38 protein-coding genes and 1 pseudogene (1 of these 39 running past the window's edge) are annotated in these 57,671 nt (G+C 63.1%); 14 read left to right on the forward strand and 25 right to left on the reverse strand.

The features are described from left to right. Nucleotides 1-137: 137 nt before the first annotated feature. From drmB to ACZYX4_RS15110, 5 genes are all read right to left on the reverse strand, one after another. The gene (gene drmB, locus ACZYX4_RS15090) at nt 138-2,231 is read right to left on the reverse strand and encodes a DrmB family protein (protein WP_463877283.1); all 2,094 of its coding nucleotides are present in this window, start codon (nt 2,229-2,231) and stop codon (nt 138-140) included. Continuing rightward, a complete protein-coding gene (locus ACZYX4_RS15095) occupies nt 2,224-5,430 on the reverse strand; it encodes a helicase-related protein (protein ID WP_463877285.1) in 3,207 nt (1,068 codons plus the stop codon). The genes drmB and ACZYX4_RS15095 overlap by 8 nt, the downstream gene beginning before the upstream one ends. 4 nt (nt 5,431-5,434) lie before the next feature. Then, nucleotides 5,435-7,240, reverse strand: a complete 1,806-nt coding sequence (locus ACZYX4_RS15100) for a UvrD-helicase domain-containing protein (RefSeq protein WP_463877287.1) — start codon at nt 7,238-7,240, stop codon at nt 5,435-5,437. After that, nucleotides 7,230-11,891, reverse strand: a complete 4,662-nt coding sequence (locus ACZYX4_RS15105) for a DEAD/DEAH box helicase (RefSeq protein WP_463877289.1) — start codon at nt 11,889-11,891, stop codon at nt 7,230-7,232. The genes ACZYX4_RS15100 and ACZYX4_RS15105 overlap by 11 nt, the downstream gene beginning before the upstream one ends. 400 nt (nt 11,892-12,291) lie before the next feature. Continuing rightward, nucleotides 12,292-13,482, reverse strand: a complete 1,191-nt coding sequence (locus ACZYX4_RS15110) for a DNA cytosine methyltransferase (RefSeq protein WP_463877291.1) — start codon at nt 13,480-13,482, stop codon at nt 12,292-12,294. Between the two features lie 352 nt (nt 13,483-13,834). Here ACZYX4_RS15110 and ACZYX4_RS15115 point away from each other — a divergent pair, with 352 nt between their 5' ends. The 4 genes from ACZYX4_RS15115 (at nt 13,835) to ACZYX4_RS15130 (ending at nt 24,251) form a co-directional block, all read left to right on the forward strand. After that, nucleotides 13,835-16,000, forward strand: coding sequence for an AAA family ATPase (locus tag ACZYX4_RS15115; protein WP_463877293.1), 2,166 nt, complete (start codon nt 13,835-13,837; stop codon nt 15,998-16,000). 3 nt (nt 16,001-16,003) lie between these two features. Further along, complete coding sequence (locus tag ACZYX4_RS15120) at nt 16,004-17,191, forward strand: McrC family protein (protein ID WP_463877296.1); 1,188 nt, start codon at nt 16,004-16,006, stop codon at nt 17,189-17,191. 158 nt (nt 17,192-17,349) lie between these two features. Then, nucleotides 17,350-23,766: a DUF3320 domain-containing protein gene (locus ACZYX4_RS15125; protein ID WP_463877299.1), complete on the forward strand. Its 6,417-nt coding sequence runs from the start codon at nt 17,350-17,352 to the stop codon at nt 23,764-23,766. Between the two features lie 71 nt (nt 23,767-23,837). After that, on the forward strand, nt 23,838-24,251 hold the full coding sequence (locus tag ACZYX4_RS15130) for a hypothetical protein (RefSeq protein WP_463877301.1): 414 nt from the start codon (nt 23,838-23,840) through the stop codon (nt 24,249-24,251). A gap of 21 nt (nt 24,252-24,272) precedes the next feature. On the opposite strand, the pseudogene ACZYX4_RS15135 reads toward ACZYX4_RS15130, so the two are convergent. The 3 genes and pseudogenes from ACZYX4_RS15135 to ACZYX4_RS15145 form a co-directional block, all read right to left on the reverse strand. Then, nucleotides 24,273-24,425, reverse strand: a pseudogene (locus tag ACZYX4_RS15135) (Wadjet anti-phage system protein JetD domain-containing protein); the annotation flags it as partial. 159 nt (nt 24,426-24,584) lie between these two features. Continuing rightward, on the reverse strand, nt 24,585-25,838 hold the full coding sequence (locus ACZYX4_RS15140; RefSeq protein WP_463877304.1) for a hypothetical protein: 1,254 nt from the start codon (nt 25,836-25,838) through the stop codon (nt 24,585-24,587). A 343-nt stretch (nt 25,839-26,181) separates the two neighbouring features. After that, nucleotides 26,182-26,409, reverse strand: a complete 228-nt coding sequence (locus ACZYX4_RS15145; protein WP_463877307.1) for a hypothetical protein — start codon at nt 26,407-26,409, stop codon at nt 26,182-26,184. 855 nt (nt 26,410-27,264) lie between these two features. Here ACZYX4_RS15145 and ACZYX4_RS15150 point away from each other — a divergent pair. Further along, nucleotides 27,265-27,855, forward strand: coding sequence for a DUF4230 domain-containing protein (locus tag ACZYX4_RS15150; protein WP_463877309.1), 591 nt, complete (start codon nt 27,265-27,267; stop codon nt 27,853-27,855). Between the two features lie 435 nt (nt 27,856-28,290). Here ACZYX4_RS15150 and ACZYX4_RS15155 read toward each other — a convergent pair whose 3' ends face one another. From ACZYX4_RS15155 to ACZYX4_RS15170, 4 genes are all read right to left on the reverse strand, one after another. Next, nucleotides 28,291-29,037, reverse strand: coding sequence for a haloacid dehalogenase type II (locus ACZYX4_RS15155; RefSeq protein WP_463877312.1), 747 nt, complete (start codon nt 29,035-29,037; stop codon nt 28,291-28,293). 156 nt (nt 29,038-29,193) lie between these two features. Then, nucleotides 29,194-29,463, reverse strand: coding sequence for an HNH endonuclease (locus tag ACZYX4_RS15160; RefSeq protein WP_463877314.1), 270 nt, complete (start codon nt 29,461-29,463; stop codon nt 29,194-29,196). Between the two features lie 104 nt (nt 29,464-29,567). Further along, nucleotides 29,568-31,025 carry a zinc-ribbon domain-containing protein gene (locus tag ACZYX4_RS15165; RefSeq protein WP_463877316.1) on the reverse strand — a complete coding sequence of 486 codons (1,458 nt, stop codon included), beginning with the start codon at nt 31,023-31,025 and terminating at the stop codon, nt 29,568-29,570. Nucleotides 31,026-31,052: 27 nt separating this feature from the next. Continuing rightward, nucleotides 31,053-31,331, reverse strand: a complete 279-nt coding sequence (locus ACZYX4_RS15170) for an HNH endonuclease (RefSeq protein ID WP_463877371.1) — start codon at nt 31,329-31,331, stop codon at nt 31,053-31,055. Between ACZYX4_RS15170 and ACZYX4_RS15175 the strand changes: the two genes are divergently transcribed. Both ACZYX4_RS15175 and ACZYX4_RS15180 read left to right on the forward strand, forming a co-directional pair. Continuing rightward, nucleotides 31,251-31,502: a hypothetical protein gene (locus ACZYX4_RS15175; protein WP_463877376.1), complete on the forward strand. Its 252-nt coding sequence runs from the start codon at nt 31,251-31,253 to the stop codon at nt 31,500-31,502. The two genes, ACZYX4_RS15170 and ACZYX4_RS15175, sit on opposite strands and share 81 nt — an antisense overlap. Before the next feature lie 724 nt (nt 31,503-32,226). Continuing rightward, nucleotides 32,227-33,075, forward strand: coding sequence for an esterase/lipase family protein (locus ACZYX4_RS15180; protein ID WP_463877317.1), 849 nt, complete (start codon nt 32,227-32,229; stop codon nt 33,073-33,075). Nucleotides 33,076-33,138: 63 nt separating this feature from the next. Here ACZYX4_RS15180 and ACZYX4_RS15185 read toward each other — a convergent pair whose 3' ends face one another. The 5 genes from ACZYX4_RS15185 to ACZYX4_RS15205 form a co-directional block, all read right to left on the reverse strand. Continuing rightward, nucleotides 33,139-34,719, reverse strand: coding sequence for an alkaline phosphatase D family protein (locus ACZYX4_RS15185; protein ID WP_463877320.1), 1,581 nt, complete (start codon nt 34,717-34,719; stop codon nt 33,139-33,141). 464 nt (nt 34,720-35,183) lie between these two features. Further along, nucleotides 35,184-36,506, reverse strand: coding sequence for a Wadjet anti-phage system protein JetD domain-containing protein (locus tag ACZYX4_RS15190; protein ID WP_463877323.1), 1,323 nt, complete (start codon nt 36,504-36,506; stop codon nt 35,184-35,186). Beyond that, the gene (locus tag ACZYX4_RS15195) at nt 36,496-39,927 is read right to left on the reverse strand and encodes an ATP-binding protein (protein ID WP_463877325.1); all 3,432 of its coding nucleotides are present in this window, start codon (nt 39,925-39,927) and stop codon (nt 36,496-36,498) included. Before ACZYX4_RS15195 ends, ACZYX4_RS15190 begins: the two co-directional genes overlap by 11 nt. Then, nucleotides 39,924-40,574: a DUF4194 domain-containing protein gene (locus ACZYX4_RS15200; protein ID WP_463877327.1), complete on the reverse strand. Its 651-nt coding sequence runs from the start codon at nt 40,572-40,574 to the stop codon at nt 39,924-39,926. Before ACZYX4_RS15200 ends, ACZYX4_RS15195 begins: the two co-directional genes overlap by 4 nt. After that, a complete protein-coding gene (locus tag ACZYX4_RS15205; protein WP_463877330.1) occupies nt 40,571-42,013 on the reverse strand; it encodes a DUF3375 domain-containing protein in 1,443 nt (480 codons plus the stop codon). The genes ACZYX4_RS15200 and ACZYX4_RS15205 overlap by 4 nt, the downstream gene beginning before the upstream one ends. A gap of 313 nt (nt 42,014-42,326) precedes the next feature. On the opposite strand from ACZYX4_RS15205, the gene ACZYX4_RS15210 reads away from it, so the two are divergent. Further along, the gene (locus ACZYX4_RS15210; RefSeq protein WP_463877332.1) at nt 42,327-44,396 is read left to right on the forward strand and encodes a hypothetical protein; all 2,070 of its coding nucleotides are present in this window, start codon (nt 42,327-42,329) and stop codon (nt 44,394-44,396) included. Here the strand turns inward: ACZYX4_RS15210 and ACZYX4_RS15215 are convergent. The 4 genes from ACZYX4_RS15215 to ACZYX4_RS15230 all read right to left on the reverse strand — a co-directional run bounded on the left by ACZYX4_RS15215 (nt 44,371) and on the right by ACZYX4_RS15230 (nt 47,310). Continuing rightward, nucleotides 44,371-44,580 (reverse strand): HNH endonuclease, encoded by a 210-nt coding sequence (locus ACZYX4_RS15215; RefSeq protein ID WP_463877335.1) that lies wholly within the window; start codon nt 44,578-44,580, stop codon nt 44,371-44,373. The two genes, ACZYX4_RS15210 and ACZYX4_RS15215, sit on opposite strands and share 26 nt — an antisense overlap. A gap of 94 nt (nt 44,581-44,674) precedes the next feature. Next, a complete protein-coding gene (locus tag ACZYX4_RS15220) occupies nt 44,675-45,049 on the reverse strand; it encodes a PH domain-containing protein (protein WP_463877338.1) in 375 nt (124 codons plus the stop codon). A 305-nt stretch (nt 45,050-45,354) separates the two neighbouring features. Beyond that, a complete protein-coding gene (locus ACZYX4_RS15225) occupies nt 45,355-46,401 on the reverse strand; it encodes a hypothetical protein (RefSeq protein WP_463877341.1) in 1,047 nt (348 codons plus the stop codon). Nucleotides 46,402-46,446: 45 nt separating this feature from the next. Beyond that, entirely contained in the window at nt 46,447-47,310 is an 864-nt protein-coding gene (locus ACZYX4_RS15230) for a phosphatidylinositol-specific phospholipase C/glycerophosphodiester phosphodiesterase family protein (RefSeq protein ID WP_463877343.1), read from the reverse strand. A 343-nt stretch (nt 47,311-47,653) separates the two neighbouring features. On the opposite strand from ACZYX4_RS15230, the gene ACZYX4_RS15235 reads away from it, so the two are divergent. The 3 genes from ACZYX4_RS15235 to ACZYX4_RS15245 all read left to right on the forward strand — a co-directional run bounded on the left by ACZYX4_RS15235 (nt 47,654) and on the right by ACZYX4_RS15245 (nt 51,742). After that, on the forward strand, nt 47,654-48,703 hold the full coding sequence (locus ACZYX4_RS15235) for a DUF6226 family protein (RefSeq protein ID WP_463877374.1): 1,050 nt from the start codon (nt 47,654-47,656) through the stop codon (nt 48,701-48,703). A gap of 441 nt (nt 48,704-49,144) precedes the next feature. Then, a complete protein-coding gene (locus ACZYX4_RS15240; protein WP_463877346.1) occupies nt 49,145-50,359 on the forward strand; it encodes an acyltransferase family protein in 1,215 nt (404 codons plus the stop codon). A 204-nt stretch (nt 50,360-50,563) separates the two neighbouring features. Then, nucleotides 50,564-51,742: a S8 family serine peptidase gene (locus tag ACZYX4_RS15245; protein ID WP_463877348.1), complete on the forward strand. Its 1,179-nt coding sequence runs from the start codon at nt 50,564-50,566 to the stop codon at nt 51,740-51,742. Nucleotides 51,743-51,850: 108 nt separating this feature from the next. On the opposite strand, the gene ACZYX4_RS15250 is transcribed toward ACZYX4_RS15245, so the two are convergent. Beyond that, entirely contained in the window at nt 51,851-52,891 is a 1,041-nt protein-coding gene (locus ACZYX4_RS15250) for a M14 family zinc carboxypeptidase (RefSeq protein ID WP_463877351.1), read from the reverse strand. A 560-nt stretch (nt 52,892-53,451) separates the two neighbouring features. On the opposite strand from ACZYX4_RS15250, the gene ACZYX4_RS15255 reads away from it, so the two are divergent. Further along, on the forward strand, nt 53,452-54,597 hold the full coding sequence (locus ACZYX4_RS15255) for a DUF6544 family protein (RefSeq protein WP_463877354.1): 1,146 nt from the start codon (nt 53,452-53,454) through the stop codon (nt 54,595-54,597). A 92-nt stretch (nt 54,598-54,689) separates the two neighbouring features. Next, nucleotides 54,690-55,109, forward strand: coding sequence for a hypothetical protein (locus ACZYX4_RS15260; RefSeq protein ID WP_463877357.1), 420 nt, complete (start codon nt 54,690-54,692; stop codon nt 55,107-55,109). 335 nt (nt 55,110-55,444) lie between these two features. On the opposite strand, the gene ACZYX4_RS15265 is transcribed toward ACZYX4_RS15260, so the two are convergent. Together ACZYX4_RS15265 and ACZYX4_RS15270 are read right to left on the reverse strand one after the other, a co-directional pair. Continuing rightward, nucleotides 55,445-55,849, reverse strand: coding sequence for a VOC family protein (locus ACZYX4_RS15265; protein WP_463877359.1), 405 nt, complete (start codon nt 55,847-55,849; stop codon nt 55,445-55,447). A gap of 22 nt (nt 55,850-55,871) precedes the next feature. After that, complete coding sequence (locus ACZYX4_RS15270; protein ID WP_463877361.1) at nt 55,872-56,297, reverse strand: helix-turn-helix transcriptional regulator; 426 nt, start codon at nt 56,295-56,297, stop codon at nt 55,872-55,874. A 248-nt stretch (nt 56,298-56,545) separates the two neighbouring features. On the opposite strand from ACZYX4_RS15270, the gene ACZYX4_RS15275 reads away from it, so the two are divergent. Further along, the gene (locus ACZYX4_RS15275; RefSeq protein WP_024365339.1) at nt 56,546-56,749 is read left to right on the forward strand and encodes a cold-shock protein; all 204 of its coding nucleotides are present in this window, start codon (nt 56,546-56,548) and stop codon (nt 56,747-56,749) included. 112 nt (nt 56,750-56,861) lie between these two features. Here ACZYX4_RS15275 and ACZYX4_RS15280 read toward each other — a convergent pair whose 3' ends face one another. Next, nucleotides 56,862-57,671: the 3' portion of a hypothetical protein gene (locus ACZYX4_RS15280; RefSeq protein WP_463877364.1), read on the reverse strand. It continues 204 nt past the right edge of the window; 810 of the gene's 1,014 nt are visible here — the last part of the coding sequence; its start codon lies off the right edge, out of view — the gene reads right to left on this strand; its stop codon occupies nt 56,862-56,864.

A 57,671-nucleotide genomic window follows, 5' to 3' on the forward strand; every position in this document is an offset into this window, starting at 1 on the left:
TCCGAACCCGGCGACAACACCCCCCGGATCATCAATAACAGGGCGAGAAAGTCATACCGGGTCCAGCGACCAAATCCCCGGCCTTCGGGGACCCAATAAATGTAACGGGTCGGAGGTCCGACCCCCCCAACAAGAATTTAGTAAACCTTGTCGGCAAGCTTGTCTGCGAGGTCCGCAGGGGCGAAATCGTTCGTGTGGTAGGTAGTCCACCCCTGCTCCGCGAGCCAGTCATCGCGTTCGTCATCCCGCTCGACAAGCACTGCCACGCGCGAAGTCGCCCACGAGAGATCAACTTGCCACTGGTTGTCGGGGCCGATGTCGGCTCCCCAATCCCCGAGCTCCACATTGACTTCCACGAGCTCAGGAATAAGTTCCTGCAGTTCAGGACCTGATTCGGTGAAGACCGTCAGCCATGGGCTTTGACGCACGCGGACAGGGATGTTGTCGTCGTGGGACACATCCGAAACGCTACCCGGTTTCTCCACGCCAGTAGTGGCAATGGGGTTCAGCGCTGCCCAGTCCTTGAAGCCAAGCCCGATCTGACCATGGACGCCAAACAGGGACCCGCGGTCGAGATTGGAATTGAATAGCTCGCAGCTTGTTTCCGGCACTAGGACGCAGCAGTGGCAGGCGGCCAGGTTACGTGCATCGGTACCAGAACCGCGGGACTCGATGCAGACAGGATCCGCTGAACACCAAGACGTGCGGAACAGTCCTTCGTCCAAGGAAGGCCCGAGGCGCTTGGGGCTCGCCTGTGCAGCGATGCCGCCCAGGCTGCCTGCGGAGTCGGACGAAGCCGTATACAAGAGCACTCCGACTTGATTCGGACCAACATAGAGGCGTTCCCGAATAGACGACGCGGGGTAGCCTGCGTCCAGCGAGAGCTGATCGATGATGATGTGCGAGAGGGTGTGGATCAGGGTCTCCACGATGCTGACGGGAGTCGGATCCTGGCCGCGCTGCTCAGCTGCACGCTTCGCGTTCAGGCGGAGCGTTTTCTCCCTGCCGGCTGCGAAGTCCGTTTCAGCCCAAGCCTCGACCTGTGATCGGTCCAGAGCCACAAAAAGTCCCTCACCCAGCGTCTCAATTGCGGGCAGCCAATTCTGGCGGTTGTCGTCCGGTGAAAGCGGAGACAACTTGGCGTCAGGCTTGTCTTCACTCCTAGGGTGTAAACGGCTAAAGCCGTACAGCGCGCGGACCTCCCTGAGCCGGGTGACTTTCCGTGCAGCCTTGATCCAATGTTGGTGGGTTTCAGGCACAGCCACCTTCTCAGCGACGAAGTCGGTGTCCGGGCTGTCACGGCGGCCGTTCATCAATGCGAGGAACTCCTGCTCCCGGAGCTGTTCCTCGGAAAGCTCGGTTTCCTCACTGCCATGGAACTGACGCTTTATTTCGGCGCGAAGTTCCTCAACGGAGAAGCGGCGGTCAAATTCCTGAACCACGCCCTCGAGAACCCAAGTGGAACCGGGCTCCAGAGCCTGCGGCTGACTGAGCTGGGAGGCTTTTGACGTCACCACCTTGGCGAGAAACTCAGAATACGGCGGGATGGAGATCGCCGACCGAACCACCGGGAACCAAACATTTGAAGCGCCGCGCTGAACGGTCTTGGGGGCCTTGCCGCATTCGCGTTCCCGATAACCCCAGCCGAGCCACGGACGATTGCCTTGGCACTTCATTTCCTTTAAAGAAATGGAGTTGAACGCATCCGCCATGGTCCGAGATTTCCCGCACGAGCACCGGACAACCATGTCGGCCAGTGATGATGTTCGGCCTTCTGACGCAAGCGACAGCAGATGGTCAGTGTCATCGCTTGGCGTGAAGCCGTGCACCCAGTACGAATATGGGAAGTCATCGATGTGCCCGTCTTCGCACGCCACCACAAATCGGGAAGGGGTCAGCGGGGCCAGCGACTTACACAAGCCACACTTCGGGTCCTCGTACGAGGCTTGCAGCTGCTGAACCCGTCCAATTCGGTTGCAGCTGGGGCACACGAGCATTTGCGGAAACCGGACAACGGGGATCTTCCCCCGCGCGCCTGCGGGCGGCAGCAGAAGCTCGGACACTTTCAAGCTGCGTGCTAGACGGGGCTCGCTAACAGGCTTCAGGTGCTTCCTGTCCCATTGGTCAATGCTCGTGATCATGAAGCTGTTGTTCTCGGCGGGGAATAGACTCCCTACCCCGAACGTGGAGATCAACTGGCTGCGTCGGGCAGCGTAGGTCTTTCTAGCCAAGGGAGGCGTCCTTCCTCATAGGGGCCGGCCTGAGCGCGGTTTCGGCGTCCACGTCGCGCATGCTTCGTGGTGTCGGCCAGGGAATGCTGCTCGTGCTGTAGACGAAGTCGGGATCTTCTAGGGCTTTGCTGGAATCGATGAGAAGAGAGCGAGGTGAATTCTTCTTGCCCTCGTAGGGCAGGTCAGCGTCTGCCAGGGCAGCCTTCCGCCAGATGTTCAGCAGCCGCTCTAGCTCCTCGCGTGTTGCCGGGGCCTCTTCCGGATCGACGGCCGCTACTCGGTCGCCGATCCACGACATGATTTCGTCCACGGCGGGGGACTCGTCCCTGACATGGCCAGCGGCACTCCGCAACTCGGGGACGAGCATCCGCAGCGCAGAGACTAGCGTGGCGTGAAGTCCGCGGTCCCGCGACCTGGCCGCGAAGGGCGTGGCACTCGTGGCTTCCACCGCACGGTACAAGGCACCATGAAAGTCGTTGAACGATTCGTAATGCGACCGGTCCCGCGTCCGGGCTGCATTGAAGATCGTCACGACCAGGCCCGGGTGCACACGCCCTACCCGGCTGGTGGCCTGGATGTACTCGGCACTTGACTGCGGCTGACCCATGACGGCCATCAACCCCAGACGGTCAACGTCCAGCCCCACAGAGATCATGTTGGTGGCCAGCACCACGTCTTCGGGGGTGAGCCCACTTCCCAGGCTCTTCTCCAGAGACTTGAGAGCCTCAGGAATCTTATGGTTCTCCACGCGGCTTGTCAGCTCACTCAGCTGGATACCCCGCGCCCCTAGCCGGCCTTCTCGTTTGGCCAACAGATTAAGCCGGGCCCGGACGTCGTCGTATACCTGAAGGTAGGCCGAGCCGAGGACTCGGAGACTGTTGAAGTACCCGATCAGCGTCCAATAGGGGTCACGGACCTCAGTAGTGACATCTTCGATGACGGTTGCTGAGTGAAGCAGCGATGCGTAGGTGCGCACCATGAGCGTGGCATGGCTGGTGCCCGAGGCGAGGACCCCGACGTATTGCCGGGTCCCGAGGCCGTCAGCTGGTGCCTTCTTGGCGAAAAATGAGTCGTCCGGGTCCAGCCCCGGCGGCGGAAACAGACTGGAGCCGCGGTTGAAGACTGATCGGATTTGGTCCTTGGCCCGTCGGATCGTTGCCGTCGAGGCAATGATTTTTGGCTTCCGGCTGGCGGCGCCATCTCCACGTCCGATGCCGCTTGCCGCCAAATCGACTGCTGTTTCAAAGAGGCCGACGGTTGAACCGAGTGGACCTGAAATGAGGTGCAGTTCGTCCTGAATGATGAGGTCCGGGCCCAGGTCGTCAGACGAGATACGTCCGAAAAGGGTCGCTATCTCTCCGCGCCATGACATACCGGCGAACTTGTCAACAGTCCCGATAACGAGTTCTGGGCGCTCCCGGTAGACATCTGTGTCGATGATGTGAACGGGTAGGCCGTCCGAAAACTCGCACGCCTTGTTGGAGCAGCTCACGAGCATCCGGTCAGAGGGCACTTTGACGATCCGATAGTCGTCGACGGTGAGCCGAGTGCCGCACCAAGGGCAGGCCTCGATCTGCTTCGGGTTTCCCTCGACTACTTCCTGGTTGTTCCGAAGCTTGCCTAGGTTCGTCCGGGCAGTAGCGATGTCGTTGGGCGTAGCCCCTCCGCCCACCCAGAGCCCGATGCCGAACGGTGCACCGCCGACCCTATCCTGGTTCTCCAGCCGCACAGTTTCCAGGGAACAAATGAGCATGGCAGCACGCTCAAATTGCTGGATCGTCAGAAGCCGGAGGGTATAGCGCATTATGACGGCCACGCCCCGAACACTCGTGTTTCTCAGCCGCCGAAGTATTAGGAGGTAGGCGACAAGCCCGAGATACGCTTCAGTCTTTCCTCCGCCAGTGGGGAACCAGAGAAGATCTGCAACATCGCGTTCTGAGTGCTGATCGTCGGTTACTGACGGCAGGTTGATGAGGATGAACGCAATTTGGAAGGGGCGCCACGCCTGGGCGCCAAGTACGAACTCGCCCTTGCCTCCCATTCGCACCCAATCCTGGCGCGAACGCTGCATGTGCATGGCCTGGTTCGCCAGCTGAAATGCCTCAAAGGCTTTCTCATCTTTGACCAGCAGCTGGATGCCGGCCTTGATTCGGTTGTGGGCCGTCCCCGCCTGCTTCATATGCTCGGCCGCGACACCCCGCAAGTGCTGGGGGACATGGGCCTGGCCGTCCGCGGTCATCGGGTCACTCGTTGCCGTAATCCACGACGAGTAGTCCTGAGCGAGCAAATTGAGCTGAGCGACGACATCATCGCGCGTCGCCGAACCCATGAACGACAAGGACAGGTTAGCGCCGCTGACGCCGGCCATGGACCGGTGGACATCTTGCCGGGGCACGAACGTCGTTCTAACACGCTGACAAAGCCTGCCGTCAACGTCGGACGCCTCCACCTCGACCGCGCAGCCATGCCCGGCGCCGAAGATCATGTGGTTTCGGTAGAGGAGCTCGGACGACGCCAGGTCGGGGTCCGAAGGAACGTTGGTACGCAGCTTCGAACGATCCACAAGAGCGGGCTTCGGGGTGTGAACGGAGAGTCCAGCCTGGAACCAGCACGCCACGTCTTTATCTGATGTCGGCTCAGGTTTGGGCTGGGTGTTACGCAGCACCACGGTCACTGTGACGACGGCCTCTTCGGGAGTGCGTACCAAGGCGTACAACTCCAGAGCCCCGCCCTCCAGCAAATGCCGCTGGGGCCCAGCTGAAGACAGGTCGATTGGGATCTCGGGGAGTTCCGCTGGCGTACGCTGCCAGTCATATGCGTCGCGGCGTTTGCTGCCGCTGTCCCGGACGGTCGGCACCGGGGCGTACCTGGCGGCAGTGGGCGCGACGAGTAGAACCGTTGAAAGTGCTGTGTCAACGGAAATGGTTAAGCCCACGCTGCTGGGGTACGTGAGCCGGGCGTTGGCCACCGGGCTGTCTACGGAGGCCTCGCCGGAGGAGGCAGCGACGGACTCCGGTTCGTCGGGTGCCTCTGCATAGGTGTCGTCCGCAGCCGGCCAGAGTACTCCCGTGACATAGCGCTCAAGAGGGCGCTCGGTGAGGAGCTCGTCGGTAGCGCCGGGCCCGTAGAGGTCCGTCACCAGCCGGTCCACCATTTCGCGGCGGAAGGCGTATTTGCTATCTAGGGTCGACAAGGTCATTCTCCTAATCCTTGATCCGGCTGATCAGTCCGGTAAGCCGGGGTACAAGCCACATACCGGAAGAACCGAGCCCCCCGAGTTTGGTTTCCTCCGGATGGCCGGTGGCGCACTCGATGGATGTGACCCGGGCGCCGGTGAAGGCGCTGGGCCACTCCTGGCTGCGGTTGCCCTTGAAGCCGAAATTCTTCTTCAGCGCGAACGCAAAAGATTGGCTGGTTCGGCCGAGCCGGCGGCCGTCGCTGGTGGTCAGCTCGTAGCGAGGAACTTCACCGGGCTCCGGCTGGGACTCAATGCGGCCCGAAACGACTTCACCCAGTAGGGTATCCAGAACTAGGCCCTCCTGAACGGCGTGAGCGTCTCCGTCAGCGGGGTAATAAGGCGAAATGTCGTCGACGTCGGAGTTCAAAAACTCCATCCGCGCCGTGTACTGCCCGTACTTGCCATAAGCCTTCTCCAGCCATCGTCCCCCGGATCCGTCGGCGTGCTTGAGGATCTTCTTCGGCAGCTTGGTCGAGACTATCTCTTCTCGAGCCCGGCTCAGGGCTACGTACTTCTGCTTCAATGTGGCCGTGTTCTGCTGGGCGGCGGGTGATCCGAACTCCGGTTGCAGATAGAGGACATTGGTGAACTCGAGCCCCTTGGCCCGATGTACCGTGGAAACGATCAGCGGAGCGACGTCGGCCACCGTGAGGGTCAAGGGGATCGATCTGCTGCGCAGTCGTTGGCTGAGCTGGGGGACATTCAGCGAGTCGTAGGCGGAGAAGTTGCCCTCGGCCGTCTTCAATGCGAGCCAGCGGTCGGCTGATGCCTCGCCGAAGAGCTGATTCAGTCGGGACTTGATCTCATCGGCGTCGTACGTCCTGTCTTCCAGATCCTTGAAGACCTGATGGACCCACGGCGCCACACTCATGTCCTGTGCCTTCCGCCGGATCAGGTGCGGATATCCGTTCTCCCACAGAAGTTCACTCGCGATGAGGACTTCGTAATTGGTCGAACACAGCAGGGCTGTTGTGTCGCCTTCATTGGGGCCGAGAGCCCCTGACTCATTGAGTACGGAGGTGCTCGAAACTTCCCTGCGGAAGTCGTCGAGCAGGTTGTGTGCGGTCTCGCAAGCTGGGGCATCGAGTGCTCCCAGGTTGCGGATCTCGTCGCCAACGGCGATGAGCTCCCTGGTGCGATCGGTCACCGCCCTATAGTGCTTTGCCAGGGTCTGTTGATCCGCGTCAAACTCCTTGACGAGTGTCTCGATGAGCTCCGCCGAGGTGAGTTTGGACTCGGATTCTTCCAGCTGGAAGTCGTAAATGCCCTGCAATGGGTCGCCGAGCACGGTGAAGCCGAAGTCGTCGCCAAGAGCGGAAAATAGCGCCAAGACGAGCTCCGCGCGGTCGCCCACGAGGTCCTGAGCTTCATCGACCATGATGTGCTTTAGGTAAGTGACCCGATCGGGCGTCTCGTCTCCGGCGATGTATTTCGTGGCTTTTCGGATCCGGGCGTCAAAGCTGTCGCCCAGAGTCTCTTCGCCCATATCGAGCAGAATCTGCGCTGCAAAGGAGTCGAAAGTTCGGATTTGAAGTCCATCGAGGTCGTGGGTGCGTGCCCGTTTCCTGACGGCTTCGACGGCGGCGCGGGAAAAGCTCAGGACGAGGATTTCGTCCGCGGGGTTCAGGCCATCGTCCACCAATGTCTTCACTCGCGCCAGCAAGACCTCAGTCTTTCCTTGGCCGGCCGCGGCCGTGACGAACATCCGCGCTTCGGGTTCAGCTTCTGCTACGGCTAGTTGACTGTCGTCGAGTTCAATCTCAGCGAGCACTTGTCGCCTCGTGCTTCCACAAATAGTCCAGCTGGGTAAACGCCAGCTTGTGGCCGTGCTGGTCCAGATTGTCCTTTACGTTGATGATCAGGACCTCTTCGCTTCCTCCGTTGAGCGGTCCGCGGAGACCGCGTCCGATCATCTGGATGTATTTGTTGGGTGAGAACGTTGGCCGGCAGACGTACACGGCGTCGACCTTGGGTGCGTCGAACCCCTGGGTAAGCACATCGAAGTTGGTCAGCACGCGGATCCTACCGTTGCGGAAGTTCTCGATAATTGAACGCCGGTGGCCCAAGTCCGTCTTTCCGGAGATGGCTGCTGCCGGAATGCCCTCAACGGAAAGGACAGCTGCCAGAGCCTCGGCGTGTTCCACCGACGCGGCGAAGACCAGCGTCGGCCCCTTTGTTTCGGATGCCTTTATGTGATCCAGAATGGCTTCGTTGCGCTGCGTGCTGTCGGCTACCTGCTGCAAATCGATCCGGGCCTCAAGCATGGCGCTTTGGGAATCCTCGTCCGTGGCCGAGCGCATGTCCTTCAGCTTGAGTTCGATACCTTTCAGCTCTTCATGGTTCACCTTGGCCAGAACGCCCATGCCTTGGAGGTACTCGTGGGCGTTCTCCGCGCTGAACTCGTCTGGCTCGATGAGATTACGTCCGAATCTGGCAACCAGCCGCTCAGTCTCCTTCTCATTGGTACCCCGGTAAGGAGTGGCCGAGAGACCTAGCAATGACCGGGACTTTTCAGTGAATGAGCGGCCGAACCAGGAAAGAACCGGGGTGTAAGACGTTGCGGTCGCCCCGTGGGCTTCATCGATGATGACCAGGTCCGGTTTAGACATCCATTCGTACATGGAGCGCCGGTTCTGTTGGATGCTGGCCAGCGTTTGAATGGTTGCGACGACGAGGTGCAGCTTAGTTTCTTCCCGGATGGCGCTGTTCCCACCCCAAAGCCTGCTTACCGCCATTCGCTCACCGGGAGCTCCCGCCGCTTGCCAGACGTAGGTCCACGTGTCAATGGCCTGCTCGCAAAGTTCTTCAGATTGGGCGATCCAGATGACCAGGCGGTGATCTTCCTTCGTAGAGGCTTTGATATCCCGGATCACGGATTCAACGGCCACGCGTGTCTTGCCGGCGCCCGTGGGCAACTGAACCAAACCGCGGCTGTGCTTGGTATGCCCGGCAAGAAGGTTGACGATCTTCTTGCTGGTCGTTTCCTGGTATGGGTGAAGGGGGTTCAAACCGACCGGTCCAACGAACTCCTCACGTTCCGGCTTCTTCTTGATTGATTCTCCAGCCATGGCAGGGGAGAAGCCGAGCTCCTTCACGAACTCCTGGGCGGTTCGGCCGCCGCGGAATTGGTCCGGTGTTTCGATACCTGCCTCGGAAAGTGCCGGCTTGAGCACTTTGAGGAGACTGCTGCCATGCAGAATGCTGACGATCTCGAATAGGCGCTCATCGGTGAGCTTCAGATCCCTGGCATCCAGCATTTTCATGACGGCATCGGGGATGAGCTTCAGGAGGGTCTCGCGACCCACTAGCTCGGCCAACCTGCCAGCGTCCGTCTTCTGCCGGTTCACTCGTCCGATGCGAAGCGCGGCGTCGTGGTCTTTCTTGAGTTGCCGCATCGTCTGCATGACTTGAGATGCAGATTTGTTGCTTCCAAAAGCACCCAGAATCGTCGTCAGCAGAGCTTGTTCTGTTTGGGGCGCCCGGTAGTAGAGCACACCGTCCTGCAGGATGGACGCCTTCGGAGTAGCCTCTGTCCGGGAATCAAAGCTATTGGTGCGAATTGCACTAACCGTCGTGCAGGGCACACACACCGTCTGAACGGCGACTTCTCCAGCCGCACGTTTCAAGAATGGGTACAAAGACTTGATGCTCTGAGCTTCTTCATTATCCAAAGGCGTCACATCGACCGACGTATGGAATTCGACGGATGTGGCCTCAACGCCCCATTTGTCCTTAATAGCTCCGTCCAGTTCTGCGCGGCCTGTAAAGAGTGTCGGAGCGGCCGCCACGTTCACCAGGAATTCGCGGCTTTCGGGATCAAGGGCCAGGACGACTTCCGAGGTCAAGTATCGAGTCTTCCGATCCGTGCCGAGAGGTACGACCAGCTCTTTAGGGGCACGGACGCCGAGGAAGGCCAGGGCTCCGTAAAGCTCATGGAGCTGCTGCGTGGGCAGCTTGTCTTCAGCCAGAGAAAGGACGTAGGTCCAGTTGACCTGCTTGGCGAACGTGGGCAGGCGCAGGGCTACGGATTCCTCATGTCCTGGATGCGGGAGATAGTCACTCGGAATCCCCTCAATGGTGCCGACACAGTGCTTAGTGTCTACCAATCCCAGCGGAGTCTCAAACGAGCCATGCTGCTTGACCCACCACAGGTCGGGACCGTCTATGGTCTCCGCACCGCGGAAAGAACTCGTGAATTCGATTTTCGTCGGATACTGCGGTCGACTTAAGAGCGTGCTTGTCACCTTCGCGCGTGTCGTTGCTGACGCGTTGACCAGAAGGTGCAGGCCATCGGTGGTCAGGGCCTGGGTGAACCTAATGCCCGCCTCTGAAACGGGGGCGGGACCGGTCCGGGACTCGGAAGAGATCCTGCTTGCTTCGGCCGACTTCCAAAGTTCGTAGCTTGAGCCGTCGCGAGTCATTTTGGCTTCGCTCAGGGTCGTGCGTGCGCCAAGATTCTTCAGGAGTGCCAGGTCATTGCCGTGAAACCGGTCATCCACGAGCAAGTGCTCGTCTTCAATATTTGAAGTGGGGATGAGCGGGCCAGGAATCCAGACTTCACCGAGTGGACGCCATTTCGTATCCCGGCAACGGACCAGAATACGTCCCGGGGTCGTGCGTTCACTAACAATGGAGAGGCTCTCCGGGACAGGAAGCGACCGGGTGAGCCGCCAAAGAGACTCGGCCAGCTCCTTGTCCGCGTAATCCTGAGCAACCTCGCTGGCGACCCGGCTGATGACTCCCCGGCCGTCCTGGGCTTGAAGGTCCAGGGAACGGAGGTAACTGTTGGCGCTCCCATGGTGCATCAGTTCGTAGGAGACAACGCTCGGCGATTCATCGTCCGGGCCCAAAGGCAAGAAGACTCGAGACGTGATGGGCGGCTGCACGCTGCCGTCGGTCATCAGGACGATGCGGCTGCGGCGCATCGCCTGCCGGTAGTCGCTGTAGGACTTGTCGATGAGGGCAGCCAGTTGCAGGGCGTTCTCGTAGTCTTGAAGCTCGCCACCTACGACGACTTCCTCCAGCCATTCCTCGACGGAAGCGCGCTTGAGGTTAGCCTCGCCAAGGATTCGTATGACCTGGGGCTCGCGGCCGCGCAAGGCTGCCGGGTGCAGCCATGGCCGATCTCGCGGAACCCAAGAGTCCCACAGGTTAGTAAGGCGCGTCGCTTCGTCCAGACTGGGCTGGATTTTGATCTCGTTGGGCAGGTGCAGGGTTCCAGACCGGTCAGGCAGACAAGGGACGAAAGGCAAAATCGCGTATATCGGTTTGTTGATGACCCCGTCTGCCCATGAATATGACTCCTTTGCGCGGGAGGGGAGGATATCCAAGAAGAGACCAGGGTCATCTTCCGAGCTCAGACGGGGGAGTGCACCTGCAACCATCCGCGGGAGTGCCCGGGTCAGGATCTCCTGGTTGTAGCGGGTCTGAAGCATACTGTGGCGGTCTTCGTTCATTTTGAACGCGGCGTTCACGATACCGCGTAGCGATGTCTCGTGTTGGGTGGGGAAGTAGTTCCAGAAACGCCCGAGTTTGGAGCGCTGGTTGCCGGTGATTGGCACCGCCCAGGAAACGTCAACGTGCTGACGGGCGACGATCGATCCTGCCTCGGCGGCCGCTTGTGCGCTAACCTCATGCTGATGATGGAAGACGAGCCATGCGTCGCTCTTGCTACCGTCGCTGAGGATAACCTTGTCGCCGTCCCTGGCGGCCGTCCAGGTGACAGCTGACTTCCTAACGCGGTCATCAAATTCCAGAGAGCCGATCTTGTCTGAAAACAGGAGGAACTCCTGGGGAAAGTTCTTCATTTCGTCAGATAGCCAGCTGCTGCCTGAGAGGGGCAGCTTGACGATAGTCGTGGCCCACTCCATCAGCTCTGCAAGGACCGGGTCCTGGGTGCTTTCGAGGGCTGCATCGACCGGCGTCGCTATGCGGAGAATTGGGTAAGCTTCGAGACCGGGGTACAGCTTCTCAAGGGTTTCGCGGCTGCGGTCCTGACTCCAGGAAACAGACCCGCTCCGGCTGAAGATCTGAGGGTCCGCGGTGACTTGGATTACGGATTTGAATCCCAACCCGAAGCGGCCGATCGCATCGTCCCTTTTCTCGGACGAGTGAGACAACATCAGCGTGCGGAATCCGGCCTCAGTGAACGGCTGTCCTTCATTTGCACAGAAAAGTGCATCCTCGGTCAGAACAACTTTGATGCGGCCGCCGGGCTCATCGATGGCGTCGGCGGCATTCTGGATCAGCTCGTTGAGCTGCTTTCGCCCGTACCCGCTCTGCGAGATGGCCGCTTCGATGTTGCTGTGCTCGCGAACGAGATCTGGTCGCGCCCGATATGCATTGAGTGCGCTTTCCGTCTCCGCTGCCACGAATTTGCTGAGCGACGATTCCGTCCCAGCCCATGACTCTTGAACCTTCATTGGTTCTTTCCCCCACTTGACAAGAGTGCCTCCGGCTTACACCGGTGCTTTCCTGATCATTCTTATCACTGTGGAGCGACATTGATATCGATCAAGGTGCAGGTCAGATGAATTGTCTCAGGAATGTTGCAATTGCGGCGATGCCATAACAAGCCCGAGAGCCGTCAGCCGTGACAGGGCGCTCAGAGCATTCCGCGCTCTAACAGATGGGCCAACCGATGTCGTGTGTCCTGACGCCACTGCAGCAGTCCTGTGACGCCTCGTAGCCTGGACTTCCATCAGGGGCTGTAGATATTAGTCGCAGTTCGGTCGCCAAGGACATGATTCAGGGGCAGAGGAGCGAGGCGCCGAAGGCCTACTCTGTCGCCAGCAGTGCGTAGATGCGTCCGGCAGATAAGCGCTACATGAAGACGAGTTCCGAACTCGCGGCGGAAAGAGCCTGGGGCTGTTCCTGGGAGTTGCGAATGGCTTCCTCTTGCGAAGCCTCAGGTGCCTTGACCCCCTCGGTGTAGGCGGCCGACCCCTTGGTGCCAACCTGGGTCGTTTTCCACTCCGCTCTTGTGATCCTGTCGAGGAAACCCGGGTCGATTTCTTGGCCCAGCGCTGCCGCTAGAATGTGAGCCGCGAGACGGGGTGGAATGGCGTTGCCGATCTGTTGCGAGACGTCCTTCCCTGACCACGGGTAGTTTGCGGGAAATGTCTGGAGACGGCCTGCTTCTGAAACCGTGAGCCGGTCAAGTTCGCTACCGTTTGAGAACAAGCGATTTCGAGTAACTTTCCCCGTAACCGTGAAGGCGGGTTCCTTCGAGGTGCGCCTGCCGCGGGCCTTCGGATCGCCGCCGGTTCCGTAGTTCGAGACGAGCTCGAAGGTCCCTGGCCGGTCGAGAGTTTGGCCGATGCTCCGGTATGGAAGTAGGGCATCGTGCTCCGTGGTGACCGGCATTTGCCCTCTCCTGAAGCGCCGATGCGTCGGGATCGGGAGGGACGGTGTGACCTGCCGGTTTGCGAGCAGAATTGCACGCCGCCGTGTCTGCGGGACCCCGAACTCTTCTGCGCAGAGTACCCCGGTCACCGTCTTGTAGCCGAGCATCTTAAGGACGTCAGCCATAGCTTCCCACACCGGTAGGACTGCGGGTACCTGCTCCAAAACGATTGCTTCGTAGGGGGTCCCGGCGCGCTGGGCCTCCAGCGCCCATCGCAGCGGCTGCAGTACTAGCCCGGTTCGTTCGTCTTGAAGAGCCGCAAGTTCCTGAGCGATGTCGTCCCCATCGGCCATGCGGCCAATGAAGGCCAAGACCTGGCTCAGGGCCTTGCGGCCGGCGCCTGCCCCGGCAACCGTGTATGTCTGACATGGCGGCCCCCCGGCGAGGACCGTGGCTCGGGGAAAGTCGTTGGGACTGTACTGCCGAACGTCACCTTGTACGGTTTCAAGTCCAGCGGCGCGCCTTGTTTCGCAGGCGTTCTCGTCCCACTCGATACCAGCGGCGGACAGTCCCAGCCATTCGGCAGCAACATCCAACCCGCCGGGGCCCGCGAATAGATCCACCATTAGAGCTTCAGAAACGGGTGGGGCGGGTTGCATGCTGGTCATAGGACACGATCATATCGGTCGCCGGTACTCTGACCGACTTGCATCGCCGACTGCCAACGGTCGTCAGCCGCTATGACCCTGTGGGGCGATCCTTTGGTTGGTGGCAGCGGTTACAGTGACGGTCATCATCTCTGGTGAAACTCAAGGAGTTCTGACCGAAGGCGAAAAGATGAGGACGCTGATTGTGAGCGGCCGGTTATCGACTGACACAGAGCTTAAAGCTCAAATCGTTCCAAGGTCCGAGGTGACCAATAGGATGAACGCAGACGTACCCGTCCCACTAGCACTCGTTGGAATGGCTGGAGAGCTGTCTCTGGCAGTCCAGTCGCAATGAACAGAATGCCGAGAGATAATGTCTGAAAGCACCGGACCGAACCGTCGAAAGCGCATTCGCGCCGTCTTGGAAATATTGGCTGCGCACTCCGAGGGAGTCGCTAACACGAAAGACGCGGACGGGATCTTCCAACTCGCCATCGAACGCGTTCCTCTCAGCCCCGCTGAATCTACGACCAATCCGAGCAACCAGCTCCGCGGATACTCAAGTTTGTCCTTCGACTCCATCGGCCTGGTCGTGGCGGGGTGGATGACCAAGACGGACGGGATCTGGCGCATTACGCCCGAAGGGGTCAAAGCGCTCGACGTTTACTCCGGGGCAGACGAGCTGTTCGGGCAGATGGCAAAGTTGAGTGCCGCCCAGACCGCGGCCCGAAAGGCTAATCGCGCAGAACAACTCCGAACGGTGCTGGTTTCACGGAACTCTGCTGAGGATGTTTTCCGGACCACGACTGCGCTGTTCGTGCAACGGGGTCTCCGCGAGGGCACGTCAGTGTTCGACCCGGACCGTGACGTTTGGACGGTAGAGGCAATTTCGGAAATCCGGCAGAGGTTTATCGACGCTCCTGACATGGGCGAGGGGACGTTCGTCGAGAAGGTTCGCCAGCAGTTTGCGGAAGCCTCCGATGATGCTCGTCTGCTGATGGCCGAGCTCGTGACTTGGCAGGTGCTTCCGTCGGTAGACCGGGCCATCGGATTCGGAAAGAAACGCGAACGGATCTCGGCAGTTTTGCAGACCATGGATGAGCCGGTTGCCATTCCCGAGCAGGTTCTCAGCGGGCTCAAGAATGGCGTCGTCATGCCCGGCCAGGCCATGAACAGCAACACCTTCCAAGCGATGGTGGTAGTTATTTCGGTGGTCGAGGCCTATCTTCAGGCAACGGTGGAGACGCAGCAAGAAGTGATGCAGGATCCGTGGGCTTGGAAATCCTTCGTCTTCGGGGTGAAAGGCCACAACTTCCCGACGCAACGAAACGCTCTGCTCTACATGGTCCATCCGGAGACGTTTACGGATAGCTTCTCCGACGAGGACAAAGGTCTGATACGAAACGCGTTTATCAGTCACGACGCAGATTCCACCGGGGATGTTGACCGGGACCTGTTTAGCATCGGCCTGCGTATGCAGCAGGAGAGCGGCAAGCACATCGACTTCTATGACGAGGAGCATAAGCCGCTGTGGAAGAAGGGGAGCAGCCCGAGGCCCAATAACGCCGGAGAAATTGGCGACGAAGCAACGGAACCGCTGCCGGCACCCGGAAACGAGCGGGTACCCTTCCCGCAAGCAGACGTTGCGCTGAGCGGCAGGGTGTTCATCAACCAAGAATGGCTGCAGGACTCATTGGATTTGCTGGAGTCAAAGCGTCAACTGATTCTGTTTGGCCCGCCAGGCACGGGCAAGACGTTCGTCGCCCTCGCCCTCGCCGAACACATCGCGCGCGACGAAGCGGAGCTGGTCCAGTTTCATCCGAGCTACGCCTATGAAGACTTCTTCCAGGGGTACCGCCCGGTCACTGTCAATGGCACCCTCAGCTACGAGCTCAAAGACGGTCCGCTTCGGCGGATCGTGGACAAAGCCAACAGGGCCAAGCACCGGAACTTCGTTCTCGTCATTGACGAAATTAACCGCGGCAACCTCGCCAAGATCTTCGGCGAGCTCTACTTCCTGCTGGAATACAGGCACCGGAAGATCAGTCTCCAATACAGCGCAGAGCCCTTCGAGCTCCCAGACAACCTCTTTATTATCGGCACTATGAATACCTCCGACCGCTCCATCGCCCTCATGGACGCGGCGATGCGGCGTCGTTTTGCGTTCCGTGAACTCCACCCCGCGCACAAACCTGTCTCTGGGGTGCTTAGCGCTTGGCTCGCCGCGCACCAGCACAACCAACTTGGCCAAGAGCCCGCAGCGCTGCTTAACCAGCTCAATACGAAGATCAAGGACCCTGCTTTCAGCATCGGGCCGTCGTACTTGATGCCGAAGCGAGGAGAACTCACCGCTGACGTCCTCGACCGTATCTGGTCATCGGAAATCCTGCCGCTTCTCGAAGAGCATCACTACGGCGAGGGCAAAGATGTCCTGAAGCAATACCGTCTCGAGACCCTGAGGGCGGAGCGTTCCGCAATAGAGAATGGAGCCGCCAGGGATACGACCGGCGAGAGCACACCACCGGCCGCGGCGGAATAGTCGTTGGCAATCTTCGAACTTCGTGAGAGCGGAGCCAGTCAGACGTTGGCGTTACCGGATGAGGTGGGCCGGGCGATTAACGACCTGGGGATCGCTACGGCCCTTCCTGAAGGAGGTGGCCAGTGGACTGTGTCCGCGGTATCAAAAGTAGGGGTGATCGCCATTGGGACCGACGAGCTTAGCATCCGACCGAAGATGCCCATATCGCGGCTCTTCTATCTCATGGGATATTCGCGGGCGCCGGGATATTGGCGCGACGACGACGTTTCGCTTTCCTCTAATGACGACCTGGTAAGCAGCATTGCCAGCTCATTTATCCGGCAGGTGAAGAACGCCACTGTCCAGGGGTTGCTTCAGGGATACAGGACCGTGCACCAGGCTGAGCCCTTGATTCGAGGAAGGCTCGACGTGGGGGCCCAGATTGGACGCCGTGCTGGCTTGCCGCTCCCAGCGGAGGTTTCGTACGACGAATACACCGTAGACGTGGCCGAGAACCGCCTCCTGCTGTCGGCGGCTAGAGCTCTTCTAACGGTTCCGCGTCTCGCCGAGTCTGACAGACAGTCCCTACGGAAGCTGCTGCTGAAATTCGATGGCGTGGCAACTGTCGCCCGACGCTCCGAGCTTCCCGACTTCAGGTTCACCCGGTTAAACACCCACTACCGCCCAGCCGTCGTTCTGGCCCAGATCATCCTCCGCCATGGTTCCTTGGAGCAGCCTTCCGGGGAGGTGACCGCTAGGTCGTTTCTCTTCGATATGTGGGAAGTTTTCGAGGATTTCGTCTCGGTGGCTCTTCGGGAAGCAATGGGCTCTAGCGACGGAAGAATTGATCTGCAATACAAAGGGAAACACCTGGACGTCGGCGCCAAGGTCTCTTTGCGACCGGACATAGTTTGGCATAACGATGATGTGGTTTTTGCAGTTCTCGACGCAAAGTACAAAGCCGAAAAGAATAAACGGTTCCCGAACGCGGACCTGTACCAAATGTTGGCCTACTGCACGAGGTTTAAAATCAAAGTCGGCCATCTTGTATACGCCAAGGCTCAAAATGCTGAACTCTCACACGAGATCGACGGCGCCGACATCCACATCTATAGCCACGCCCTGGACTTGGAGGCAAAGCCGGAGCAACTGCTTCAGCAGGTCCAGAACTTGGCTACAAAGATAATTGAACATTCAAAAGTCGCAAACTAGAGGCAACTTAGGTTGACCACGGTACTACAGTGATCAAGTGGTCGGGTAGCGTTCGGAATTAGTGCACGTTCGCGGACGCGGGTTTGGACGATGGTGCTGACGCACTACTCTGAGCTGAGCGTATTGTCGGCGCACGTGCCGCAGATGGGGGAACACAAATGGGGCTTTCCAACCGCGAGTACGTTGGCCGTGCTCTGGAAACCTTGGCAACCAGCCTTGGCTCCTACATTGGTTCAGTCCTGGAAGGTGTTGCCCCAGGCATTTCCTGGCCCAAGCTCCTGGAGCACAAGGACGCCAGCGCCGGTAGAGCGCCGATGACGTACTCGCCCTCGGATCCGAGCGTGCAACTCCGCGTCATGACGGAGCCTCTGGGATCCCTTGGCTACCCCTTCAATCTCACCCACGACGCCCGCAGCTACACTTCCGAACTTCGCCAGACCCGTAACCTCTGGGCCCACAACGAGACCGTCAACGACGCGGACACCTTCCGTGCGCTGGATACAGCTGGCCGGCTCGCCAAGCACCTGGGGCTGGATGGCGCGGCACAGGCGCTCAGCGCCCTGCTCGCTGAATACAAGTTGCGCGATACCTCGGAACGCGCCAGCGAAACTTCGGAGACCGGCGTCGGGAGCGAGGCAGGAGAGAAACCAGATCCACAGCCGCTCGAGCACCCGATCAAGCAGCATCCCGTCAGCGTGGAGATTACCGCAGCCGAGTCGCTCAGCTATGCCATGGTGCACAACGGCTTCAAGTTCGTGCGGCAGGTCAAGATCGCGAACCCGGGCACGGAGATCCGCGGCGCTGTGGTCCGCGTGGAGGTCTTTGCAAGCACCGGCAGGATCTCAGAGGACTTCAAGCAGTATGTCGACCTGGCGGCTGGGCAGGCGATCGTCTTAGACGACATCGACGTGCAAATCTCCGCCACCACGATGTATGAGCTGTCCGACAAGCAGCCGGGCCGGGTAGTCGTCACCGTCGAGTCCGGTGCGGCCAGCTCAGCGGCGACGGAACTCGGCAAAGCCGAAGCGCGTCTTCAACTCCTCCCGGCGCAGCTGTGGATCGCTGGCAGAGGTCTCGTCTCCTACGAATTCCTCGCCGCCTTCGTTCAGCCGCATCACCCGGCAATCGCCAAGCTGGTCTCCGAAGCGGCCGACCTACTGGCAAGCACCACTGGAAGCAGCAGTCTGGACGGTTACACGGACGGCGCCGAGCGGGTAGACGAAATCGTCTTTGCGCTCGCCCAAGCAGCCAGCAAGCGCGACATTCGGTACAGTATGCCGCCCGCCAGTTGGGGCCTTCAGGGCCAACAGGTCCGGACTCCCGCCCAGGTGCTGGAAGACCGCCTAGGCACGTGTCTCGATACGACGATCGTCCTGGCGGCCGCGCTGGAGTTCTGCGGAATTGCACCACTCCTGTGGCTAGTGGACGGGCACGCCTTCCTCGGGTACTGGAGGGAGGAAATGGCGCTTCCCACCGCGGCTTCCGACGACGTCGCCGAACTCATCAGCCTTGTCCAGCGTGGTTACATCGGCCTTATTGAAACCACTCTGCTGACCGGCAGCCAGACGATCACGCTTCCCATGCTCAGGATTAGTCCGGAATCGAAGTACATCGAGAGGGGTCACGATGAGATCCTGGCGGTCACTGACATCCGCCGCGCCCGCCTTGATGGCATCTACCCTCTGCCCGCACGGACGACGGCTGGTTCCGGAGAGCTGGTCGTCAACAACTACGTTCCGCAGGCCAAAATTGCCGCCGTGGTACCTGAGAAAAACGGTAGGATTTCCCGGCGCGATGGGACCGCGTCAGATGTTCCGCCGCGCGTCACCCAGTGGAAGAACGCGCTGCTGGACCTCAGCCTTAGAAACAGGCTGATCAACTTCACGGACACGGCACGATTCCCCCTCGCGGTTCCCAGTTCGTGGATTGGCCCGTTCGAAGATTTCGTCAGCAACGGCACCCCCATCGGCCTACTTCCGTCCAATCAGATCAGCGCGGTCCACCAGGAACGCGGCATCCGCTTCGGCCGGGACCTTCCGCAGGCCGAACTGATCAGCATGCTCAGCTCGAAGAAAACCGTCTTCGCGGAGGTGACCGAGGAGGTCTACAACTCCAAAATGCGCGGCCTGGCGTACAAAGCAAAGACCCAGACAGAAGAAACGGGCGCCAACAACCTTTATCTGGCCGTCGGCAGCCTTCTCTGGGAACTTGATGGCCGCACCCTGCGCTCGCCGCTAGTGCTCATCCCCGTCAACCTCACCTCGGCCGGAAAGAACGGGCTGTACCGGGTCACACTGGACGAAGCCGGGCAGTCAACGCCCAACTACTGCCTGCTGGAAAAGCTTGCCCAGACTCACGGGCTCCGGATTCCCGGTCTGGCCGAGCCTGCCGAAGACGGCTCCGGCATCGACCTGGACGCCGCTTTCAACGCAGTCAGGGAAGCTGTCTCTGCGAAGGGGCTGGCGTTCAGGGTCGAGAACACGGTGGACCTGTCCATGCTGCAGTTCGCTAAGTTCCGTCTTTGGAAAGACCTAGACGAAAGCTGGGAGCAGTTCGCCAAGAACCGCCTCGTGGACCACCTCATCAGCAGCCCGACGGAGCTCTTCAACGACCCGGTGGAGGCTGCAGAAGAGACGGACCTCGATGCTCTGTCTGCGCAGTGTCCCATTCCGGCCGACTCGTCGCAGCTGCAGGCCGTCGCTTCCGCGGTCGCTGGCCAGACGTTTGTCTTGGAAGGACCGCCAGGCACTGGCAAGTCCCAGACAATCACTAACCTACTAACACGCGCGATCGTGGAAGGTAAGCGTGTCCTGTTCGTCGCTGAGAAGCGTGCTGCGCTGGACGTTGTCCAGAAACGCCTTGAAGAGGTGGGCATGGGCCCGTTCTCTCTCGACCTTCACGACAAGGGGAGTAAACCAGCCGCCGTCCGCGCCCAAATCAAGCAGGCGCTTGAGCTGCGTCTGGATTCCGACGCCCAGCAGCTGGACACCGCTTCGACGGACCTCGCCTCCGCGCGTCGCGGCCTCATCCGCTATGCCAGCCGTCTGCACGAGGAAAACGGCGCTCAGCTATCCCTCTACAGTGCGCGGACTAAAGCTTTGACGTTCGATCCAGACGACTCCGCTCTCCCGCTAAGTGTGGAATTCACGGCTTCCGCGAATGAGACCGTCCTGGAACCCGTGCGCGCTGTGCTTCGGGAGCTGCCCGAATACACCGACCGGGCACGCCCCACCACGACTCACCCGTGGCGGTTCGTCGACTCCGCCGCCAGCGCTAGCGTGGGAGACCAGCTGATCGGCGCCGGACAGCGCGTCGACGCCGCGCTCGACGCAGTCCGTTCCGTTGAGGGGCTGCCCGACGTGGTGTCGTCCGCAACCACTCCCTCCGAACTCCGCGTCCTCGCTGCGCTCCTCGAGGACCGCAGCGTCCCGGTGGAGACCCTCGACGTCGTGAGGTCTGGTCAGTGGTCGGCTGGAGCTCAGCACTTGGAACAATTGGTTTCAGCCTTCGCAGCGGTGAACCACCCCGGTCTCGAAAAAGTTGGACCGGAGGCCATGGACCTCCCTCTCCAAGAAATCCTCGGGCGCGCTGAGCATGCGGCGGCCAGCGGATTCTTTGGACGTAAGAAGCGGATGTTGGCAGTAGTCGCGGAACTGGACGCAGTGGTGCACTCGGGAGCGAATGTCCGGCCAAAGGAGCTGTTGCAGCTGCTGCAGAACCTGGTTGCCGCGCAGCAGCAGATCCGCGGGCTTCAGACCGAGGCCCAGGCTGTTCCGGGCATGGCAGTCCCGCAGGGCTGGAACCCGTTGACCGAGGCCGGCCAGCAAGCGCTGGAGCACCGGCTCGGGTGGCTGCGCTGGGCCGCGCAGGCCGTCCAGCCCAATGCCGGCGACTACATAGTGCCCTTCCAAGCTGCGCTGCGTACGTTCCTCGACGGCGGCCAGCCGGTCCACGAGAACATGATCGCCTGGCTGTACGAGCTCGCATCAGCGTGGGAAGACCTCACGGGCCTCCCGGCTGTCGATCAATCCGAGCTCATCCGCTGGATGGGAAGCAGGGGTTTCCTGGGCGCCTGGGCCAGCACACGCGCCGCCCGAGGCCTCGACGCCGCAGGGTCCCGAGCCCTGGATCGTTGGCTGGAACTGCTGCGCCACGTGGAGCCGTTGAGATCCGTGGGCTTACACGGAGTGCGGACCGCAATTCTGGACGGCGAACTTGACGCGGATGACGCCGCCACGGCGTTCGAACGCGGACTGGCCGAAAGTTCCCTGGCAGAACGCAGCCTGGCAACCGGCCTGCAGGATTTCGACGCCCAAGCCCACGAACGGACAATCGAGCGGTTCAGCACCCGGGTCACGCTGGTGCGCGAGCTCCTCAAGCGCAACCTTGCCGCCGGCGTCGTGAGTTCACGGCGGGTATCGACGTCGTCAACGTCCGGCCGGATGGGGGAGCTGCAGCGACAGCTGACCAGGCAACGCGGCGGCCTTACCGTCCGCAAGCTGATGGAAAGCTACGCCGACCTCATCACCCAGATCATGCCCTGCACGCTGGTGAGCCCGGACTCCGTCGCACGGTTCTTCCCGGCACGAGCCGACCTCTTCGACATTGTGGTGTTCGATGAGGCCTCACAGATCCGTGTGGCAGACGCCGTCGGCGCCATGGGCCGCGGCGCCTCGGTGGTGGTCGTGGGCGACAGCAAACAGATGCCCCCGACGTCGTTTGCGGAATCGTCCAACGATTCGCTGGACGAGGTGGAGAGCGAAGTTACCGCCGTCGAGGACATGGAGTCCATCCTGTCCGAATGCGTTGAGGCGCGCGTGCCGCGGCAGTGGCTGTCTTGGCACTACCGCAGCCAGGATGAATCGCTCATCGCGTTCAGCAACCAGCAGTACTACGAGTCCAAGTTGTCGTCGTTCCCCGGGCCCTCTCATGGAGCCCCTGACGCCGGACCGCGCGGTCATGGCGTGAACTTTGTGCGCGTGGACGGCCAGTTCTACCGGTCGGGAACTGCCAAGGTGCTGCGGACCAATCCGATCGAGGCGAAGGCCGTGGTGGCTGAAGTGCGGCGGCGGTTCGACGGCGGCACTGAGTCGCCGTCCGTGGGTGTGGTGACGTTCAACCTGCAGCAGCGGGCCCTGATCGAAAGCCTCCTGCGAGACACCGAGGACCCTCGCATCATCAAGGCGCTGGACGAAGACCCCGAGGGTCTCTTTGTGAAGAACCTCGAAAACGTCCAGGGCGATGAGCGGGACGTCATCCTCTTCTCAACAGGCTTCAGCAAGAACGACAAGGGCTACCTGCCCCTGAACTTTGGCCCGTTGAACCGGGCAGGCGGCGAACGGCGACTGAATGTGGCTGTGACTCGTGCGCGGCGGCAGGTGATCGTGTTCTCCAGTTTCAGCCCGTCCGAGCTGCGGGCCGAGGAAACCAGCTCCGTCGGCATAAAGCACCTCCGCTCCTACCTGGACCTTGCCGAACACGGAACCGGCGCGCTGCCCTACGACGGGCGTCGCACTATCGCAGTTGACCTTCACCGTGAGGAGATCGCCGATGCGCTCCGGGACCGCGGTTACGCCGTCGCCACCGACGTCGGATTGTCCGACTTCAAGGTCGACATCAGCCTGGCGTCTCTGGACGCTCCGGACCGGCCGTCCATGGCAATCCTGCTGGACGGCCCGGCCTGGGCAGCACGGCGGACTGCGGGGGACAGGGACGGCTTGCCAGGGGATGTTCTTACCCGCATGATGCGCTGGCCTTCGGTTCAGCGGGTGTGGCTGCCGGCTTGGATCAGCGACCGCGAAGCAGTGCTGGACAAGTTGGAGATGGCGTTCGCTGAGGCGGCTTCGGGATTGCCTGCTCCAGTTCCGGACAGCTCCATCGGTGAACTTCCGAGCGGCCTGCCACCTGTGGCCTCCTCGACGGCCGGCAGCGTATTCGGCCACGTTCCTGCGGCTGCTCCTGTGCCGTTACTGGCCTCAGCGGCTGGCGGTTCCAGGATCGCAACCGCCGTCGTCGAGCCGGAAAGTCCCGCATACGAGCCGTGGGCTGTCCGGAGGTTCGGCAGTATCGATGTTTTGGACAGTCTGCCGTCGCGCAGGGCGGCGGCTTCCGTCCGGGAGGCGATCCGCGCCATCGTGGAGGCCGAGGGGCCTGTCCATCAGGAGCGGTTGGCCAAGCTTGCCTGCGCTGCCTTCAGCCTGAACAAGGTCAACGCCCAACGCGCGAATTCAGTACTGGATGTCCTGGATAAGTCAGTGCACTGCTGCGATGACGACGGCTTCATCTGGGACGCTTCTGTTGACAGGGAGGAGTGGTCGGAGTTCCGGACCAACGGACAAGACGTCGATCGGAAGCCGGAACACATCAGCGTGGTGGAGCTTCGAAATGCGATGGTGGAGATCGTCCGGCTGTCTGGCGGAATCTCCGTCAGCGAGTTGCACCGAGAAGCGATCCGACTTTTTGGCGGAAAGCGGCGAACTGCCGGTATCACAGCGCGGCTCAATGAAGGACTTCAGTATGGAGTCGCTACCGAGCGTCTTGAGCTGCGCGGTGATGTGGTTCACATGGCCGGGTAATACGCTATTCCAGCCGACGCAGACCTTGACTTGGGTGGATGGCAGCGCAACAACGAATAGAAAGGTAAACGATGGAGATCATCAAGGATCTTTTCACGAAGGCTGACTGGAAGGTGCTCTTCGATGCTCTGATGGAGAATACGACTTTATCCCAGTTGCACTGGAGCCTGGATCTTGACGTTGACGACTCGAAACAAGTTTCATTTTTGGCAGAGCCCAGCAAGGACACATGCGTTTATGTAGTCAAGACTTTGGCCAAGAACCCAAGTTATGAAATAGGCGCCCAGCAACTGAAGCGCGGACTTTGGGGCGTGCTGAAGAGCGAAGAAGTCGAGCTTGCTGACGACATGGAATTGGCGGAGCTGTTTGATTTGGTCGAGCGCAGGGTGGCCGAACCCGACCTCCAACTCCAGAGCCTCATGAAGGAAGAATTTCTTGTCGACCTCATGGGCGCCCTTGACAGCGGCAGAACAAGCGGTGACTGACGAGCGGGCGGACCTCTCCGCTCAAGCAACGGGGAGAAGCCGGTCCAGCACCCTTTCCCAGCGGATCAGCTCCTGTTCCAGGCGGACCGCCTGCCCGAACCGGTCATTGCCAAGCGCTTCATAAACGGCAAGCTCCTCAGCCGTCAGCCTGCTGAGTGCAGCACGGGAGGGTGTCCGGGCGGAGCCTCGGAGGACTTGCTGGCCAGGGTGACGAGCCCTGCCGACGCCTCACTCCGCAGCTGGGCAGACGCGTTGCTTAGGGCGAATTTTGCTGACAGCTTTTTGGGTTCTGCGATCCGCATCGATGCTTCATGAGCCACTGAGTCGGACAGGCTAGGGGGCCTCTTCAGGCTTCTCAGACGTTAATTTGGGAAGGTCGCTGCTTGGCGACCGCTTCGCCTCGATTTGGCCCGCCGCGCGGATCACGACATCGCCGCCCACCTTGGCGATCCCAACGGGGACTGCTTTGGCAACAGAAGAAACCGACGTCGACGTGTTCTTGGCGAAATCCGATAGGGACTTCCGCCAGGTCTCGCGTTCGACCTCCTTTTGGAGCAGGCCGTCCAGGCCGTAGATTTCGGCAAACGTTCCGATCAGACTGCTGGCGCTTTCAGCGGAGTCCAGCAGTGAGCGACTCTTCTGTGGGCGGCGGACACGATTGAAGTCGCTGACGTTGGCGGCGGCTGTCAGTGCGTCCAACAACGACTGCAGCCGGCTAGTCGCGGCATCTTCCCGCCTGGCTGCTGACCCTCGAATTGATTTGGCATGTGCTTCGATCGCCTCGGGATCGCGCTGACGCAAATGAACAAGTTCGAGCGTTTCGAGGCGCTGCTGATTCGCCTGGCAAGCGGCCAGAATCACCAGCCATGAACGCAGTTCCTTATCTGCGGTGGTCTCAGCAGCTTTCACCTTGTCGGCGAAGGCGCGAGCATTCAGAGATCCCGTGAGGTTCTCAATCTGAGCCAAGGCATGTGAACTTGCCTGTGCAAGGGCAGTGGCGTGACCTGCAATTTGGGACCACGCCGTGTCGGTGATCCTGCCGGTTTCCTCGTATAGCTCGAAGGCGCGCAGGAGTACCTGCGTGAGGCCTTGTACGTCGCCAAGGGCACGGGCCCGGTTGTCTTCAAGAAGGCGATCGAGCTTGACGTCCATAGCTTGCGCCAGTTCCTCAAGCTGCGCGACGGCGCTTCGAAGCGCCATCGTTGCGGTCAGCGTCGCAAGGTTGGACATTACAAGCGGATTCATTCCGCCGGTGGTGAATTGGGCAAACGAATCTATTTGCCCCTTCGCTCCACGGAGCACTCCGGTGAACACGCCGTCCTGAGAAAGATTGAATTTCGCCAGTTCGACGAGTCGTTGGTGGGACTCCGGGGTGAGTTGCACCCAGCTGCCGTCCAAAGACGACAAAACCGCGCCGAGCCCAGTGGCATTCGCGACCAGATCAGCGGTTCCCCTGCCCGCCTTCCTCGCCTGGTTGGCGTCAATGTCCAACCGCGAAAGGAGTGTGCTGATCAGGTCCGGGTCCCCTGCCAGAACAGCGGTGCCCCCGGAGACATGGATCCCGACTTCGTTAGATGATTCGCTCATTGGTGCATTCTGGCACGGGGGACCGACACTCGGGTCCAACGTTCAAGAAGTGTCGCTGATGCCTACGAGATGGTCGAGCTTCGCTGGAACGGATTTCGCCCAGGAGATCAGCCACTTGGACGGCTAGGATGGAGATCTCCGGCTGTCCGGTGCTGCGGTCGCGCTCGCCGAAAAACACCTATTGACCCACGATGCCCAACGCTGGGCAAAGTTCTTGAAGCCGTCCAGCGGCCGCTCGGCGCAATGGCGGCCTTTTCACCCACCCAACGTAGCCACCGGACGCAACGTACACCCGCCGTCGTCGTTTTTGTACGAAGCTGCTGACCCGGCGAAGGAATCCGGGCTATTTCTTCCTCGCCTTCTTAATGATTTCTGCTGCGTGACGGTAGGCCTGCTTGGCCTCTGGGCTTGTTGCTGCCCGATACATCCCCTTGCCGTCCTCAAGCAGTTTCATTGCCTTAGCCTGCATCTCGGGGTCTTTGGCGAGGGAGTAAAGCTTAGTGCCGCCGGCTTTTGCTTTATCCCCGCCGCTCTTCAATAGGGCTGCGGCTTTGTCTGCTTTTCCCGCCATGGTTTGCTCCGTATCATCGGTGGTTCGTCAAGTGAGATTAGCACTGTCTGAGAATGCCCCATGGAGCCAGACGAAGCAGGGGAAATCGCGCTCCACGTTGACGGTGAATCGGCCATTTCCGTGGGGGATCTGGCTGCGCTGGCATTAATTCGACATTGATCTCGCAGCGCCAGTACCCGTAGGCACCCGATCGCCGATGCAGCGGCCGTTGTGCGCTCGGAGTCCGGTTAGGCAGCGACTGCCGGCAACACTACGAGGGATCCGTCGCCGCATCATTCGATCCCAATCGCAACGTCAGCCTGGTGGATTCCCACGTTGAGGCCATCGCCCAAGACGCGAAGACGATATGCGGCTTTGAATAGTTGGTCGACCTCGCCCGGCGTGACAGCGGGAATCCGAAAACTACCGGCACGCTTCAAGGCGAGAGGCGAGAGGCCATAGTCGAAGTAGGACTGAGTTGATGCCCAATTCCAGCTCGTCGATGCCACGCGTGCTGATCACCTCACGGCACAACAACCCGGGTGAACGGCGTCAACGTGAACGCGCTGACGAAGCAGTGTGGGATCCACCCTGCGATCGCGTCGACGAAAACACGAGACTTCTGACCGGAGAACCGCCCTTCTCGTAGGCCGATTCGGGCGCTCTGATTAGGGGTCGGATGTCAGCAAACGCTGACAACACGGAGAGCTCGACATGCGCTGGGCAGTCGAGTCGAGCACACCCGCTACACTGAGGCTGAATCAGCCGCCCGGCACCCGCCGGACAGGCAAACTGAAGGAACGGCCCCAGGGCGTTTCAAGGGTTAGAAGGGGGCCGATCATCGCCAAGTTTTTCAAGTTCATCGCGTTGGTAGTAGTGGGCACGACCGTCCTGGCGCTGGCCGTGTTTGGTGCCGGGAACATGTTTGGGTTCAACCCGTTCAAGTTGAGCCAGACCGACCGGAGCCAGCCTGCGCTGCTGAAGTCGGTCAAGGACATCAGCCAGTACCACGCTGCGGTGGGCAACTTCGAGGTGGTGCTCGACGTCGAGGACAACGTCGGGTGGATTCCCGCCGTCATCGCGGGACGGCGGACGCTGTTTGTCGCGGCGGGCACCGTCAACACCTATGTCGATCTGTCCGGCCTCGCCGACAAGGACCTGACGCTCTCCGCGGACGGCAAGTCAGTGACGGTGCGGCTGCCCGAGCCGCAGCTCGACAAGCCCAACATCGACCATGACCGGTCCTATATATTTGGCCAGGAGCGCGGCATCTTCGACCGGGTCGCCGACGCGATCGAGTCGCCCCAGCAGGCGCAGTTCTTCAAACTCGCCGAGACGAAGATGAGCACCGCCGCGGAGGAGTCGGAGCTACGGAAGCAGGCTGCCGAGAACACCAAATCCATGCTGACCGGCATGTTCGGCTCGCTGGAAATCCAGGTCACCTTCGTCGACGACGCGTCCCGCTAGGCCGGGTTGATCAAGTAGGTTTTGATCCAGATATCGGAAAACCGCAGGCAGAGAGTGGCCGGCGGCAGTGGGTCCGGAAACCTAGAGCGAAAAGCCGACCCGGCTGACTGAACAACAGCGGCGGGGCGGGCAGCAGAAACGCTGGCCGCCCCGCCCTCGTCGTAATGTGTGCTAGAACAGTTAGCCCTTGGCCACCAGCCCCGGGACCCCGTTCTGGATCGCGAAGGACGCCTTCGTGCGGACGGGGGAGCCCGGCGTCGTGACGTAGTCCAGCACCCGGAAGTCGGCGGTCAGTGCGTCCTTGGTGATGCACGTGTTCAGGTAGCCGTGTTCCGGAAGAAACCGTTACCACCCCATGCCGGCCCTGGCCCGTGTGCCACCGAAGGTAGGGGGCTCCACTCCACCCGCGGGCGGGCGGAGGAAGCGGAATGCAGCTCAGGCCCCGATCTCGTGAGCCAGTTCGGTGATGCTCGACGCCGAGAGGTCCCAATCGCTCTCCGGGGTCAGATCCGCAACCTGGCCCGGGCCGTATTCGGTGGGGCGGGCGATGAACGCCGTCGCCAGCCCGGCCTCCCGGGCAGCACGCAGGTCGTCGTTGTGGGCGGCCGCGAGCATCACCTCACCGGGTCTGAGGTCCAGGAACTCCGCGGTCCGAAGGTAGGCCGCCGGCAGCGGCTTGTACGTGCGCGTCATGTCCGAGCCGATGATCACGTCCCACGGAAGGCCGGCGTTTCTGGCCATGTCCACCAGCAGCGAGGTGTTGCCATTGGAGAGGGGACCCACGATGTAGCCGCGGCGGACGGCGGCCAGACCCTCCACACTGTCCGGCCATGGGGGCAGGCGGTGCCAGGATCTGTTCAACTCCTCCAGGGTTCTTGCGTCCAGCTGGTCCGGATCGAAGCCGTGGTGGCGGAGCACCTGGTCCAGGTTTTCGCGGTGGAGTGTGTCCAGGGTGGCGAATTCACGGGATCCGGAGCGGATGGCCTCCATTGCCGGCTCGTAGAGGGCGCGCCAGTCATCGGTGAAAGCCTCGGCGTCGAGATCCTGCCCATGTGCCGCGGCGAAGGCGGCCGCCTGCCGGGCGACGCCGGTGCGCCAGTCAACCACCGTGCCGAAGGTGTCGAACAGGACGGCGCGTACCCCGCACCCGGTTGACGGTGAACGGTATGGCTGGAACGTCATATCCTGTCTCCTTCTCTAAACTTCCCTGACCGTTAGTCTGGCAGCATGCGCACTGGGCGAACGGCAGTGCTTTCTCTTCTCTCCGGTTCACTCACATGCCGGCGCCGGATTCTCAACTGCGTTCAGCGAGGACAGCACGGGTTCGACGCGGCCCGCTCAGGACAGCGGCTGCCGCGCGCCGACGCTGACGGAACCGGCCTGCGCAACGTACGCCCGCCGTCGTCGTTCCATCCTTGCCTGCTGACCGGGCGAGGGAACCCTCGCGCCCTTGGTCCGGTTGCACCTGGCACAGGCCGCGACAAAGTTCGGCAGGCTGGTGGATCCGCCTTTGGACCACGGGTAGAAATGGTCGCCGTGCTCAGCGGGCAGTGGGCACCGCCGCCGGAGTCCGGACTCCATCTCGCACTGGCCGCCGGCGCGGTCCATGCCCTCTCGGCGCTGCTGGCGACACTGGCGCTCCCGGTCACGGATTACGCGGTGGCGAGGGCGGTGGGTTCCCCATCCAGCTGGCTCTCCGGGTTCCTCCGAAATTATGGCCCTGATTTCCTTCGACCTCTCGCAGCCTTGGCGCTCAAGGGGACGAAGCGTTCGGACGCGGGCAAGGACTCGTAGATTTGTGCAGCCATTTCGGCTGCCCAGGCGTCGGGTGACCGGAGATAGGAGGCCGTGACTTCCGGGCTCACCCAGCCAAGATTCACTAAGTGGAGCAGGACCTTATTCGTTATTGCCTTAGCATCCGGGACCCGGGCTTGCTCGACTGAGACATCGTTTTGAGGATCTAGTAGCGGCAGGGGCTCCTCTCGGATACGAATGACTCTGTACCCGGCGTTGCGAAGTTTTGTTGTTTTTAGGGTGTCACGCACTTCGTGTGCTTTGCCCTTGTGGGAGTACGAGCCATCGAACTCGATGGCAATCCGCAAGGATTTAATGAGGATATCGATGCTGTGGGGCCTGTTGTTGCCTAAATCCACGCGTTCTTGCCTTAACGGATCCACCTCATGAGGGAATACTGCTGCGAATTCGCACGCTAGGGCGATGTCGATTCGGGACCTTATGACGGGTGCGCACCATTTGCAGCCGTCGCCATCCTGCGCGCGTGCACGAACGGTGGTTGCCCAGACATGGGTGGAGTCTTGAGGGCATACCCACCAGATGCGGCGGTTGCTTCCAATGGTTATGTCTGCAGGAGTCAGCGATCCGTTTTCAGTGGGGTGCCACTGTAGAGCTAACTTTGGCCGGTTCAGGTCCAAACGATTGCTGTCGGTGGGTCGCTTGCCATTGCAGAACGGGCATCCTGCCCCGTTGGCAGGTCTGGAGCTTACGGCGGCTGTCCACTTATGAGTGTTGTCTTTCCGGCATATCCAGGCGGCTTTGAAGTCGCTGCCGCCGGCCACCTCATCAGGACGTTTGGTGTTTGCTGGATCCCACTCGGCGGCCAGGATTGGTCTTGTTCCTGCCACGCTGTTAGATTCATTGACTTGCTTCCCGGCGCAATAGGGACATCCGCGGCCGCGGAAACGGGCGGCCGGGGTCGCGGCGTAATCATGCCGTTGGTCCTTCGGGCAGATCCACCACACGACCTTGTTGCACTGTGGCAGCAATTCTGTGGGCGCTAGACGGAGTTCAGCTGTGTTGCGCTGGTAGTGCCAGCTCTTGAGCAGGTCCGGCCTAGCTGAAGCGAGGTTTTCGCTGAGAGTCGCTTTCATGCCTTTGCAGGCGGCGCAGCCGTGCCCCTTCGTGCGCACGTAGGGCGCGGTAAGCCAAGAATGTCCATTTTCGCGGATCCACCATATCTGGCGATTGCTGCCAGCCCGAACGTGGGAGGGAGGGTATGGATTCTTGGCGTGATCCCATTCCGCAGCAATCCTTGGAAATAGGTGGGCGAGTGATCGGAGGCCCTCATCACGGATGGGCTGTTGTCTCTTTCTTCGGGCGTCTGGCTGCACAGGCACGAGCCTAGCGGTGGCCACTCCTGTTTTCACGCGCACATTAACCGAGGACTGTCGTGGCTCGACTCAGGCAGCTCGGGATAGCGGTCGCCGTTCGCCGACCACGGCTGAACCGGCCTGCGCAACGTACGCCCGCCGTCGTCGTTCCATCCTTGCCTGCTGACCGGGCGAGGGAACCCTCGCGCCCTTCGTCCGGTTGCACCTGGCACAGGCCGCGACAAAGTTCTGCAGGCTGGTGGTTCCGCCCTTGGAGCACGGGTAGAAATGGTCCCCGTGCTCAGCGGGCAGCGGGCACCGCCGCCGGAGTCCGGACTCCATCTCGCACTGGCCACCGGCGCGTGCCATGCCCTCCCGGCGCTGCTGCCGGTTGAAGCGCCGGACCGGGTCCCGCCGCCGGACATCCCGGCCGTGGATAACCGCCGCGACAATGAAGAGAATAACGATCAGCAGCCCAGGGAGGGCAACCGCAGCCAGAACGCTGTCAACAAAGCCGCGAAGGACCCCGCTGACGGTTGAGGCGCTGTTCCCTGCGTTCGCTTTCCCCTTCGGCATCAGCGCCAGGACGACCGAGACGGCTAACCACACGATCACAGCCGAGTAAGCGAGACGCAGAGCCTGCCGGCTCCAGTAGATGCGCTTCAGTTCCATCATCGGCCCATTCCCCCAAATGAGCTCCAGCTGGCAGCGCTGCTGCCGTGTCGTCAAAAAGACATCATCCCCCGGCCGCGGCGAAACCCCGTGCCAAGTGGCGTCGACACGGGGTTTCGGAGGGTCGGTTGGATAGGACCCAACGCCATGGACGATGGGCGTGGGTTCCAAAGCCTGCCTCACCGTCCTGTGGGGCACTCTGTGCCTGGCCGCCAGCGCTCGGACCGAGAGGTCCTCGACCCGGCATCCCTCCGGATCGGTGCAAACGACTCCACTCTCGACTTCATCCAGACCAGCGCGCAGCTGGCGGATGCCATGGCCAGTGCCGCCGGCATCCCCTGGAATGCACGTTTGTGCAGGGGCGGTGCGCGGTTTCCCAGGCTGCCCTCCGGGGAAAAAAGGTTACTGACCAGTAGCTTTGTGTCGCGGGGGAGCGTGATTTCAGGGCTGACAGGGTCCGCCCGCAAAGCCGTTTTTTGTGCACATCCGTGCAAATCTCTGGCCGCATCGGGCTCAGGACTGCCTACATTTAGGTATCCGGGGCAACCTTGTCTGGCCCGCAGCCCGCTGACTCACGAACAAAGAGGTTTCTATGTCACTGCTCACCAAAGTCCTGTCCGCCGCTGCCTGTGCCGTCCTGGCCGGGTCCCTGGCCGCGGCTCCCGCCCATGCGGGACCTGTTGAGCTTTCCCCGCCGGGTGCCAATGACTGGTCCTGCAAACCAAGTGCTGAGCATCCGTATCCGGTCATCCTGGTGCCGGGAACCTTTGAGAGCATGGACAAGAACTGGTCCACCCTCTCGCCATACCTCAAGAGCGCCGGGTACTGCGTCTTCGCCCTCAACTACGGCGAGACCAACGGCGTGTATGCCACCGCGCCGGTCGCGGACTCGGCGCAGCAACTCGCCCCGTTCGTGGATAAAGTGCGTTCCGCCACCGGGGCCAAGAAGGTGGATCTGGTGGGCCACAGCCAGGGCGGCATGATGCCCCGCTACTACATGGGCTTTCTCGGCGGCGCCAAGAACGTCCGTCATCTCATCGGGATTGCACCCTCCAACCACGGCACCGAAGGTGTGATCGTCCCGCAGCCGGGGGCGGTCCCGGATCCCAACTACACCGGCCTGGGTTGTGCCGCCTGCGCGGATCAGCAGGCGGGGTCGGCTTTCATGCAGAAGCTCAACTCCATCGGCGATACGGTGGCGGGACCCTCCTATACCGTCATCTCCACGGTGTACGACGAAGTGGTCATTCCCTACAACAGCCAGTTCCTCAACGGGCCGGCGCGGCAGGTCACCAACATCACCATCCAGGACAAGTGCCCGGCCGACGTCTTCGAACATGACCAGACGCCGAACGACCCCGTGGTGCACCAGATTGTGGCCCACGCACTGGGCAGGGTGTCCGGGCCTGCCGATCCGGCCTACCAGCCCAAATGCCTCTAGGAGTGAGTGGCGGCGGGCCGGGGGAGTGGCGCCGGCGGGGCTGGCTGCACCGCCGGCAAGCCGCTACTGCAGTCCCGGAACCCCGTCCCGGATCGTGAAGGACTTCTTCGTGCGGACGGGCGCGCCCGGCGTCGTGACGTAGTCCAGCACCCGGAAGTCGGCGGTCATCGCGTCCTTGGTGATCTTCGTGTTCACGTAGCCGCGGTTGTCGTTGTAGAACTTCAGGTGCGGGTTCCAGGCCATCACCGGATCCGTGGTGGATCCTGTGCCGTTGCCGGTGGAGGAGATGGACGTGCACACCAGCTCTGAGCCCACCACGGGCGAGGCCGGGTCCTTGTAGTCCACCTTGACGTCGTTGGCCCAGTTGCGGTGCACGTCTCCGGTCAGGACCACGGCGTTGCGCACGTTGGCGTCCACCCAGCCCTGGGTGATGCGGCGGCGCGACGCGGCGTAGCCGTCCCACCCGTCCATGGAGACGTCGTCGATCTCCGGAGCGGCGTTCCGGTCCCGCTCGGCGAAGTACACCTGCTGGCCCAGGACGTCCCAGCGCTGGGTTGAGTTCTTGAAGCCGTCCAGCAGCCACTTCTCCTGCTCCGCGCCGGTGATGGTCCGGTCCTCGGCGAGGCGTCCAGCGACGTTCTTCTTCCACCCGTCGCCGGCGAGCTGGTCGTCGCGGTACTGCCGGGTGTCCATCATGTGGAAGTTGGCCAGCTGCCCCCACTGGATGGTGCGGTAGATCTTCATGTCGAACCCGGCCGGCACTGAGGACGCCCGCAGCGGCATGTTCTCGTAGTACGCCTGGAACGCGGCGGTGCGGCGCTGCCGGAACCGCTCGGTGGTGTCGTTCAACTGGGCCGCGTCGGTGTTCTCCGGGACCTCGTCCGCCCAGTTGTTGTCCACCTCGTGGTCATCCCACACCACCAGCCACGGTGCGATCGCGTGCGCGGCCTGCAGATCGGTGTCGGCCTTGTACTGCGCGTGGCGCTGCCGGTAGCCGGCCAGGCTGGAGGTCTCGGGACCTTCGTGGTCGCGCGGGTTGCCACCGGCAATCACGTAGCGGTCCTTCTTGTACTCGTACAGGTAGTCGCCCAGGTGCAGCACCAGATCCGGCTGGTCCTGGGCCAGCCGGCTGTACGCGGTGAAGTAGCCGTGCTCGTACTGGGCGCAGCTGGCGAACGCCATGGCCAGCGCCGCCGGCGTCTCATGCAGCCCCGGGCTGGTGAGCGTACGGCCCACGGCGCTGAGGTGCCGTCCGGTACGGAACCGGTAGAAGTATTCACGTCCCGGCCGCAGGCCACGCAGCTCCACGTGCACCGAGTGCGCGGTTTCGATCCTGGCGTGCTCGACGCCGCGGGCGACCACCTTGCGCATGCCGGCGTCCTCTGCCACTTCCCATGCCACCGCAACCTTGCGCGAGGGCATCCCGCCCAGGCCGTCGGCGGCGATGGGGTCCAGCGCCAGCCGGGTCCAGATCACGAAGCCGTCCGGCCACGGCTCGCCGGAAGCGATGCCCAGCAGGAACGGATCGGAGCGGAGGCCGGCGTCGTCCGCGGTGGACGTGGCGACGGCGGCCCCCGGCCAGGCAGCGACGAGCCCGGCCCCGAGGCCTGCGGAAAGAACGGATCTGCGTGAAATGTTATCCATGCCCTCGACCGTACGAAGGCCTGTTGGACAGGTTCTGTGGACGACGTGAATACGCGGTTAACTATGTGACAAGAGCTGTTGACTTAGGTCACCACCCGCCGTGGATTCACGCCGGCGCCGGCCCGGTTCCCGGTGTGCCGGCTGCCGCCATGGATTCCAGATGGCGCTTCATGCTTGCCCAGTTGGTGCCGGGATCAGGCTCGAAGGTGAGGACCCCCCCGGATCGTGGCCGAGGGCATGCCTGCAGTGTTCGCGAGCCGCGTGGGGCGCTGGTATTCCGTGGTTTCCAGGAGCCTGGTCAGCGGCCGTCCCATGGACTTTCTGGTCGCTGTGAACTGCGTCCCGATGCCGATGGCTCCGCCGGTGACTTTCTCGACACGCAGCATGCGGGGTTGTACCTGGGCTCGTTCCGTTCGTCGGCGACGAAGTCGAAACCCTCACTGATTGGCCGGCCGATGACAATCTCACCGTGGATGCTGGTCATTATCCTGGCGCCTCCCGGCAACGTGCAGCAGTCTGTCCAGGGCCCAGTCCCAGCGGATCAGCTCCTGTTCCAGCCTGACGGACTGTCCGAACTGGTCACGGCCCAGCGCTTCATAGAGGGCCGACTCTTCAGTGGTCAGCCTACTCAGCGCAGCACGCGAAGGCGACGGTTCGGTGCCCCAGACATCGCGGTGTGCCAGCAGCGTGGCCTCGTCCATCAGCACGCTGACCACGTGCGGGTGCACGTCCCGGAGCTGGTCCAGGATCCGGAAGCCGTGGGTGTCCAGGTCACCCCAATACCAGACCTCGCAGCCGCGGAGCCACCCGGCCTCGCGCAGCGACGAAAACCCGTATCCGCCCCCGTACAGGGCCAGGCTGCCGGGGAGAGCGGGCAGGGCCAGGAAATTCACCAGGTTCTCGGTGACAATCACGCGCCGGACCGGCAGGTTCAGGGTGCTGAACGCCGCGGCCGTGACGGTCAGGTCCCGTGCCCCGCCCAGCAGCGGCATTCCGGCATCCAGCGCCCGGAACCGGACGAGCTCGGGCGGGTGCAGAAAGTGGTGCCGGGCGGCGAAGCGAGCCGCCGGCGTCCGGGCCGTTGCCCCGCCGAGCAAGGACCCCGGCTCCACGGGCACCTCCGGAAGGATCTCATCGTCCGCCAGGGCCTCACCTTCCGCGACGGCATTCTGAACCGGCACGGAGGCCTGCAGCTCCGCGGCCATTTCATCAATGACTTTTCGATGGTGCTCGACGAATTTGGTGTGCACCCCGGGCAGGCTGAGCTGCCGGACATACACGCCGGGGTCCTGGTTGTCCCGCAGCCAGAGGGCCGCCCGGGCGGCGGTCAGCGCGTCGCCACCGAGTTCCAGGAGCCGCATTGGCCGCCTCAGCGCCCAGGCACGGAAGGCAGCGTCCAGGGCCGTCAACTCCGCGGCGAGCCCACGGAACCGCGCGGCATCCTTCGACTTACCCACAAACCCAATCTCATCCTCCGCGGAAGCAAAGACCGCCGCGGCCGGCAGCAGGTTGGACCCGATGGTGGTCCTGCCCACCTCCGCGGTCTCCAGCGTGAAAGAACCCGCCGCCGCAAACAGCTCAGCCGCCCACGCACGGGCCGCAGCGTAGTCGCTCCGGAGGGTGGCCGCCGTCGGGCGCTTCAGCGGACGGCGGCGCGGATACACGCCGCCGGGTTCCAGCAGCTCGCGCAACAGCGCCCCGCTGTCCCAGGCCTTCTGCGACTGGGCACGCAGCATCGCCAGCGTGGTCCAGCCCTGTGCCCTACCGGCCGAGGATTCAGCCGGCACGCCGGTCCCGCTCGTCCCGGTACTCCTGGATGGTCATGTTCCGCAGCTGGGAGTCGTCACCGTGGGTGTTCGCCACGAAGCCGACGTGGGCCACAAACGGCTCAATCACATGGATCTTCTGCAGGGGAGTGACGATCAGCAGCTGGAGCTTCATCCGCTGGAACAGCTCCAGGCCGTACCGCGCGGATTCGTCGGACCCCCGGCCGAACGCCTCGTCAATGACGACGAACCGGAAGCTGCGGCCGGCGCCGGAATTCCTGCCGGCGCTCTTTCCGGGCCCCTGCCCGGAGCCGAGCCCGAACTGGAACGCCAGTGCGGCGGCGAGGATGGTGTAGGCCAGCTTCTCCTTCTGGCCGCCGGACTTGCCGCCCGAGTCGGTGAAGTGCTCGAACTCCTCCCCGGTCTCGGTCCACTTCTCGGACGCGGAAAAGGTGAACCAGTTCCGCACGTCCGTGACCTTGGCCGTCCACTTCTCATCCAGGTTGGTGAGTCCGTCCCGGCCCCGGAAACGCTCGATCAGGCTCGCCACCTGCAGGTACTTCTGCTCCGAGTACTGCTCCTCGTCGCCGATGGTGCCCTCCGAACAAGCCCGCAGGTCCATGCCGAACTGGCGGACGTCCAGGTCCGTGGTGTTCTGGTGCTCCAGCTGGATGTGCCGGCCGGGGTTGTACTCAATCCCGGCCAGGGAGAGGTTGATTTCGCCAATCCGGTTCACGATGTCCTGCCGGCGGCTGTCCAGGAAGGCGTTGAAGGCCACCACCTCATGGATGGTGTTCTGGTTGAGTGAGTCCTTAAAATGGGCTTCGAAGCGGGGCAGGTCGTTGCTGGCCAGCTGCTCCAGGAGCCGGGTGTAGTCCCCGGCGGCCTCGAGGGCGGCATCGATTTCGGTGGTCTCGTTCGGGTATTTGTTCCGGAAATCGGCCATCAGCCGCACCGTGGTTTCCGCCGTGCGGGCGATCCGTTTGACCAGCGCATCGATGATGTCCGTCAGCCCGGCCCGCACGGTGCTTTCCACCGCCGCGGTGTTCTTGTACGTCAGCGGGTTGTCCCCGAGCGCGCCGGCGGCAAGCGTGGCGACGGCGGCCAGCACACCGCCGTCGTCCGTCAGGGGCTGCTCAGCGAGGACAGCAGCGCATTCCTCGATCGCCGCGGCGATCTCCTTGGCCGCTTCCTCGTTGGCGCCGATCCGGCGCTGGAGTTTGTCCGCCTGGTCCTCCAGGCGCCCCAGCCGCCCGGCCATCTCCTGTTCCCGGGCCGTCAGCTGCTGCAGGACATCGCTGGCGGACTCGAGGTCGCTCTTCTCCTTTTTGAGGTCCTCGATGCGGCGTGCGGTGAGCTGCCAGCTGATCTCGGCGAAATCCGTCACGGACCGGACTGTTCCGAGCTGCTGGTTCTGCCGGCCGAGCGCCCCGAGGTAGTGGTCCACCTTGCCGAGCCGGGCGGAATTGCCCTGGAGCTGGCCGCGGACCTCGTCCTGCTCGGCAAGGAAACGGGTGACCTTGTCCTGGTTGTCCCAGCCGAGCACATAGTTGCGCCGGTCAGCCAGGTCCCTGCGGTCGTCCTTCTCATGCCGCCCGCGGCCGCCCTTGAGCTGGCCGTTGAGGGTCAGCGCCTTGGGGTACCGGCGGAAGTCCTCCAGGTTCGAACAGCAGAAGTAGTCGAACCGGCTGCTGAGCTCATCGAGGAGGAAGTCGCGGAACGGGGTTCCCGGCTTGATGGCGATCTTGGCCGCCAGCGTTCCCGGCTCGGCCGTTCGGGGTGAGGACGACTCGCCGATCTTCAGGTACACCAGCCGGCCCTTCAGGTTGTTGGTGTCCACCCACTGGCTCACGGCCTGGTAGTGCTCGGCGGGTACCAGCAGGGAGAGCGCGAAGCCGTGGAGGGTGCGTTCCGCGGCGCCCTCCCATTCGGCTTCCCCGTCGCGGACCCGCAGCAGTTCCCCGGCGTAGGGCAGCGCGTTCTCCGGTATGCCGGTGCCGTCGCACAGCCGGCGGCGGAGCTCCAGCTGGGGGCGCGGCAGCAGGTTGGGGCGGGACTGCAGGCTGGTCAGTTCGGCGCCGATCTCGGCGGCGCGCTCGGTGAGCGTGGTCCGTTCGATGGTCAGCGTGGTGCGGCTTTCCTGCAGCCCGCGGGAGTTCTCGGCGAGCTCTGCTTCCACCCCGGGGAGGCGGGCGCGGTTGGCGTCGAACAGCACCCGGTCCTCGGCGGGCGGCAGGCCCAGGCCGGCGGCGGCGTCCGTGTAGTTCTCGAAGCGCTGCCGCTGGGTGCGGGAGTCCCCGGCGAGGCGGGTGACCTCGGCGTCAATGGCGGCCAGCCGGCCGCCGCCGTTGCTGCGGATGTCCTCCTTGACGCCGGAAAGGTCGTGGCGCAGCGCGGTGATCGACATGGACAGCTTGCTGCCGTCCTCCCGCAGTCGGACCCCGGTGCCCGCCAGCTCCGCCTGGTGTTCCAGGCTCAGCGCCAGCTTCCGGTCCGTGAACCAGGGGTGCAGCTGGTCCCGCTGGGCCCGGGCGGTCTCGTCCTCACGGCTCAGGGCGGCGTGCTGGGCGGAGCCCTCCCGGATGGGCGTCAGGAGGCCGATCTGGTCCTTGGCGCGCAGCACGGCGTCGTGGGCCTTTTTCAGGTCGTCGAAGTGGTGGATCAGGTTGCTGATCCGGGCCTCCACGTCGTCTTCCTCGAGCATGTTGGTGCGCACGAAGGAGGTGATGTTCTCCACCTGCTTCATGGAGACCGTGCGGTGGAACAGCTCCATGGCCTGGTTCCCGCCGATGCCGAACTGCCGCTTGAACGCCGCCGCGTAGGGGTCGAAGGAGTCATGGACGCTCACACCCGCGGCACGGAGCTTCTTTTTCAGCTTCGCGGGGTCCTGGCCGAAGTTCGCAAAGTCCGCCGCGATGGACTGGTCCGTCTCGGCCAGCGAATAGAAGCGGCTGGGCTGGCCGGCCTCCTGCATGGCCCAGAGCGTGACGGCCAGGGTGACCGACTTGCCCAGCACCGCGTTGTGGAAAACGCCGAGCACCACGGTGAGGGTTCCGGTCCCGCGCAGGGCCACCGGCTTGGAGTATTCACCCCCGGCGCTGCGGGCGCTCTTGTGGAAGCCCCGGACGTAGGACATCAGGGTGCGTTCCTTCTTCTGCGCACCCGCGGCCTTGTTGTACTCGATCTTGTTCGCCGGCAGCAGCAGGGTGGTGATCGCATCCACCACGGTGGACTTCCCGGAGCCGATGTCGCCGGTGAGCAGGCTGTTGGCGCCGTCCAGGCGGAAGGTGCGGATCCCCTGGTGGAAGGTGCCCCAGTTGAGCAGCTCCAGGCGCTGCAGCCGGAAACCCGGGGGAGTCCCGGCGTCGTCCGCGGTCTCCAGCCCGGGGTCATCCAGGCTGAACAGGCTGTCCTGCAGCTCGGTGTTCAGTGCAGCGGTCATTTGCTGTCCCCTTCCGTTGCCGGGAGTCCGGTGCCGGTGCCGGTGCCGGTGAGCGACGAACGGTAGTCCGCCAGCCGCGCGTCGAACTCCTCCAGCCACTGCGCGTCCACGTACGCCTTCAGGATCCGGGCCACCTCGTAGGTGCCCGCCTGCCCGCGCAGTTTCCGCAGGAAACCCAGCTCCACGACCTTTTTGATGTTGGCGCCGAGCTGGTCCAGGATGCGGGCTTCGTTGCTGGACTCGGGCAGGAACACCGAGACCATGTCCGCGATTTCCTGCTCGGTCATGATGAGGCGGAGCTCGCTGGAGTTGGTGTCGAACTCCAGCATCCGGCCGCGCAGCAGGGCCAGCAGCAGGCTCACGTTGAACGTCAGCTGGCGCCGCGGGATCAGCCGGGGGAGGGTTCCGTCCGGGTCCTCCCGGGACTTCAGGAACGCGTACCCCTCGGACTCGTCCAGGATCAGGTCCAGCCCCAGCACGGACACGTAGTCGCGGACCTGGGAGGTCAGGGCAATCAGCGACTGCCAGATTTTCTCGTCCGCTTCGGCGTAGACCACGCCTTTGAAGAGACGGGTGACGACGCCGGGAAGCTCCTCCGGCGTCCGGGTGTCCGCTGTCCTGGTGTCCGGTGCTCCGGCGGGGTTCATGCTGGCCTTCCAAAGATGATCTGGTCGATGGTCGCCTCGCGGATGCTGCCGTCCGGCAGGTGCCAGGACAGTTGCTGCGTGGCTTCGGGGTTGATGCTGGCCCAGTCCGACTCGGTGGCGAGCTGGTAGTAGGCGACGATCTCGGCGAGGCCCTGCTGCAGCGGGTGGGCGTCGGTGATGTCCGCGAGGGTTGCCTGCTCCGCGCCGGCCAGGACGGCGTCGATGTTGGCTGTGAGCCGCTGCGGATCGACGTGGAACTGGCTGAACAGGGCACCGGCGTCCACGTCCGTGTCGTCGGCGGCCACGACGTCATCGTCCACCATCACCTTCCGGCTGGGCTCATAGAGGGGCCGTTCGAAGGGCAGCGCCACAGCCACGGACGGCGCGGCGATGTCCAGGAAGACGCCCGACGGCGGCGCCTCCCGGGTGCCCAGGGCGCCGGATTCGATACTGCGGATCAGCTGCATGATGCGTTTGTTTTCCAGGAAGACCTTGTCATCGAGCAGCCGGCGCATCTGCTGGGACAGCTGGCGGACCGTCGCCTGGGTCTGCTCGACGGCGGGCAGCCAGTCCTGGTGGAGGTTGGTGACGGCATTCAGGTTCTCGGTGCCGGAGAGCGCCTCGATCTGCGTGGCGCGCTGCAGCAGGTCGCGGAGTTCGGTGCGCAGCTGCGGGGACATGAGGTAGTCCCAGAAACCCTGGAACGTGCGGCCCTGGAGGGAGCTGCTGATGTCCTGCTGGTTGGCGAAGATGGTCTCCAGGAGATCGCCCTGGGACCCGTCCCACGTGGCGATCTGTTCGCGGACCTGGCGGTCCAGTTTCCGGAAGTTCTGCTCGACCTCCCGGAAGTCCGCGAGCAGGTCCTTGGCCAGGGAGGTCAGCTGCTGGAAGTGGTCCAGGGCCTCCGGGGCGCTCATGACCCGGATGTTGCCGTCCCGGATCCGCTGCATCTCCGCGTCGATGCCGTCCCGCTGCCGCTGGAGCTCGGCCAGCCGGACTTCCGGGTCCGTCTCCGACTGCTGGACCAGGGCTTTGAGGACGGCGAAGATGCTGGTCAGCCGCGACTGGGTGGCCACGAAGTCACGGCCGCGCAGGCTTTCCACCCAGTGCACCACGTCCTCCGCGGCGGCGGTGAGATCGTAGCGGGGTTCGTCCTGGCCGGGTACGTAGTATTTGCGCAGCCAGGCACGCTCGGGGGCGGCCCAGTCGTCGAGGTACTCGGACGCCGGGCGCGGGAACTTGTCCTCGCCGATGTCATCGCGGAGGCCGAACAGGACGTCGTCGAGGTGGTCGATGAGGTCCTGGCGGCCGATGTCGCGCTGGTTGGGCCCGGTGAAGGCCTTGATGAAGAAGGAGACGGCCAGCGGGGCGTTCTGTGCGCGCAGCAGCGACCATCCGGCGTGGTTTTCACGCAGCGAATTGATTGCGTAGTAGTCCATCGTGTCCTTGATGCGGGGGTGCTGAGGGTTAAGGCCTAAAGTACATGCGATCACAGACAAGCTGTGGAGGAGAAGCCGACGTGGCTATTTTAGTGTGGGGTGGGTCCGGGGGCAGCCTCCACCCTGCGATGACCCTACCGCTGGTTGATAGGCGCGACATGATCACCGGACAAAAGCTCATTCGGATGTCCGAATTCCCCGCAACAGCGCAGTTGTCGACCTGGTCCCCAATTTGGGGGCTTCGGACCCTACAAGGGACGGCCAGGAGCGCGCTTACTGGTAAGAAATATGTTCTCTTTCTTTGGGGGTCAAAGTGGACTTGATCGCATTCTTGTTCGGAATCATTATTGAATTCTTATCCAACGCGATGGGGAACTTCGGCAACCTTTTCTCACCGCTCAATGACTTTCGCGGCATCGTCGCCTTCTTCGCTGCCTTCGCCGTCATCCTTGGGTTCGGTCGCCTGCTGGCCTACTGGATCATTAGGCCCGAAGTCGTCGTGGACTCCGCCACTTTGCGATCACTCACTGCCATCTGGGCGTTTGGCCTCGCTTTTTCCGCTTTTTCCGCCGGGTGGTGGGCGTGGGGCGGCATTCCTGGCGGTGACGGTATTGGTATTTGGGTCGCCCCGTGCGCGGTGCTGTTTGCCGTCGTGGGCGCATTCCTTATGGCATACGGACTGGGGAGACGGCTCCGGGTTGAGGTCACGGTTACGGGGTCTGACGGTAGCTCCGATGCTGCCGGTTCCCAATACGTGCTCGCATCCATTGAGCAGATCGGAGCCGGTCGCCCGCGAGGCCTGACCTACCCGCATGGTTCTGACGCTTCCGCTTTTGTCAACGCTGTCCTCACGAGCGGCGCGACCAGCGACGCGCCGAAGTGGCTTTCAGCAATCTTGAACGTAGCGCGCGGGCTAGTGATCTTTCCTCCGCCGTGGCAGATTGAGGTGTCCCTACCGAACCCTGACACCGCCGCTGTCCGGATCACCAGGAACGGACGCAAGGCTGACACGGAACTCATTAACTACGCGTCGTTTCTCCCGTCATCTCCGAAGGAGCCCGCGGTCGCAGATGTCAAACGCGTACTCCTCAGCGGCGTTGCCGCATTCTCGCTTATGACGCTGACGCGTGCATATCCGGATCTAAGGGACGGACTCGCCGGGGCCACGAGTTGGCGGAGCGTTACACGCCAAGTCTTGGCCTCGTTGCCGCCATGGACCAACGATTCGGCCTGTCGCCGCTATCTCCTTGCCAAGGCGGTGGACGAAGACCCTGGCAATAAGGCGGCGTGGCTCGGGTACCTGGTGAACGGGCGTTTTGGAGGCTCGGAAAAGTCGCTGAAGTCCTTGACCGCGGCTCTGGAAGAACTCCGGAACTCTCTTGACGGCGAAGCTGACACGTCCCTCGATATGGCTCTGCGGATCCGGCTCCTGCATGTCCTGACAAATGGCTACAGCAACCTCAGGCTCAAGGTAACGAAAGACATGCAAGCTGCGGTGATCCATCAGGGGCTCGAGGCGGCTACGGCCTTGATGCAAGCCGTTGACCAGGCGAGCTCAGATCAATCCCTTGCCGGGACACGCGTGAGAGAATTCGCCCGGCGGATGCAGCCGGTGGCTGCACAGCTTTACCTGCACGTCCACCGACTCCAGGACGAGGTCGAAGGTCCGCTGGTGACACATACGCCGGACCTGAGTGCTCTCGCGAGGGAATGGGACACGGGAGACATCCGAACCAGGTCCCTCCAGTACCTCTACAGCCGTGCCTGCAACGCCCTTGAAGTGAATAGCGACCATTCGGGCGCTTTACGTGACCTCGAAATCGCGTTTGGACTGGACGACTTGAAGGATTTCGCCGCTTCCGATCCGTCGTTTAGAGCCCTCCGCTCGGATCCGGCCTTTATGGCCATGGCTTCAACGAGGCCACGCCTCAAATCTCTGGAAGGTTTTAAGGTTCATGCATCAGCGCTGGAATCCCAGGGTATCCACTCGCCCGCAGACCTGCTCAAGAGGTTCGGTTCGGACGGCCAGCAAGAATGGGCGAAGACCTTGAAAGTCTCCGAAGATACGGTTGAGTGGATGAAAGGACTCTGCACGCTTGAGGAATCCTGCCCGGATAGGGCCATGGCCATTGTGTGGACCAACCTGCTTGGCGAAGAAGACATCGACGATCCGGAAGCTCTTGTGAAGTTCGCCAATGCACTGGGGGACCCTTCCGACGATATTTACAACCGGTTGGTGGCTACCGCGGATTTGCGAAGCATTGATCCCCCTCGCCGGGAGGAGATCAGGTCCTGGGCTCGGACCCTCCTAGTCGCGCGTGGAGCTCGGCCTACGGTAGCGGAGACAGAGGGCGCGATCACTGTCCTTGGCATCCATCTATGAAAGGGAGCCCATAGCCGGTCCGCGACCGCCACTGTGACGGACCAACAGCACTCTTTTCGCGATTGCATCTGGCGCAGGCAGCGACGAAGTTCTGCAGGTTGGTCGTGCCGCCTTTGGACCATGGATAGAAGTGGTCGCCGTGCTCAGCAGGCCGGGCACAGCGGCGCCGGAATCCTGCCTCCATCTGCAGCTCTCAAGCCGGACCGGCGGCGTCGTGGGTTACGGGAGCCGAGGGCAGCGCCCGCCGCGCGTGGATGTTTGCCCCGATGACACCAGGATCAGTGCAGTGCGCCGAGAACCGAATGGGCGATCAGCATGTCGAGCCGCCGCACGTCCGCTTTCTTGCCCACCTTGATTTTGATGTGACCGGCACGCGTCCACAGCTCCAGTTCGGCGTCCATGTCGAAGGTGCCGGCGTTCTCGGAGGACCACATGTTGATGGCAGAGTAGGGCAGGGAGTACACCTCCACCTTCTTGCCGGTCATGCCCTGGGCATCGCGGACGATCAGTCGCTTGGTCGTGAAAATGGCGCTGTCGCGGAATGTCTTATAGGCGGCCACTGGTTGCTCACCGGGGACCATAAGCTCCATCGCATCTTTGGGGATCGGGCATTCGGCGACGAACATCCATGTGGTTATTGCTGCTGCTTCCAAGAGAGATCTCCTATGATTGTGGTGGGCATTAAGATTCGGATATGGGTGGGCAAGCCCATATCCCCCATTTGAGACGACCCCGCAAACCGCGCCCGAATGCCACGGCTTCAGATGCACGTGAACGTGCGGGCTGGTTGCCTTGCGGCCAATCCGGCTGTCCCTGCGCATCGGGGCGTGTGCGCCACCATATCCCTCAGGATTACGGCGTGGCTCCGGACTCGCCGCGAACCCCATGCCCACCACGAACCACCGGGGCTGGTTAGGCGACCTGCGATGTGCCCTCAGGCGGCTCTTCCGTCTGATGCCTACTGCCCGAAGGGGACCTTCTCCCAGCTCAGGACGCCTCCGCCGTCGCTGCTGTTTCCGGCAACCGTGAACCTGACGTAGTTGGTGGCGTTGACCGATCCGTCTACGGTGATGCGCTGCAGGTCATCCGCGGCGGGCTGGCCGTAGATGTCCAGCCAGGGTGAGCCCTCCGCCAGCGGCTGGTTCTCGGCAAAGACGTGGCTGTCGCCGTTGATGAGGTAGACCGGGCGGTCGAAGCGGTTGGTCTCTTCAATGATGGCCGCCACGATCTCACGGAATCCGGAGACCGTTTCCGGGTTGGCGGTGGCCGCAGCGAGCAGCGACGGATCGAACATGTCGGCTTGGGTCATCAGCACCACGGCGCGGTCGTTGCGGCGCTCCGCGTCAGTGAACGTGGCGCGTATCTGGTCCAGGACGGCATCCGTCCGGTGCTCAACTTCGGCCAGCTGCTCGGGCGTGGCTGTGGTTTCACCCAGGCCGGTCCACGGCTGCAGCGAATTGTTGCTGCCCTGAATGTTCGCCACGGAGAAGGCCACGCGGTTCTGGGTGAAACGGACATTTTCCGGAAGCCCAAGGTTCTCCTGGGTCTTGACAGGCATGGTGGCGCCCAGGGTCCTGCCGGGCTCGTCGAAGAAGACATCCCGCAGCTTGTCGAGCCGTTCCAGCGGGTTGTAGGCGCCGTTGTTGGTGCGGTGGCAGTCCACCCATTCGTTGTCGCCCGGGGTGAAGACCAGCGGGTGCTCGAAGGTGTCGAACTGCGTGCGGATGTTCTCGAAGTACTCGTCCGAACAGACCGAGGAGCCGTTCTTAATGTCGCCCACATGGGTGACGAACTTCAGCGCGCTGTCGGCGTTGATGGCCTGGATGCGGGCGGGGAACTTCGCGATTTCGGCCTCGCCGTAGGGGATGTCGCCGATCACGCCGAACGTGAACGCCTGGCTGTCGGCGGTGTTGTCGGCGGCGGTGGCGGTGGCGGACTGGGACGCAATGAGGCCCAGCGCCAGGACGGCTGCCGCCGTCGTCGTTTTGATGGTCTTTGAAGGCATGACGGTGTTCCTCTTCATTGCGGGGTTGGGCAAGAGGCGTGCGGCTCAGGCCGCGCGGACGGTCAGGAACTGCTGCAGCGCGGCGAGGTCGTCGGTGTTGATGTGGTCCACGCCAGCGTCGAAGAGTTCGTTCCAGACGGCTTCGCGGGCGGTGCCGGGCATGTCCGGGGTGGCCCAGAAGCGGACGTGGTAGCCATTGGCATGCGCCTCGGCCACGTAGGCGTGAAGCTTGGCGCGCTCGGCCTCCGGCATGGGGCCCACGCCCTGCCAGGTGAAGAGTTTGGTCCAGTTGTCGCTGACCAGCGGCATCAGGCCGGCAGGCTTTCCGGAGGTGAGGTCTGCGGAGCGCCCGTCGTAGAAGCTGAAGCGCTTTTCCTGGGCCTGCATGGTGGCCAGCGGGCGGTTTCCGCTGATGACCGCGGTGACCGGGCCGGTCTTGGTGGAGCCGTGGCTGTAGCGGCTCATGATATCGCGGTGCTCGGCCAGTTCCTTCTCAATGGCGGCATAAGTGGCCTCCCCTTCACTTTTGATGTCGATCAGAAGCTGCAGGCTGCCATCCCACTTCGGGTAGACGCTGTGGCCCTGGCCGCGGACCAGGTCCTGGAGAGGATCGAGGTAGAGGCTCTCGAGCGTAACGCCGGGCGTGGCGTTCTCACGGTCGTGTGCCACCAGGAGTTCGCCGTCGACCAGCCACACGTCTGCTTCCACGCTGGTGAAGCCATGCTCCAGCGCATCGAACAGGGGACGGTCATGCTCATAGTCGTTGTGCGCATGAGCCTGGGCGAGCGGCTGGCCGAGGACCACGGACGCCGGCGCGTGGGCGGCGGAGGGATTCGCGGCCGACGGGGCGGCGATTCCGGTCAGGGAGGCAAGGGCCACAAGGGCTGTGACGGCGCTATTCAGGAACACGGGGTTCTCCTTGGTACAGCTGGGGTCGATTCATATCCCAGGCGACGGTGTGCTGGGCGGAGGTGCGTGAAAAGACTTCCTGTTGCGGAAGAACGGGCATGGCCCCACCGGTTTCGGGACGGTGAACGTGAGGCGTCGTTTGGGCTCGTCGGGGTCACCGCCCTCCGTACAGTGCGGGAGAGGCGGTGCCAACGCGCTCCTCGGCCCTCGCCGTCCCGCGGGCTAGGATCGCGGTATGGGGACAACAGAGGACTTGTTTGAAGGGCAGCCCACTGGTTTGCCGGTACCGATGTCACGAGGCAGCGCGCTGTACCGGAAAGCTTCGGGCCCCGCGGTGAGGGTCATGCACGTTGGCGGCTATGCGCCCTTCGTTGAATTCTGTGCCGGCCTCGGAGTGCGGGCCGAAGAACTGGCCTCCGACCCCGAAGGGCTCATTTGGTTCCTGCGCAAGTCCGGCTCCCGGATTGAAAACGACAACACGCTCCGTGCAGCGGCGGCGGTCTTCGCCGGGAACACCATCGCCGCGCTGAGACCGGACGCGGAGTGGACCGCCTACGAAGGGGCCGCTCCCACGGTGGGCAACCGGCAGGCGGGGTTCGAGGTGGACCGCCTGCTCGAGGGCCTGCGCATCGCGGACGACGACGCGGTGCGTGGGCTCGTCTCCATGCTGTTGGACTGGGCCCAGGCAGAGCCGGATGAGCCGCCTGCAGAGCCGCCCCGCCCGGTACCCCCGACGGCAGGACAGCCTCGCTACGTCCGGCCTGACCTGCCGACGGCCACCTACTACTCCCCTCAGGGGGAGCCCATTCCCTATGGCCGGCATTGGGGGGCGGACGGGCCCGACCCGGATTCCTACAGCGTGGACAGCCACCCCGAGCGGTTCGCCGGGCTCCACGACGTCGCCCGTGCCCTGATCGGCCACCTCACTGCCGTGTACGACGTCGACGTCCAGGATGATCCGGTCCTTGCCGGGGAGCTGCTGATGCAGGGGCCGGGCGCGCTGCAGGCGGTCAAAATCACCCCGCGGGATCCCGGAGCGGCGGCCCTGACGATTGTGCTGACCGTGTACCCGGGAGTGATGGTGCACGCCGGGGTGCTGCATGACTTCGCGTTTCCGGTCTGCGGCTGCGACGCGTGCGACGAGACGGTTGAGACAACAGCGGAGCGGCTGGAGCTGCTGGTGCTCTCGGTCGCGGCCGGCGGTTACAGCGAACGCTACCCGGTGGGCCGCAAGCGGTGGAGCGAATACGCTCTGACCGCGTTCGACGGTTCCGGTTCGGAAAGCGGTCAGGGCGAACCCGCCCCGGCCAGTGCTGAGCGCCTGCACGACGCAGAGATCCGGCTGCGGGAGGCGGCCGGCGGGTGGAGTCCGTGGCCGCCGCGCCGGAGCTGAAGCCGGAACTCGGGCATCGAGCTGATCGCCTATCCCGGCGCCTACTACCTCGCCGCCTCACTCGAGGACGGTTCCACGGTCGACGTCGGCAGTGAACTGGCATTCGACCTGGCCATCGACGTCAGCGGCGACGCCGAGGACGGGTCGCTCCTGAACGAGACGAAAGCTGCCGCTGAACCCTCCGAACAACCCTCCGGGACGGCCTCCGGACAGTCCCCGGCAGCGCCCGGCGCCGGCACCGCGCAGGCGGCGTCGACGTCGGACAGTGCAGGCCCGCTGTGGTGGGGACCTGGCATTGCCGGACTGCTGGCAGCGGCCGCCGGAACGTTCGTGTTTCTCCGGCGCAGATCATCCCGGCGGAACGCGGGATAGCCGGTTCGGGGCCCTTCCGGAGTCCGCCAGCCAGGAGGGCGAATATAACGAACTGGTAACATTGGACTGATGCGGTCTAATTCTGGTTCAACACGAGTCACGCAGCTGGATGGCCTCAGGGGGATTGCCGCCCTGGTGGTTGTCGTCTGCCATGTCCTGTCTACACTCCCGGGAATCGGGAACGTTGTTTACGGCGACCGATCCGCGGGACTCAACACCGCGGAGACGTGGGCCGTCTTCTCGCCCCTGCACGTCCTCTGGAACGGGACTCCGGCTGTCCACGTCTTTTTTGTGCTCTCGGGTTTCGTCCTGGTCCTGCCGTTCACCAGGCCGGGGGCGGCCGGGAAGTGGGCACAGTACTACGCCAAGCGTTTTTTCCGCCTCTACCTGCCGGCGTGGGCGTCCCTAGTGGTGGCCGTTGTGTTGATGCTCAGCATTCCGCGGTCGGCGTCGCCGTTGCAGAGCCCGTGGGCGGACATGTACGTGACCGACCCCAGCGTGGGCCAGGTCCTTAAGGATGGACTGCTCCTGCTGAATGCCAGCACCATCAACACCCCGTTGTGGTCCCTCAAGTGGGAAGTGGCGTTCTCCCTCCTGCTCCCGGCCTACGTCCTCATCGCCCTCCGCTGGCGGCGTTTCTGGCACGTGAAAATCGGCTTTGCACTGTTGCTTGCCGTCGTGGGGGCCCTGCTGCATCTGGAGTGGCTGTCCTATCTCCCGATTTTCGCCATCGGGGCGGTCTTCGGCGTTGAGCGTGAGCGGATCCGTGCGCTGACCCAGACCTGGCCCCGGTCCGTCTGGTTCTTTGTGGCCGCCGCGGGTCTTTTCCTGGCCAACGCGGAATGGATCAGCCCCGCGCAGCCGATCCCCGGCGTCGAGGCCGTTGTTACGGTGGGCGCGACGCTGATCGTCCTGCTGTTTGTGTCCTGCCGCTCGGCCAAGAGGCTCGGTGACACGGCCGTCGCGCAGTGGCTGGGACGCGTGTCCTTCAGCCTTTACCTGGTGCACCTTCCGATCATCCTGGCCGGCGTCACCTTGCTGCGATCCGTCTCGCTGCCCCTGGCGCTCGCCGTCTCCGTGGCCGTCGCGTTCGTGATCGCCGAGCTGTTCTACCGCTTTGTGGAACAGCCTGCCCAGCGGCTGTCGATGGCCGCGGGGCGCGCCGTGGGGCGCCGGACCCGCCGCGACGCCCCGGATGCCGCGCACGCCCCGGCCGTCCCGGACAGGCTGGACAGCCCGCCCGTCCGGGCCCTGGCCGAGGCGGGGTCGGGGCGCCGCGGGTAAAGAGCCCGGCAGGCACCGGAAATGGCGTGAACAGATGGAGTCTGGCCGACCCCTTGGGAAGCCTGCACGTAATGTGCCGACAGGCCCTATCCGGCCAGTGCAGATTGGAGCACGATACTCCCCATGAAAAGAATCGTCACAGCTAGCCTCGCGGCGGCAATCATAGGCTGCGGTGCAATCGCAGTGGCAGCCCCAAGCAACGCAGTGACCACGAGCAGCGCGGCGACCCAGTCATCACCCCTCGCGGGGCAAATCATGGTCAAATTCCGCGACAATGGCCCGGCAGCCGGCGTACTGCGCCAGCACGGCCTCACGGCGGGTCCCGGTATCGGCAGCACTGGCGCCCAACTCGTCACGGTACCGGCCGACAGGGAGCTCCAGGTTCTAGAGGGCTTGAGCCGGAACCCGGCAGTTGAGTACGCCGAGCCGGACGAGCCCGTTGCTGCCGCTACGGCTGACGAGTATTTCCCCCGCCAGTACGCCCTCCAAAACAATGGCCAACCCTTTGATAACACCGCCGGCACCTACTCTGTAGCCGGCGGCACAGCAGACGCTGATGTCGACGCCGTCGAGGCGTGGGGCGTCACGACGGGCAGCGGCATCAAAGTCGCCGTTCTCGATTCAGGTGTCGCCAGTGACAACGTCGACATCACCCCAAAGGTTGTTGCCCGCGCCAACTTCACCAACGGGACAACCGGTGAGGACAACTATGGGCACGGCACCCATGTGGCCGGTATCGTCGCCGCCACCGCCGACAACACGGTTGGAGTTGCCGGCGTGTGTCCGGGATGCACCATCCTGGACGGCAAAGTCCTCAACGACAGCGGGGTTGGCTCCAGCTCGAGCCTTGCGAACGGCATCAACTGGGCCGTCAATAACGGTGCAAAGGTTATCAACATGAGCCTCGGGGTGCGGGCATCACGCACCCTCGAAGCTGCCGTCAACAACGCCTGGAGTAAGGGCGTCGTGCTCGTTGCCGCAGCAGGCAACGGCAGCAACCAGGCCAAGATCTACCCAGGCGCATACCCCAACGTCATTGCCGTCGCCGCCACCGACAACACCGACGCCAAAGCATCGTTCTCAACCTATGGAGCCAGCTGGGTGGACGTCGCAGCACCCGGAGTCAATATCTACTCAACATTCCCAAACCACACGTTTGTCCTCGGGACGCAGAACAACCGCTCCTTCGGCTACGACCTCGGCAACGGGACCTCCATGTCCTCACCCATCGTCGCGGCAACTGCCGCGCTCGCCTGGAGCTCCCACGCCGGCGCCACGAACATGTCAGTCCGCGCAAACATCGAGACAACTGCCGACAGACTTCCCGGCACGGGCACCTACTGGGCGCATGGCCGTGTGAACGCCAACAACGCGGTCCGGTAGTCCGCGTCGCCCACCCAGTGGATCGGCCCGTGCGGCCGGGCGGAATAAGGGGACTGCCGCTGGGGGGCGCTGCCCTCCCGGACCCCCCAGCGGCAGTTCGCGGGGAACCTACTCCGAGGTGCGGGTGGTCTGCTCTGCGAGGGTGTCCCAGAAGGACGTGTCGGCGGTGGCGATCGACCCGTCGGCAACGGCCCGGGCCGTTGCGTCCAGGGTGACCACGGTCTGCCTGATCAGGTAGCCGTTGCTCTTCTGGCCGAGCACGGCGGAGTCCCTGGTGTTGTCCGACATTCCGCGCATCTCGAACAGGAGGGTCGAAATGCCGTATTCCACCGCGATGCCGTTGCGGCTGATGGTTTCGGCATCTCCGCCGACGTACCTGCCAAGGTGGCCCCACCCGGTGGAGTCGACGGCGTCGAACACCACGGAACCGAGGCGCTTGGATCCTTCAAGCACGGCCGGGTCGACGTTGGGGGTGGTGGGGTAGAGAATCGAGCCCGACACCAGTTCCCCGTCCCTTTCACTCTGCGTCCCCTGGTGGTGGAGATCGATCATGTAGTCGATGTCGTAGGCACGCATCACGTTATCGTGCAGCGCCTGCGTCTCCGGCTCGAGCTTGTTCACGTGGTCGCGGTTGAGGTCCACGTTGTTCGCATTGGTCCGCGTCAGCGTCCTGCCGCCGTCGGCGATGTAATCATCCAGCGCGAAGTCGACGTCTCCCATGGCACCGTCGGGGTTGAGCATGGGTACCACCAGGATGTTCACGCCGTCGAGCACTCCCTGGGCCTTGCCCGTGCCCAGGTGCTTGATGAACTCCAGCGCACCCTCCGTGGTCAGCTGTTCGTTGCCATGCTGTTGCGTCAGGTAGAGGATGGTCGGGTTGTCCGGGTTGGTAATGTACTTCGCCAGGTACAGGTCACGGCCCTTGACCGACTGGCCGATCACTTCGAGCTCCAGCGCGGACTGGCGGGCGTCCTGCTTCCTTAGTTCAGCGACCACCTCGTCGTAGGAGCGCAGGATCGAGGTATTGATGGTTTCGTTGCCACCGTAATTGGGGCCCTCGCCCACAGCAAAGGCCGGAGCAGCGGCGGTTGCGCCAGTTGTCAGCAAGACGGCCAGCGAGAGTGCAGCGAATTTTCTGGGTGCGTTCAACTTGTTCCTCCAAAAAGTGGATGTGACAAGATGAGTCAAATGCCACCGCGTAGTTGTGTCAAGCAATTGTTCGTGCTGCTGCGCCGAAGCCATCCGGGTCCGGGAGACCGTTCGCCGGCTCTTGAAAAGATCCTGGTCACCGTGATGTGATCGACCTCGGCGGCACCTGCATCGCCCGCGTCATCGAAGTGCTGATTCCCGTCCGGCTCCGCCTCCGGGGCGCACTTGGCTCCGGTCTTACAGGCTGCTGATGAAAGGCCCCTCACGATGAAAGCTGTTCAGATCGCATCCCGCGGATCTTCTCTTGAAGTTGCCGAGCGCGACGTCCCCGAGATCCCGCGCGGTCACGTCCTGAATAGGTCGCCTCATTTTAGCGGTGCTGCGGGACCGGTCTTGAGCTTGCCAACCGCTTCCGCCAGGCGCACCCGGACGATCCCACCCCCGCTGGTGGCGACCATTTTTCCCCCGGCCCGGTCCGCAGTCGGTCTGGTCCTCGCTGCCGTCCCGTTCGCCGCGGTGCTCGGCCGTCCACACACCATCTCGTCCGCAGGAGGGACATCATGAGAACACTGATTCGTTGGACTGTTGGCCTGATCGTGGTCATCCACGGCCTCATTCACCTGATGGGTGTGGTGGAGGGATTCGGGTGGGCCGACGTGTCGCAGCTCACCGAGCCGATCAGCGCGTCGATGGGGGTCGCCTGGCTGGTCGCCGCGGTCGTGGTGGTCGCCGCCGGTGTGATGTTGTTGGCCGGGCTCCGCTGGGGGTGGGCGGTCGCCGGGCTCGCTGCGGTCGTCTCCCAGGCGGTAATCGTCACGTCGTGGACCGACGCCAAGGCGGGCACAGCCGCCAACGTGCTGCTGGCGCTCGCCGCGGTGTACGGGTTCCGCGCGAACGGTCCGACCAGCTTCCGGGCCCGGTCCCGGCGTCTCGCCGATGAAACGGTCCGGTCCGCGCTGTCGGTTGCCGGTCCTCCCGGCTCGCTGGTGACCGACTTCGATCTGGCCCATCTGCCGCTGCCCGTGGCCGGCTACGTGCGCGCCGCCGGTGCGGTCGGGCGACCTCACGTGGTCGGTTTCCGGGCTGACATCAGGGGTCGTATCCGTGCAGGCGCGGACAAGCCGTGGATGCGGTGGACCGGGGAGCAGACCAACACGTTCGGTCCCGAGCCGAGCCGGGTGTTCTTCATGGACGCGACCATGAAGGGGCTCCCCACCGACATCCTCCACGCCTACGTCGGCCCCGCGGCGACGATGCAGGTGCGGCTCGCATCGCTGCTGACCCTCGTCGATGCCCATGGCCCGGAGATAGACCAGGCCGAGACGGTGACGCTGCTCAATGACCTGTGCGTGCTGGCGCCCGCTGTGCTCGTCGACGCGCCCATCGAGTGGACACCCATCGACGATCGCCACGTGAGTGCCACGTTCACCAACGCCGGTCACACCGTGAGCGCCGTGCTCACGTTCAACGACAACCACGAACTCGTCGACTTCGCCTCCGACGACCGGCTGGCGGCATCGCCCGACGGCCGCACTTTCACGCCGAGAACCTGGTCCACCCCCGTCACCGACTACCGCAGTTTCGACGGCCGGCGTATCGGCGCGTCCGGCAGGGCCCGGTGGCATCCCGCCGACGCACCCAGCTTCGACTACCTCGAGTTCCACACTGACGACATCACGTACCTCGAGCCCGGTCCTGGCACTTGATCGGGTGGGCGTGGCAGAGCGAGTATTGGGACGATGAACGCACCCTCGCGATCACGATCGCCGCTCCGTCGCCGCTGGTCTGGCCGTGGCTTGTGCAGGTCGGTTGCACCCGTGCGGGGTGGTACAGCCATGACCTGCTCGACAACCGCGGCCACCGGAGTGCCACGACCATCGAACCTGCCTGGCAGGACCTGCACGTCGGACAGTGGGTGCCCATGGTGCCGAAGCCGCAGCCCACGGAGCGGACTGCGTTCCGAGTCGATTCGTTCGAGGTCGATCGCTGGCTGCTGTGGACGAAGCCGGACTCGACGTGGTCGTGGCAGCTGACGCCGTCCAGCGATGGCGGTAGGCGCCTCGTCAATCGCATCCAGGCCCTCTACGACTGGCGATCTCCTCTGAGCGCGTCGCTCAGCGTGGTCCTGCTGGAGTTCGGCGACTTCGCGGTGAACCGCCGGATGATGCGCGGCATCAAGACCCGAGCCGAGTCCCTCGTCACTGAACGCGAGGGATGACGAGATGACTGAGCCGACTCTCAGCGCGCCGGCACGCCGGCCATTGCCCTCAGGCTAAGAACCGGCGGCACGGCCTTCCACAGTCGAATGCCTCCGAGCAGCCACGGCACTGCCCCCGCATGAACTCGGCCATCCCGCCGTCGACGTTCAGGCCTGGAAAGGTGGAGTTCTCACCGTGGGAGTCCTGACCTGAACGGCACGGCAGGCACAGCCCGCACGTGACCAGCGGGTGCCGGCGGTGTGGACCGGGTCACAACCGGAAAGAAGAGGGGTTATCACGCGGCGAGAACGGGCCGCGGACCGAACGCGACGGCGGCCCGCGGTGAGGTGCGGGGCTAGGCAGCCTGGTTGAAGCGGACTATGTTCCCGGACGGGTCGCGGAAGGCGCAGTCGCGCGGGCCCCAGGGCTGGACGATGGGTTCCTGGAGGACCTCCGCGCCGGAGGCCCGGACGGCCTCGAACGTGGCGTTGAGATCGTCGGTGCGGAACACGAGGACGGGGAGGGCGCCCTTGACGAGGAGTTGTTGGAGGGCATCGCCGTCGTCCTGGGAGCGGCCGGCGTGCGGAACGGACGGCACGAGCTCCAGATCGGGTTGGGCCGCGCTGCCAAGGGTGACCCAGCGCTGCCCGTCGGAGCCGACGTCGTTGCGCACTTCCAGGCCGAGCACGTCCCGGTAGAACGAGAGCGACTCGTCGAGGTCATTGACAGTGATTTGCGAGTACTGCAGTGAAATGTTCATGTCTTCCACGCTAGGTCAGCGGCTAAGGGGGCGCTTCTTCAATCCTGCTCGCTTTGCGCTCGGGCCGTGTCCGCAGCCGGGCGATGCATGACGGCATGGCCCTCACCGCGTGATGCTGCCGAGTCCGGTATTCACTCGGCGGCATGCCGACGATCTCGGCGAACCGTGAGCTGAACGATCCCAGCGAGGTACAGCCGACCTCCATGCACGCATCCGTCACGCTGGCACCGGACCGCAGCAGTGCCATGGCGCGTTCGATCCGCCGGGTCATGAGGTAGGTGTAGGGCGTCTCGCCGTAGGCCGCTTTGAACTGACGGGAGAAATGCGCCGGGGACATGAGGGCACCGGCGGCCATGGTGGGCACATCCAGTGGCCGGGCGTAGTCACGGTCGATCAGGTCCCGTGCCCGGCGCAAGTGCGCCAGGTTGGCCAACTCCTGCGGTGTCATTCCGCCATTCTAGAACCGGACGCGTCCCTGTAAAGCCTCTAATGCGCCGCCGCCGGCACTGGTGGTAATCCGTACCGGAAAACTCCTGTAGAGTTGATCTTGTTGTTGTTGTGTTTATGCAGTTCGTAGTTCAGGCAGTACGCAAGGTTGAAAGACCTTGTTCTTCTGAAGCAGCGGTTTTGAGCACCCCACACAGGAGGACCCGAAAGTCGGGACTTTTCCTCCACCTTCACGAAGGACAAAAAATAATGGCTACTGGTACCGTCAAATGGTTTAACGCTGAAAAGGGCTTCGGCTTCATTTCCCCCGATGACTCCTCACAGGACGTCTTCGCACACTACTCCGCGATCGCCTCTTCCGGCTTCCGCTCCCTCGAAGAGAACCAGAAGGTCTCCTTCGAAACCGAGCAGGGCCCCAAGGGTCCCCAGGCCGTAAACATCCAGGCTCTCTAAGACTTAGCTTTCAGCTAACTCTTCTGAGTCCGGAACCTTACAGGTTTCGAGCAGGGTCCGTCTTTGACGGGCCCTGCTTTTGTTTAACCCGGGCGTGCTGCTTCATCAGCGCCTATCCGGCGGCGCGGTAGTCGAGGACCAGCGTGGCCGGGAGGGGCGCCGTGAGCATGTCCACGCTCATCCCGTGCAGGTTCGCCAGATGCTCGCGGAACCACACGTCATAGGGATCCGCCGACGCGGCGAGCGTCTGGTAGGCCTTGGCCAGATCCTCGGCCTCGTGGAAGATGCAGGTGAAGTCCCCCTGCGGGGTCTGCACCAGGCTGGCGACTTCCGGCACCAGGCCCATGCGGGCCCGCGAGGCTTCGTGTTGCTCCCGCCGCGGGCCCTTCAATTCCTCGACGTGCGCCTTCCACTCCTCCAGTTTTCCCGGCAAAATCGGCGCGAACCATGTAATGCATTCCATGGCAGATGTCCTTCCACAGTAGTGAGCACGGTGGCATTCCCATCGGTACAGCTGCATGTTAGTCCCGCGGACGACGGCGGGACAGGGCTTCCGGAACCGGCTCCGGACCCGCCCAACCGCGGCAGGCTCACGCGGAAACCCGCTGCCGCCGGGCCAGGAACGCCGTCGCGCCGGGTTGTCGATTTCCTTCGCCAGCCAGGGCACGGCCTGGGCGGCGGCCCCGTCACCGAGCACCGCCCGGTGCGACTGTGCCCGGACCACGAACTCCCGCATGCCGCTGCTGCTGGCCAGCGCGGCCAGCCGCTCCACGACCTGTGAGGCCCGCGGCGAACCCGTGGCGATGGTGACTTCCGCCGCGACATCCAGCAGCCGGGCCGTGTACCAGAGGTACCACGGCGTAGGGTCCAGTCCCCGGTCGATCCAGTGCTCGGCGGCAGCCAGGTTTCCGTGCGCCAGGAA

The organism is Pseudarthrobacter leeuwenhoeki (genome assembly GCF_055412885.1).

Bases quoted from the DNA above. Each gene is read 5' to 3' on its own strand.
- ACZYX4_RS15095 (WP_463877285.1), bottom strand. From the start codon at position 5,430: ATGACCTTGTCGACCCTAGATAGCAAATACGCCTTCCGCCGCGAAATG.
- ACZYX4_RS15105 (WP_463877289.1), bottom strand. From the start codon at position 11,891: ATGAAGGTTCAAGAGTCATGGGCTGGGACGGAATCGTCGCTCAGCAAA.
- ACZYX4_RS15110 (WP_463877291.1), bottom strand. From the start codon at position 13,482: ATGACCAGCATGCAACCCGCCCCACCCGTTTCTGAAGCTCTAATGGTG.
- ACZYX4_RS15115 (WP_463877293.1), top strand. From the start codon at position 13,835: ATGTCTGAAAGCACCGGACCGAACCGTCGAAAGCGCATTCGCGCCGTC.
- ACZYX4_RS15125 (WP_463877299.1), top strand. From the start codon at position 17,350: ATGGGGCTTTCCAACCGCGAGTACGTTGGCCGTGCTCTGGAAACCTTG.
- ACZYX4_RS15130 (WP_463877301.1), top strand. From the start codon at position 23,838: ATGGAGATCATCAAGGATCTTTTCACGAAGGCTGACTGGAAGGTGCTC.
- ACZYX4_RS15140 (WP_463877304.1), bottom strand. From the start codon at position 25,838: ATGAGCGAATCATCTAACGAAGTCGGGATCCATGTCTCCGGGGGCACC.
- ACZYX4_RS15145 (WP_463877307.1), bottom strand. From the start codon at position 26,409: ATGGCGGGAAAAGCAGACAAAGCCGCAGCCCTATTGAAGAGCGGCGGG.
- ACZYX4_RS15155 (WP_463877312.1), bottom strand. From the start codon at position 29,037: ATGACGTTCCAGCCATACCGTTCACCGTCAACCGGGTGCGGGGTACGC.
- ACZYX4_RS15160 (WP_463877314.1), bottom strand. From the start codon at position 29,463: ATGGACCGCGCCGGCGGCCAGTGCGAGATGGAGTCCGGACTCCGGCGG.
- ACZYX4_RS15175 (WP_463877376.1), top strand. From the start codon at position 31,251: ATGGTCCCCGTGCTCAGCGGGCAGCGGGCACCGCCGCCGGAGTCCGGA.
- ACZYX4_RS15170 (WP_463877371.1), bottom strand. From the start codon at position 31,331: ATGGCACGCGCCGGTGGCCAGTGCGAGATGGAGTCCGGACTCCGGCGG.
- ACZYX4_RS15180 (WP_463877317.1), top strand. From the start codon at position 32,227: ATGTCACTGCTCACCAAAGTCCTGTCCGCCGCTGCCTGTGCCGTCCTG.
- ACZYX4_RS15185 (WP_463877320.1), bottom strand. From the start codon at position 34,719: ATGGATAACATTTCACGCAGATCCGTTCTTTCCGCAGGCCTCGGGGCC.
- ACZYX4_RS15195 (WP_463877325.1), bottom strand. From the start codon at position 39,927: ATGACCGCTGCACTGAACACCGAGCTGCAGGACAGCCTGTTCAGCCTG.
- ACZYX4_RS15200 (WP_463877327.1), bottom strand. From the start codon at position 40,574: ATGAACCCCGCCGGAGCACCGGACACCAGGACAGCGGACACCCGGACG.
- ACZYX4_RS15205 (WP_463877330.1), bottom strand. From the start codon at position 42,013: ATGGACTACTACGCAATCAATTCGCTGCGTGAAAACCACGCCGGATGG.
- ACZYX4_RS15215 (WP_463877335.1), bottom strand. From the start codon at position 44,580: ATGGAGGCAGGATTCCGGCGCCGCTGTGCCCGGCCTGCTGAGCACGGC.
- ACZYX4_RS15225 (WP_463877341.1), bottom strand. From the start codon at position 46,401: ATGCCTTCAAAGACCATCAAAACGACGACGGCGGCAGCCGTCCTGGCG.
- ACZYX4_RS15235 (WP_463877374.1), top strand. From the start codon at position 47,654: ATGCACGTTGGCGGCTATGCGCCCTTCGTTGAATTCTGTGCCGGCCTC.
- ACZYX4_RS15240 (WP_463877346.1), top strand. From the start codon at position 49,145: ATGCGGTCTAATTCTGGTTCAACACGAGTCACGCAGCTGGATGGCCTC.
- ACZYX4_RS15255 (WP_463877354.1), top strand. From the start codon at position 53,452: ATGAGAACACTGATTCGTTGGACTGTTGGCCTGATCGTGGTCATCCAC.
- ACZYX4_RS15265 (WP_463877359.1), bottom strand. From the start codon at position 55,849: ATGAACATTTCACTGCAGTACTCGCAAATCACTGTCAATGACCTCGAC.
- ACZYX4_RS15270 (WP_463877361.1), bottom strand. From the start codon at position 56,297: ATGACACCGCAGGAGTTGGCCAACCTGGCGCACTTGCGCCGGGCACGG.
- ACZYX4_RS15275 (WP_024365339.1), top strand. From the start codon at position 56,546: ATGGCTACTGGTACCGTCAAATGGTTTAACGCTGAAAAGGGCTTCGGC.